Raw genomic sequence first — 55,192 nt, forward strand, 5'->3', positions numbered from 1 at the left:
TTTTTATCTAATTCAGATTTATATAAACTTGCCAACATATGAGTCAAGCCATTCACATAATATAGCTGTGAAGTTTGTAATTCTTCTTGATTTAATTGTGAACGAACAAAATCAGAATAGAAAATATCTTTATAAAATTCAAACATATCACTAAACTTCTGCTCATTCCAAGACTGTGTAATGGAATCAGGATTATCAATTAAATAGTGATAATACTTTTGATTGGTAGCAAAGACATTCTCAGCTGAAAGAAAAAGCTTGTAATTCGTTCCCAAGTCTTCATAATATTTTCCTTTTGGAAAAGAAATATTATTATCAATAAATAGAGACTTTTTATAAACTTTGTCGTTGGCAAAACCTGTGATATAACTATGCTTGAGCACTTGGACAAAAGCATCTTTACCTTCAAACACTTGAGTTACTAATGGATCTGAAACTATAGGATCTTCTTCACCCTTCACAAACTCACGGTTAAAAGAAACGATATCAAACTCTTGGGATTCCAACACCTCTGCTAATTCTTTAAATGTTTGTGGTTCAAGCCAGTCATCAGAATCAGGGAAATAAACATAATCACCCTTAGCATGTGAAATACCAGTATTGCGAGCTTCAGAAAGCCCTCCATTTTTTTTATGAATCACTGAGATAAAGTCATAAACTTTAGCATAATCATCACAGATTTGAGGAGAGCTATCAGTACTTCCGTCATCTACAAGTAAAATATCATAATTATGCCACCCTTGGACAAGTACGCTTTCTACGCAACGTTTTAAATACTTTTCGACATTATAAACTGGAATGACAACAGTTAAAAGTGGTTTCATGGATTCTTCACCTAAATTTTTATTTTATGTTAAATCTTCCCCACCCTTATTCAACCAGGTAACAGCATTAAAATAGCGGTGGTAAGTTTTCAAATCAATCCCAACATGTCCTTGCTTCTCTGCTGATTTGAAATGAACCAAGGAAGGTAGATCACTATAATTCTTAGAAGAGAAGATGACCTTACTCTTATATGGAAGTTCTTCAAACTCTTTCATCAGCTCGTAAGTACAAGCATCATTATCATTGAACTTGAAATACAAATTATCCCAATGTATTCTTTCTAAACGACGATTCCATTTTTGAGTTGCTTCTTCCTCATCTGCATAATGCAGGAAATGAAGTTCAATATCATCAAGAAGTGCCAGGGGATAAGCATTATCAAAATCTTTGATGTATTTCGATTCCTGAACAAATGTCAAAGGGATATTACCACTCAAATAGTGTTTTAAATTCTTGAGCATCTTGATGTAATCAGGAGAAAAGACAAACATCCCTACAAATGGTGTTTGATAAGGCAAGCCCAACTCCTGATAAACTTTCCCAGCCCAACAATTATCACAAATAATCGTGAAATTTTTATTCTTGAGTCTTCGTCTAGGAATAAAATTAATAATTGGATAAACGATTGGTTTTAATTTATTTTTTAGTGTTTCGCTATTCATATTAGTACTTCTTAGTACTTCTTAGTACTTCTTAGTACTTCTTAGTACTTCTTTTTATTTCTTATATAGTTCTGAGAAATTACGAATATAACTTTGTAATGAAAAGAGTTCTTTTTGGCGTTTGACAGAAGCCTTACCAAATTGCTCTCTCTTCTCAGTATTATCAGCCAATTCTTGAATAGCTTTAGACAATTCTGCAGGCTGATTTGGTGTGGCAAGAAGGCCATTTTCGCCTTCTTTAACCATTTCACAGACACCACCATGACGGTAGCCGATCACAGGTTTACCACAAGCCATTGATTCGAGAACTACAGTAGGTAGAGGATCTGGATTAGTACTTGGCAAGACAAAGATATCAAACATATTATAGAGCTCTGTCGTCTTGCTATAATAATCGATACGTTTAATCTGTCCTGCTACTGGTGAGTCTGATATAGCCTTCTCCAACTCATCAACTCGCCATTCTTCACCCTCAAAAGCACTCCCTGCCAGAAAGGCTACTGCTTTTGGATTAGCCTTTAAGATTGGAGTCACAGCTTCTAAGAAGTCGCCTTGACCTTTCCATGCATTCACTCGACCAACCATTCCGATAACCAAAGCATCCTGTGCGATACCAAACTGATCACGGACTGCACTAGCATCCATTTCATGATAGACGGCATTGTCCACACCATTATAGATAACTTGAACTTGGTCATTTTTTACAAAGCGAGACTGCTTGACATGGTTGGCTACAGCATTTGAAACTGTCACAATCGTATCAGCATAACGCCCCATCAAAAAGTTGATGAAATCAGAAATTGCTTTTGGTTTGACGATAATTTCATGCACATGCCAAATCAAAGGTAATTTCAACTTACGTTTGAGATAAATCCCCTCAAGTACCGCAGTCGTATTGTTGTGAATAAGAGTAATGCCATTATCCTTAGCATATTTAGCAATTTGCTTTGAATAACGATTATAAGAACCAAAATACTCAAGAATTCCCTTAGGATTAAAATATTTACGGCGCAAGATTGGATAATCGATAACTTTTACCTTAGCCCCAACCTTTTCCAATGCACTCACTAAGACACCATCGTTAGGCAAGATGACATGAGCTTCAAAGGCATCTTTTTCCAACCCCTTAATAAGCTCCAACAAAACCTTGTCAGCACCATACATTTCGGCACCAGCGTGAAGATATAAAATTTTCTGCATTTCTATCCTTTAAATACTTTCTCGTAGTCTGTAACAATTTTTTCCCAAGTAAAGGCTTCAGCAATACGTTTACTTGATTTTTGATTGAGATCTTCGATAGCTTGTCCATCCAATTGCTCAGCTTGATCAATGACGCTTGCCAATTGGTCTTTCTTCCAATAGAGAGCACCATCTTCACCCACTTCACGGTTAAAGCCAACATCCAACAAGAGGTTGAGCTTAGTAGACTCAAGAGCCTCAAGAAGTGACGGATTGGTTCCACCCACCTCATGACCATGGAAGTAAGCGAAGGCATTCTCACGGATGTATTTGAGCAATTCTTGATCGTAGACTGTCCCGACAAACTTCACACGAGGATCCTTGTCAAAACCAGTTTCCTGACGCAACTTGTCGTAGAACTTGTTTTCTTCAACATTGGTAATGAGAACAAAGTCCTTGTCAGAGTTAGATGCCATAAATCCACGAATCATAGCCTCATAGTTGTTTTCAGGCACAAAACGTCCTACAACAAGGTAATAATTATTTTCAATGACACCCTTTTCAAAATACCATGTGCGAACCTTATCATCAACCTTAGTCAATCGAGATTTAGTTGTATCTGTTCCATAGGCAATGTAAGTTGTCTGAGGACGATACTTCGCATAATCCTTTTGAATATAAGATTCAATGTTTTTACTATCACAAATCAAGAGATCTGCATGTTTAACCATGAGTTGCTCTGAAATTTTCCAATACTTACGAACTGGAAGACTCCACTTTGCACGAAGCCATTCATGACCATCCGGGTTAACCATAAGGGTACCACCGATAGCCTTGATTTTCTTTTTAATACCTGAGATAAATGGACCAATTCGGCAGGCCAAAACATAAAAAATAGGTGCTTGGTCATTATTTTCCTTAGCAATCTCAATGGCCTTATTAAGAGCTGCGATGTCATAAGCGATGGCACGTGCAGGCCCGATATTTGGGACGTCAATATTGTAGCATTTAGCACCGTTATGTTCGAAAGTATCTGCTGTAATTCCTGATTTAGCAGAATTTTCACGCATACAAGCTACATAATATTGGATATCTTTGTCTTGTTGGAACTCTGTCAACTTCTCAACAAAGGTCTCAAATCCACCATATTTTGCTGGAATTCCCTTAGAACCAACGATATAAACTGTTTTTGTCATTTAATCACCATTAAAAGAAATGGAGAAAGCCATCACTTTGCTCCATCCTTCATTACTACTACTTTAATTGTTTTCAATAATATTTTGATATCGCGCCAGATTGTCCATCCGTCCATATAAGCAACGTCTAGTTTTACAACTTCATCAAAATCAGTAATTTCACTTCGACCGCTTACTTGCCAAAGACCAGTAATACCTGGTTTAAAGCTGAGGCGACGTTTTTGTTCCGGTGTATAAGATTCGTACTCATCCAATGTTGGTGGACGTGTTCCTACCAAGCTCATATCACCTTTTAGAACATTCCAAAATTGTGGAAGTTCATCAAGACTCGTTTTACGAATGAAATGTCCAATTTTGGTAATACGTGGATCATTGTCCATCTTAAACATACCACCAGACATTTGATTCTGTGCCATCAAATTCTTCTTGATTTCTTCCGCATCAACACGCATAGAACGGAATTTATAAAACTTGAAGATACGTCCATTTTCTCCCACACGATCTTGAGCAAAAATGGCTGGTCCTCCATCTTTACGAATAAGAGGATAAAGGAAGATTCCAACAATACCACAGAGCACCAAACCAACTAGAGCTCCACAGATATCGAGGAAGCGTTTCGCCAAGATATCTCCATAGCTATAAAAATGCGTAGAAAACGTAACAACTTTGAAAGGACCCAATTGTTGGATACGTTTTTCACCCTGACTCATAAATTCAAGGGCATTCAAATTAATGGATACTGGGATTCCCATAAGTTCAAATGGTGACGCATAATCCCAAATCTTGTACTGCTCACTTGGCAGATTAATCAAAACTTGGTCTACTACTGAGTGTGTCGCATATTCAATCAAATTTTCAGGTTTAACACTCTTGATAAAAGGATCAGTGAAATAAGGATTATCCAAGACACAAACGGCTGTAATCCTACCATCCATATTGTCTTTCATACGAAACAAAACATTTTCAAGACGTGCCTGATCAGAAATCAAGAGAATATTCTTGTTACTTTTACGACGTGTATAAATTGATGAGCGGAAATACTTAAGAACAGTATTTGTAACGTATAAGAGAACACCTGAAATCAGGGTGACGTAAAGAAGTCCGCGACGTGAGATTGAAAAACTTCCATCTGCAAAAAATGAGAGGAAAGTTGCAATTAGAGCAAATATGAAACAATATTTGACAGTTGCAATGAGTTCATCCAAGTAGCCTCTATACTTAAGATTTTCATAATAACTACTGATATAGTAAGACACTACATGTACGACACCTAAAAGGACAATGCTTCCTTGGGTAATCTCTGTATATGGTATTTTACTAGCTACCATGGCTGCGAAAACAACCACAACCAACTGTATAATACCAATTTCAATGCGACGAATTTCTTGTTTTTCTTTCACTCTAAACCCCTTTTTAATCTGTTAAGGTATAAGGAGCCGCATCATCCCCATTAATGCTATCCTTTTCTACGACGATGTGCTCTTGAATGACCTTCTTTTTGGTCAGATTTTTTTCCATACTCGCCATATGATCCGTAAGAACCATATGATCCATATTTATCAACTGTCATGTCAACTTTATTAAGGACGACTCCTAAGAACTGTGAACCACTTTGTTCCAATTGTTCGACCGCCTTAGTTACGAAACGACGTTTAATTTTTCCAGCTGCTGTAACCAAAAGACTGGCATCAGCCTGATGGGCAATAATAACAGCATCAATGACCAAACCAATTGGTGGCGTATCAATGATGACATAATCATAACGACTACGAGCAACTTCCATCAAATGTCTAAAATTGTCATTTTGCAAAAGACTTGTTGGATTAGGTGGTACAGGACCAGATGCAATGACATCCAAACCTGAAATATCAGTTTGACAAATCGTTTCATTTAAATCAGCATTTCCAGAAAGGAAATTTGAAAGGCCTTTATAAGGCTCATTTGATTTAAATGTACCTGACAAAACAGAGTTACGGGTATCCGCATCAATGAGAAGTGTTCGGAGCCCAACACTAGCAAATGAAATCGCCAAGTTAACAGATGTCGTTGATTTTCCTTCACCAGCTTCAACAGAGCTAACCGCAATCACTTTCATCTGAGCACCAGAAAATTGAATATTTGTGCGAATGGCATTGTAATACTCTTCTGTTTGTTTGGCAAAGTTTTCTTTAGATTTTACTAACTTTAATAGAGGCATTTCTTCTCCTTAAATTTTATCTGTATCAGGGACAATTCCAAGAAGTGTCATTCCAAGGGCATCTTCCACATCTTCTGGACGGCGAATGCGATCATCTAGGATTTCACGTACCAATACACCAACCACTGCAAGGAATCCTCCAAGCACTGCTCCAAGAAGCACATTACGTTTGATATTTGGTGAAGATGGTGACTCTGGCAATTTTGCTTCTTCAAGTGTTGTGACATCTTCAACTTTTGTCACGTTCTTGATTTTTTCTGAAGCAACTTCACGAACCTTATTGGCAAGTGTTTGCGCATCTTGACCAGTTTTAGCATTAACAGAAATTGAAATAAGACGAGTATCAGTAGGAATATTAACTGAAATCATTTTAGCAAGTTCTGCTTCTGTCATATTCAATTTTTCATCTTTGATAACTTCTGACAAGACATCGTTTGATGTAATAATTTCTTTGTAGTCTTTTGTCAAAAATGTACCGGCCTGCAAATCTTGAGCAGAAAGGTTTTTGCCATCATTAGCTTGATTAACCACATAAATACGTGTAGACGATGTATATGTTGGCTGAATGAGGAAGTAAGTTCCCAAGAAGGCAAAGACAGCGACATAAAAGGCTGTAAATAAAATAAATACTTTTTTAGTCCAAAGTTTTTGCAATAGTGCAAGTACATCGATTTCAACACGCTTCGTGTTTTCCTGAGTCATAGTTTCTCCTATATATATTGATTTTCAAGTAGTGTTTGTGGATTTTCGATAAAAAGGTTACGAGCACGTCTCGTTCCGTAAGTCTTTTCGATAATAGCGTAAGCATCTTTCATAAATGGTGGTCTTGGACCAAGATTATGCATGTCACTAGCAACCATATGAACCAAATTTTTCTCCAAGAAATAACGAACACGTTTTTTTCTTACTTTATCTTTATCTCCAAAGAGCTTTGGTTTTAGAACATGAGAGCTATTAACTTGAGTATAGCACCCCATGTTGATGATTTCTCGAACACGGTCAGCATTTTCTTCGAGGGCATCATAGCGCTCAATATGAGCAACAATAGGCGTTACCCCCGCTCGCAAAACATTACTAAGCCCACTATGAATTTCTTTCCAAGATGTGCGAGCACTAAACTCAATCAAAGCAAATTGAGTGTTGTGCATACGCGGAATAAGATTCTTTTCAAGTTTCTCCACAATGTCTGAGGTGTAATAAAGTTCACCACCATAATAAATAGTTAAGTCTGGATAAAGTGCTTCTGCTTCTGCTTTTACCTTAGAAAAGTTGGCAAAAATTTTATCCTCTGGAGTCTCAAACATTCCCTTACGACGGTGAGATGTTGAAACAATCTTACGTACCCCTTGGGCGTAGCTTTCACCAATGAGGTCTAAACTTTCTTCTAAAGTTTTAGGACCATCATCAACATCAAAAACAATATGTGAGTGAACGTCAATCACTTATTTTTCCTCCATCAGATTTTTGATAGCTTGAGAGGCACTTGCCACACTCGAATCATCTAGTTTCATCATGTAAAGACTAGAATTTGGCATAGCATAAGAGGTCAATTGACCAGTAGAACCAGTACCAGTTACTGCTTGAGACGTTACTGTAAATTTAGAGCCTGAATCAAGTTGTGTATTGGCCAAAGCATTAATGGTATCCAAAGACATATTTGTCTGAACAGAGTCTTGGAGATTATTAACGATTGAAGTAAAGTTTGATACAGATTTTAGAGAAGCCAACTTGTTTACAATCGCAGAAATAACTTTCTCCTGGTTTTTACCACGGTCATTATCTCCGCCATCTAAACTATAGCGTTCACGAACAAATCCAAGTGCTTGCTCTGAATTCATTTGGATATCTCCAACTGGGAAATCAAACTTCCCATGAAGACTTGTGAAAGCTTGATCATTATGGACTGTCACACCACCAAGTTGGTCAATCAACTTAAGGAAAGATGTGAAGTTAATTCGGGCATAGTAATCAATCTTAATACCATAAAGATTTTCCAGAGTTTGTTCAGATGTTTCAACGCCATAAATACCTGCGTGGGTTAATTTATCATACTGGTCTGCCCCACCACCAGGAATCTTAACGTATGCATCACGTGGAGTAGTCGTCAAGAGAATCTTATGTGTATTCATGTTTACTGTCATAATGATATTGACATCTGAACGTGACACTGTTGAAATTGAACCGTAGGTATCAATACCACTAATATAAATATTGAAGACTTTTGAATCTACTTGTTTTGCAGAGTTACTATTCTTCTTTTTAATTTTATAAGTATAAATTGTTTTTAGATTTGAAGCATAATTACTATCGACAGACTCTAATAGGCTAGCATAAGAGCCACTCAAGACCATAGCTTTAGATTTGCCAGACTTAAGATTATCATAAGCTTCTTGATATGAGGCAACATCATCAACTTTAACATCAACTTTTTTATCTTTTTTGAGAGCTGACATCAAGGTCTCGATATTGTTCTTATCAACCTTAGTAGGTGCCTGTACGCTAGTAAGCTGGCTCACATCTTTGATGTCACTTTCCTTAGGAACCACGATGCTCATTTCTACTTCAGAAAATGCTGCCGTCTGATTCATACGGTTAGTGATGTCAATCATTTGTTTAAAACCAAAAATACCAACCAGAGAAACTAGCGAGAAGATAACCAGTACAACCGTTGTCACTAGTGGTGATTTCTTAGTCTTCTGAAGGAAGATGCTAATAGCAAGAACTACCAACAAACCAATGGTGATAATGATGTTCAAAAACCTAAAGGATAGGAAATTATAATTGAACATGGTGAATAATAAGACCAATGCTAAAATAGCATACAGAATGGTCAACCCAACGTTGACCATCCCCCACGATCTATTACTCGTACGTTTTTGCTTACGATTCGTACGCGAACTCATATAAATTGCTCCTATAAATTAAAATTAGACATTTCCCATTATTATTATAACATTACTATAACTTCATTTCAATTGTCATTCTTTTTAAAAAAGAAGAAACCGTTTTTCATTATGATATCAAGCATTTAATTTCTATCATTTTTCATTGTTTTGTAAGTTGTTTTTCACATTTTTAGTGGTTGTTTTTTAAATTGTCGGATATTTACTTATTTCTTAAAAGCATCTTTCTTCCGAATATTTTTATTTTTTTCTAGTAGTTTGAAAAATTTTAACCTATTGTCACTTCAAATAGATATTAGCTACAACAGAAAAGGACGACCAAATGGCGTCCTTTTACAAACTAGTCTGCAATTAGTGTTTCAAGACCAACTTTCATCATATCAGTGAAAGTATTTTGACGTTCCTCAGCTGTTGTGTCCTCATCTGGATTAACCAAACTATCAGAAATAGTCATGATGGCAAGAGCATCTACTTGGTGTTGAGCTGCAAGGTAGTAAAGTGCTGCTGCTTCCATTTCTACAGCTTTCACACCCCATTTACCAAGCTCGATGTTCTTTTCACCATAGTTCGAATAGAAGACGTCAGAAGACAAGACATTACCAACATGTGTAGTCATACCAAGCTCTTTAGCAATGTGGTACGCCTTATCTAAGAGATTGAAACTTGCAATTTGTGGGAAATCGTATTGTGGCCAATCGTTACGAATAATGTTAGAGTTTGTCGCTGCCGCTTGCGCTAGAACTAACTCACGAACGTGAACATCCTCATTCAATGAACCAGCAGTTCCCACACGGATCAATTTTTTAACCCCGTAGTCAACTATAAGCTCACGAGCATAGATAGAGATAGATGGCATCCCCATTCCAGTTCCCATTACTGAGACACGTTCACCTTTGTATGTTCCTGTGTAACCAAACATATTACGAACTTCATTGAAACATACAGCGTCTTCGAGAAAATTCTCGGCAATGAATTTCGCACGTAAAGGATCTCCAGGTAGGAGAATTTTATCAGCAATTTCACCTTGCTTAGCAGCAATATGGATAGACATAATATAAGATACCAAGGGCGTTAAAGAGGCAAAGTAAAAATAGGAAATCCGACAAAGATGCTTCGCATCTAGGAGGATTTATCTTTTTTACACAGCCTCTAGCCCGGGTTCAGTTTCAAACCCGAACTACCCTTCCTTTCATTTTTTATATACAGGACAGGCGACAGAGAACAAAGTAATAATAGGAAACTGACGACGCATTATAAATGCTAGACAGTTTATCTTTTTACTTCGTTCTCCGCCCGTATTCAATTTAGTGAATACAGTTAACCCGTCCTTTCTTTTTTTGATGGTAAAAGAGCAACCTAAACACACTATCTACCATTCTTAAGTTTTATTTTTAAATAATTTTTCTACTATTATATAGTTGATAAATAATTACTTTTTTTAAAGTGGATTAAGCTTGAGTCAATGAATCAAGAAAATCATATAACTTCTTGTTCATTTCTGAATAATCGTTGGTACGCAATTGTTCAGGTGTTTGAACAAAAGGTAACTCCTTATTTTGCTTACGCAAGTGTTCTTCGCCATCCGCAGCTATTAGCAAATCAATGGCTTGGTAATCAAACTCTAGGTGTGCTTGGAAGGCATAGTGTTTAGGACTAAAGCGAATAATTTGACGTGGACAACCTTGACTAGTAGCAAGAACAACAGCATTATCAGTCACTCCAGGCATATCACCATGCCAGTGGCCGGTATTGAGAGTTGTGCCAAAACCTTTGACATGCTCATCAGCTAATCCATCATCCGTAAGTGTTATTGGAAACACACCAATTTCTCGTTCTGGACTATGCTCATACTTACCACCATAGGCTACAGACAGAAGCTGAGCTCCCAAACATACACCAACAATATAGATATCAGCAGCAATTGCTTTTTGCATAAATGCAATCTCAGCGTTTGGGTCATAATAAGGAAAGGTCTGACGATCCTCATCAGGTGACTGAGGACCACCCATCACAATTAGAAAATCAATACCTTCAACGGTTTCAGGAAGGACCTCTTCCTCATATACCTTGGTTGATGTGATATTATGCCCACGGTCTTGAGCCCATTTTAAATAGGCTCCTGGAACTTCAAACGTTTCGTGTAAGATAAAATGAATATTCATTGTTTTTTCTTCCATTTATTATTAATTATCCTTGATAGTAGACTCGCTAAGATTAGAGGAACTGCTACCAGCCCTCCTTGACCAGTAAAACCTAGAACTAAGGCTATTCCCGTCAGAGGAGCATCCAAAGTTGTTACTAAAAATATGGTTGCACCAAGTAACATTCCTAGATTAGGATTTAGGGATAAACCAAAAGTCTCAAGACACCTTGTTAATAAGAAACCAAATCCGACACCTAAAGTAAACGAAGGCGTCAGTGTCCCTCCATAAGTACCTGACCATAGCAACAAGCACACAATAAGCCCTTTGATTACTAGCAAAATCGGAAGGTATTCCGAAGTTCCTCCAGAGAACATCCATTGTGCTAGAACCTGACCATTTCCCATGATTATAGGATAGAAAGCTACAATACCACCTAATATTATAAAAGAGACGGGCATGGTCCAGAGAATATGTTTATCTGTTGTACGACTTTTACTCGCCTTTTTAGCTAAAACTTTAAATATAAGAGCAAGCGGAGTTACAAACAGCGTCAAAACAAGAATCTGTATCAAACTAGTAGGATGTAAGCTTACTTTATCAACTAAATATATAGCTTTCCCACCAACAATTGGACGAGCACAATAAGCTGACAAATAGGTTGTCACAAGAATGATACCAATGTTTTTCAGTTTCCAAGCAACTCCCAAAGTTTCCAAAACAAACAGTGTACTGGCAAAGGGAACTTGGTAAACCGCAGCTAAACCTGCTCCTGCACCACATGCAATCATGAGTTGTCTTTCAGGAATTTCTAAACCCAGTTTTTTTGATAAACTGCCAGCACATAAGGCACCTAATTCTCGTGGAGCTGCTTCCTTGCCTACCGAAGCACCTACTCCAACGATTGCTACTTGAACCAAAGCATGTAGACTTTGGCCAAGAAAATTTGGACTCTTCTTGCCAACGAGTTGCTTAGCTTTATTAATTGAAAGAATAGACACTCGTCGCTGAAGGAAATACCAAAAGATACTAGCTAAGACACCAGCTACCACTATAACTACGAAGCGTCGATAAGCACTTATAGAGTTAAATTGTAACAAGAGATCTGACGTATCGTTACCAAAAGCAAGAAATTTTATAAAATCTAAAAGATAGTGGCAAAGAATACCAATCAGACCAGAAGCTATTCCGGTTGTCAAAACAGCCAAACTTAACCTAATCGACTTGGGGAGCCAAGTCAAACTCTTTCTCTCTTTATTACCCATATATTAGAGTATGGCTAAAATTGCTTTAACCAACTTTTCCTACTGCCTTTTGAGTAGGGTCAATCCCTTCTTTGTTTTTATTTCATAGTAAGGCAATCTCGTGCTGAATTAGAAAAACTAAAACTAGCTTTCATTCTTTGACCTTTTTAACTATATTCTAGTCTTAATGATTTTGTTCTATGTTATAAGTAGTTTATCTCTGAATGACCTAAAGTTGTTCTTAACAAAGCAAGTGGCAAACTGTAAATTGTTTTATTATATTGCGACACCATTTCATTGTAGTGTAATTTTTGATTAGCAACAAGTACTTCTGACTCTTTAATCTCAGCAATCAAATCCTTTATACTTTGATCAGCTGTAATATTTGTATCTCTTTCGATTTCCTCTATAATTTTATTCTTCGTTTCCTCTAGTTTAGTAGAGTATTCATGTTTAGAAAAATTGCCAGACTCACCGTAAGACTTCCGCTTAGATTCTGAATGATTAGCTTTGTTTTCATCGTTAGTCAAATTGTTGACAGACTTTTTTTCCTCTAACAATTCTGAAACATTTTTTCTAACAGACATTTTTAACTCATGGTCTACAATCTTATCAGTCAGCTCTCGCAGTTGTACAATCAATTTTTCCACATACTGCTCTTTAATTTCAATTGCACTGTATGATGATTTAATTGACTCTTTTAAGTTAACAACTTTATGGTATTGAAATAGAAACACTATTATGATATAGCTTAAAACTGCAAATACGATAGATGCTCCTTGAAATGGTTCATAATCTATCTCACTACCACTTGTATCTATAGCAGAAAATATAACCAACCAAACCATGGTCAGGAAAGCAATTATAAAAACTCCACGAATGATACGAAATAATGGATTATTCATTAAGTTTGACATCAATTATTCCTTTTTAAAGTTCAGCCAAAATAGCTTTCAGCAAGCCTTTGAAATCCCCTTTAACACGTTCTGTCACTTCCACAACTTCTTCGTGATTGAGTTCTTCTTGGAAACCAGCCGCAAAGTTGGTAATACATGAAATACCAAGAACTTTCAAACCAGAATGTGCTGCAACAATGACTTCAGGGACAGTTGACATCCCAACAGCATCTGCACCAAGAGTCTTATAAGCACGAATTTCAGCTGGAGTTTCGTAAGTTGGACCAGTCACACCGATATAGACACCATCATCTAATTTAATGCCCAATTTGTCAGCAACTCGATGTGCAGTCTCACGGTATTCTGGAGTATACGATTTAGACATATCAGGGAAACGAGGACCAAAATCATCCAAGTTTTCACCAATCAATGGGTTTTGACCAGTCATGTTGATGTGGTCAGTGATGGCCATCAAAGTGCCTGGACCAAAGCCGATACCACCTGCTGCATTGGTTACAACAACTCCTTCGCATCCAAGAGCTTTCATAACACGTACAGGAAAAGTAACTACTTCAAGCGGATTTCCTTCATAAAAATGGAAACGTCCTTGAAGAGCTAAAACCTTACGTCCAGACAAAGTTCCATAAACAAGTTTTCCAGCATGACCGACAACCGTTGATTGTCCCCAGTTTGGAATATCCGCATAGTCAATGACAACTGCGTCTTCAACTTCTTCAGCCAACTCACCAAGTCCAGAACCCAAAATTAAACCAAACTCAGGTTTTTCAATTCCTTTACTTTCCAAAAATGCTTGAGTAACTCTAATTTTTTCAAGTAGCGACATGTTAATTCTCCCTTAATTTTATTTCATTCTTAAAAACTGACCAATTTTTGAAAAAGTTCTTGCATTTCGAATGGTTATAGAAGGATAAAAAGGTGCTTTCAATAGCTTCTTATGATAAGCCGTTTGGTTATAGCTTGATTTATCAAATTTACCCCAGTAGATCCCAAGTTGACCAAGATGAATAATTTCATCTCCTAACTCTAAAGACTCAATAACATTCCTCATTTCGTTCTTATCAAGTCTTTCAGTATATAAGAGGACATCTTTTCTATAGAAATCATTTTCCCACCACTTAGGTAAAGATGCCACTTCATTTTGGTAATCTTCTAGAGTAAAAAGAGAAAACACCTTAATAAATGGATAAGTCTTATTAAGAAATCTCTCTAAAACTAAGAGGAGTTCCACTTTCATCAAGGATGAATCGAAGAAAAAATTTCCACTATTTATATAGGAAGAAACATTTGACATCCCAAGTTCTTTTAACTCATGACAAAATTCTTCCATGACTACCTTGTGACGACCACCAACGTTTATCCCACGAACCAAAAATGCATAGCGCTTCATTTTAGACAAGTTTATCCAAGAAGCTTTCACCAATCATGGCTTTATCTACACCAAAGTTTTCAGCGACAGTTGCTGAGATGTCAGAGAAATGACCTACTGGAATAAGTCCATTTCCTTTGAATGATGGGCTATAAGCCAAGAAAGGAATATATTCACGAGTATGGTCTGTACCTGCATAAGTTGGATCATTTCCGTGGTCTGCTGTAATCATCAAGAGATCATCTTCACGCATGGCAGCAATGATTTCAGGCAAACGTTGGTCAAATTCGTGCAAACAATCACGATATCCATGTGGATCACGACGGTGTCCATAAAGGGCGTCGAAGTCTACCAAGTTTGTGAATGAGAAGCCATGTTTGAAATTTTCAGAAGTCATAGCTTTAATCAAATTATCAATACCATGGCTATTTGATTTGTTGTGGCCCATATCGTGGTTAATACCAGCTCCGTTGAAAATATCATTGATTTTACCAACGGCATAAGTATCAATACCAGCTTCATTCAATTTATCCAAAACAGTTGGTGCAAATGGTGAAACAGCCAAATCTCGACGATTAGATGTACGAGTGAAGTTTCCAGGCTCACCAACGTAAGGACGAGCAATGATACGCCCTAGAAGAGCTGGACGCTCAAGGGTAATTGAACGCGCATATTCACAAATACGATACAACTCATCCAATGGAATAATGTCTTCGTGTGCAGCAATTTGAAGAACTGGGTCAGCTGAAGTGTAAATAATCAATTCACCAGTTTCCATTTGACGAGGTCCAAAGTCTTCAATAACAGCTGTACCTGAGTATGGTTTATTAGCTTCACGAATGACTTTACGACCTGAGAATTCCTCAATTTTAGTGAGAATTTCTTCTGGGAATCCGTTCCAGAAGGTATCAAAAGGTTCAGTAATATTGAGACCCATGATTTCCCAGTGACCAGTCATCGTATCCTTACCAAGAGAAACTTCCTGCAATTTTGTTGCATAACCAGTTGGGTTACTTTCTGCTGGTACTGTTTTCAAAGGTGTTTCACGAGGAATATTTCCTAGACCAAGCTTAGCCATATTTGGCACATTCAATCCTACTGATTTAGAGATATGACCAAGGGTATCTGAAGCACCATCTGGCACACCTGCATTGACAAAGTCATTGGCATCTGGAGCAGCACCAATTCCTACTGAATCAAGAACGACTAAATGCATTCGGTTAAATTTGGACATAATAACACCACAAAGAGATAAAATCTTTTCGAAATTACCTCTTGCCTTTCTATATTATTTAATAGTTTGACAAAAATTAATTAGTCTTCCTCATTAAAAGTGAGGGGAAATCAAAATTGGACTAGGCCTTGACTTCAACGACCTTAACACCGTCTTTTCCTGCAACGATGACTTTGTTAACCATACCATTGAACAATCCATGATCGACAACACCTGTCATAGCTTTTAGTTCTTCACCAAGAGTTACTGGATTTTCAATCTTACCTAAATCAAGATCGATGATATAGTTCTTCATATCTGTAACAAAGCGATTACCTTCCTCCGTAAGTCGGAATGATGGCTTATAGCCCTTCGACTCAAAGACACGATAGAGACGATCAGCACCATATTGAACCACTTCAACTGGTAATTTGAAAGCACCTAATTGATTAACCATTTTTGACTCATCCACCACCCAGATATATTCTTTCGTAGGTGTAGCGACGATTTTTTCCATCAGAAGGGCACCACCGCCACCTTTAATCCCATTGAGTTGAGGGTCTACTTCGTCGGCGCCATCAACAGTAACATCAATACTGTCAATATCATCCACTGCCTTCAAAGGAATACCTAAACCTTCAGCTTGTTTAGTGGTTTGACTGGATGTCGTTACTCCAACAACACTAAGGCCTTCTTCCTTAATACGACGGCCAATTTCCTCCACGAAGAAATAAGCTGTTGACCCTGTACCGAGTCCAACAACCATTCCATCTTCAACGTATTTGGCAGCGGTTACGCCAGCGATTTTCTTAAGTTCTTCCATGCTCGTCTCCTTGCATCTTTCTATAATAGTCGTTCAAAATAATTATAACATGTTTCAACAGTAAATAGAAATGATACGAGGGAGTAAAACCTAGCAAAAATAAAAACTAGATTCTAAATAGAATCTAGTTTTGATGGGGAACTAATTTAATAGCACCACTTAATCTTCTTTACGACGTTTGAAGAATCCTACAAAGGCTGCAAAAATCATTGAAAGAAGTCCAATAAATCCAGCATTGCTAGTGTGCTCACCAGTTTGTGGCAACTCAGCTTGAGGCACTACAGGAACTTCAGTATCTGGAGTTGGTGTAGTTGGCGGTGTCACTGGAGTTGGAGGAGTAACAGGTGTTGGTGGTGTTTGTGGAGTCGGTGGTGTTGGTGGTACCACGTGAGACTCTCTCTCAACGACATAGTTCTTGTGCCATACAACACTTGGTTTTTCAGGAGTTTTAGGTTCTACTGGTTTAGCAGGAACTTCAACTACTTTCGGTGTTGGTGGCGTTGGTGCCGTTGGACCTGTTGGTGGTGTTGGTTCAACCGGTTTTTCTGGAACTTCAACCACTTTTGGTGTTGGTGGCGTTGGTGCCGTTGGACCTGTTGGTGGTGTTGGTTCTTGTGGTTTACCAGGTACTTCAACTACCTTTGGAGTTGGTGGCGTTGGTGCCACTGGCTCTTTTGGTGGTGTTGGTGGTGTTGGTTCTTGTGGATTGATACCAACTGTTTTAATAACTGGTTTAACCGGTGCTGTTGGTGGTGTTGGTGCCTTAGGTTCTTCAGGTTTTTCACCTGGATTCTTAGGCAAACCAAGATTAGAGTTGATTGCGAACCAATATACTGTTGGTGCACCATCAGCATTTGCACCTTCAGCAGTAAATACCAAGTGACCATTTGTCATCTTGATACCTGCACCTCCATAATAGAGGTAAGGTGAATCAGCGTTATCCCAACCTGTCAATTCAGACGTTGTCTCACCATTAAAGACTGCACCATGGTCAATGTATTGGTTATCATTGACTGATGTTACTTCTTTAGTAGCAGCATCATAAGTAACTGATGATTTTGGAATAGCGATGAATTGGTTATCACCAATATTTACATATTCTTGGTGACGTGTTGATTGGTATTTTTTCTTAGGTGTGAATGTAATCAAACCAGTTTCAGCAGAAACGCTGTACGAACCAATAACATCATCTTTATCACCAAATGTATAATCTTGGTTACCAAGAGCGTGTCCATTACCACTACCTGAAGCATTAAGAGTTGTTACATCAGATGGAATTTCACGTGAGACAACCCATTCTGAACCATTCCAGTCAGTGATAGGAACAACTACCTTAAGCGGGTTCTCATCAGAAATGTTAACAGTAGCGCCACCGAAATCAGCGTATCCAGATTTAGTAACAACTTCACCGTTTTGGATTGCCAAAGTAGAGCCATCTGCGTAAGGATTATATGTACCGCGGACAGTATTACCATTAACGTCTTTCGCTTCTACTGTAAGTGGACGTGGGCGCTCAGATGTTTCAACATAAGCTGCACCATTCCAGTGGTTTAGTGAGTTAAGTGCTACGATAGCATTACGCTCACTAAGGTTGAACATTTTACCATCTTTATCGTAAAACTCAACATCTACTGCTACTTTAACTGGTTTATCTTGATCAGTTGATGCACCAACTGTCATAGTTACTGTTGGATCCTTACTGATTTTCGCGATACCTTTTCCGTCATTTGATGGAAGGCTAACAATCTCGTAGCGGTAAACAACACGTTTGATTGCTGATGCTTCATTCTCAACAATCATGCTTGATTGGTTCAAACCATCATATGTAACAACAAATTTGTCACCTTCTTTAACTTGAACCCACTCGTCTTCAGTATTTGTCCAAGGGCTATTTGAAACAATGTCAGATGCTTGTAACTTGTTAGAGTCATATTGGAAAACATTACTTGTGTTAAGACGCTCTTGCGCTTCTTTTGTCAAGTAGTTGCTTACACCTTCAACTTTGTGTGTTGCATCGTTTTCACGTTGGAAGGTCAATTCTTGAACAACTTCAGCATCTTTAAGGTTACGATATACAGGATCATTCATGTATTTATCGTAAGCTGTTTTAGCTTCTTGGTATTGTTTAAGTGCTGTTTGGTAGACAGCTAATTTGTTTTGATACTCAAGGTATTCTTGGTCATATTTAGCTTTTTGCTCATTGTAGACAACCAAGGCTGCTTCGTATTTAGCTTTAGCATCAGCATTGTATTTTTCAATAGCTTGTTTTGTTTCAAGATCTGCTTCATAAGCTGTTTTCTTAGCGTTATAAAGTTCAAGATTCTTGTCATATGCTGCTTTTTCTACATCATATTTAGCTTTTGCTTCATTATATGCTGCTAGCTCAGTTTGATATTTAGCTTCAGCTTCAGCGTTACGTTTTTCAGTAACAACTTTTTCAGCTACTTTATTATCATAATTAGCTTTTTCAGCATTGTATTTGGCTTTATCGCTATTGTACTGTGCAAGAGCTGCTTCATAATCAGCTTTTGCTTGGTTATAAGTTGCCAATTCTGCTTGGTATTTAGCTGCAGACAAGGCATTTTCTTTATCAGCTGCTTCTTTTTCTGCTACCTTAGCATCATAAGTAACTTTCTTAGTCTTGTACTCTGAAAGAGCTGAGTCATAAGCTTGCTTAGCAATTTGGTATTGCTCTGAAGCTTTATCATAAGCTGTTTTTTCAGTATCATATTTAGCCTGAGCTTCAGCGTTTGTTTTATCAGCAAGTGCTTTCTCAGCTAATTTGGCATCGTAGTTTGCTTTTGCTTTATCATAGTCAGCTTTATCTGACTTGTATTGTTCTTTAGCCGCTTTATAATCTGAAACGACTGTATTGATTTTCTCTGCTTGTGCTTTATTATCTGCAGCAGCTGCTTCAACAGTTTCTTTGGTTTGAGCAGGTTCTTCCTTAACCTCAACCCCTTCGTTAGTTGCAGCTGTTTTTGCAGCTTCTAAGCTTGTATTTGTTACTTCACTCGTTGTAACAGTTGTGTTGCCTTCTTCAGTAACGTTAACAACCTTCTTCTCAGTTGAATCTGCTACGGCAGAAGTGCTTTCTTCAACAGCATCTGTTGCTTCAACTGCTGGTGTTACTGAATCTGTAGATGTTGCCACTTCATCAGCGCTTGCATTTGAAGCTCCTACTGCAAGAACTGCAGTCCCCAAAAGAACAGAAGCTGCACCAAGGCTAGACTTTCTGAGTGAATAACGTTGTAAATCCTTTTTCCCCATTTAAATTACGTCCTTCTAAATTTAGTTATGTTCATATTCTAACAAAAGAAAGAACCTTGTCAATTTGAGATATCTCATAAAAACATCCATTCCTTTAAATTCTATTAGATTCTTAAATTCAAATACTTTTTAATATCAAAGTATTTGATAGATAAAACCCTATAATAAATAGTGTTTTCGTTGTAAATAGAAGGTTTAATTTTATAATATCCATGATGATTCACTTTAATGTTTTTTTATTGAAAAAATCATGAAAAACAAGCGATAATAAGCTTTCATTTTGATTTTCATTGTGATATTTAGCTTTCGGATAGCTATCTTCCTAGATTCTCTCCTTTATCTTCCTATATTAGTTTTAACATTCAAACTTATTTTAAAAGGCAAACATCTATTAATAAGTAACTAAAAAAGACTAGAAGTCTTGCATAACAAAACAACCTAATCTTTTATTTTATCTTATTAATGTTTACGTTTGCGAGCTGACCATAAACCTGTAAGTGCCATTGTAAGCAAGCCTACACCAGTTACAGATGCTAATTTTTGGTTAGAATCACCTGTTTCTGGCAATTGTCCACTATTAGTTCTTTCTGTTTCTTGCTTAGCAATCACAGAAGAAGTTGGTGTAACACTTGGTCCTGTAGGTGTTCCAGGAGTTTTTGGTTTTTGAGGAGTTGTTGGTGGCGTTGGCACTGGACGAGTTACTCGCTCAACAAGATAATTTTTATGCCATTTCACCTTAGGAGCTACAAGTTCTTTAGGTGAAACAGGTTTATTAGGAACATTAACTGTAACCATAGTTGGTGGTGTTGGAGCTTTAGGCTCTGTTGGTGGCGTTGGTTTCGTTGGCTCACCAGGTACCTCTACAACTACTGGTGTAGGTGGTGTTGGTGCCTTAGGTTCTACTGGAGCCGTAATCTTACGTGGCTCTGCTGGCACTTCAACTACTGTCGGAGTTGGTGGCGTTGGTGCCTTAGGCTCTGTTGGTGCCTTAGGTTCCTCACTCTCAACTGTAACCACTGTGTAGTTAGGTTCTGTCGGTGGTGTTGGTGCTTTAGGCTCTTCTGGTTTGCTTGGTTCCGCAGGAACTTCAACTACTGTCGGAGTTGGTGGCGTTGGTGCCTTAGGCTCTGTTGGTGCTGTTGGCTCCTCAGCATCAACTGTCACTACTGTATAGTTAGGTTCTGTTGGTGCTGTAGGGGCAGTTGGTGGTGTTGGTTCTGTTGGTACTGCTGGAAGAACTTCCAATGTAATCGTTGGTGGAGTTGGAGCCTTTGGTTCTTCAGGAGCCGTTGGCTCTTTTGGCGCTTCACCTGGATTTTTTGGAATACCAACATTTGAGTTAATCGCAAACCAGTAAACCGTTGGTTGACCAGCAGCATTAGCTCCATTGGCCGTAAATACCAAGTGACCATCAGCCATCTTCAATCCTGCTCCACCATAATAGAGGTATGGAGAAGATGGATTGTCCCAACCTTCAAGAGTCGTTGAAGATTCACCATTAAAGATTGATCCATGTTCAATGTATTGGTTATCTTTAAATGATGTTACCTCTTTTGTAGCAGAGTCATAAGAAACACTTGAATTTGGAATTGGAATATATTTATTGTTTCCAACATTTACAGACTCTTGGTGCTCCACATTTTCAAACTTTTTCTTAGGAGTAAAGATGATACGTCCAGAAGTTGGATCAATCGTATAAGAACCGATAACATCATCTTTACCATCTAGAGCGAACTCATCTGTTCCAATAGAGTGACCGTTCCCAGCACCTGAAGCATTGACTGAAGTTGCGTCAATAACAGTATCTTCACTGACTGTAAATTCACTACCATTCCACGTTGCTTTTTGTGCCACAATCTTGATCGGATTTTCAGCAGAGATAGTGACATCCGCAGTACCAAAGTCAGCTGTTCCATTTTTAACAAGAACCGCATTGTTTTCAATGCTCATTGATGAACCATCTGCATACGGATCCCAAGTTCCACGAACAGTGTTACCATCTTTATCTTTGGCTTCTACTGTAAGAGCACGAGGTTTATCCCCACTATCTACATAAGAAGCACCTGTCCAGTGGTTGAGAGAGTTCAAAGCTACAATAGCATTGTGTTGTGTCAAATCAAACTTATTGCCATTACCATCATAGAATTCAATATCAACAGCAACTTTAACGGGTTTATTTTGGTCTGTTGAAGCACCGACTGTTAGTGTTACAGTTGGATCCGAGCTAACAGCTGCAATTCCTTTACCGTCATTTGATGGGAGACTCAAAATCTCATAGCGGTAAATCACGCGCTTAATTGGATGCATATCCGTATTTTCACGCATGCTTGACTGATTCAAGTTGTCATAAGTAACAACAAATTTATCGCCTTCCTTAACTTGAATGTACTCAGTTTCATTATTTGCCCAAGGACTAGTTGCTACAATATCTGAAGCTTCCAATTTATTGGAATCATACTGATGTACATTGCTTGTATTCAAACGAGCTTGAGAATCACGAGTGAGATAAGCGCTGATGCCATTGATAGTATGAATGGCTCCACCTTCACGTTGGAAGGTCAAATCTTGAACAGTTTCTACATCTTTTAGATCTTGGAAACCATTATCATTCATGTACTTATCATAGGCTGCTTTAGCATCTTTGTACTGTGCCAAAGCTGTTTGATATTCAGCAAGTTTTGTTTGGTAGGTAGCAAAATCTTTGCCGTATTGCTCTAAATCTACATTGTATTTTGCAAGCTCAACCTCATACTTAGCTTTTGCAGCATCTTCTTCTGCTTTAATAGCAACAAGTTTATCATAGGCTGCTTTATCTTGGTCGTATTGCGTTTTCTTAGCTTGGTATTGTTGTAAATCTTTGTCATATTGCGCTTTAGCTGTATTGTAAACAGCCATTTCCGCATCGTACTTAGCTTTTGCTTCTGCATTGGCCTTATCCGCTGCTGCTTTTTCAGCTACTTTGGCATCGTAGGCTGCTTTAGCTGTATTATAAGTCGCTAAATCAGTTTGATATTTTTCATAAGCTGTATTGTATGCAGTAAGATCCTTTTCATATTGCTCTTGAGCAGCCTTATCCGTAATTTCTGCTTGCGTTTTCTCAGCTACTTTCACATCATAGGCTGCTTTTTTCGTGTTGTATTCAGCTAGAGCTGTATCATACAGAGCCTTATTTGCCTTATATTCAGACAAAGCTGCGTTGTATGTGACCATTTCTGCATTATACTTAGATTTAGCTTTTGCATTAGCTGCATCAGCTGCTGCTCTTTCGGCTACTTTAGCATCATAGGCTGCTTTAGCAGTCTTGTAGGCAGCCAAATCGGTTTGATATTTTTCGTAAGCGGCATTATAAGTAGCTAAATCTTTCTCATACTGTTCTTGAGCAGCCTTGTTTTCAATTTCTGTACGAACTTTTTCAGCTACTTTAGCATCATAAGCTTCCTTCTCGGCATCATATTTTGCCTTGTCTTTGGTATACTGAGCCATAGCAGCTTCATAGTTCTTTTTAGCAGTTTCATAAACAGCCAACTGTACCTTGTAATCGGCTTCTGATTTAGCATTAGCTGCATCAGATGCTGCTTTTTCTGCTACTTTAGAATCATAAGTCAATTTTTGAGTATTATACTCTTCCAATGCTGCGTCATAGGCTTTTTTATCAGCTTGATATTTAGCTAATCCTTTTTCATAAGCAGCTTGATCAGTATCATACTGTGCTTTAGAAGCAGCGTTTGCTTTATCAGCTGCTGCTTTTTCAGCCACTTTAGCATCGTACTCAGCCTTAGCTTTATCATACTCAGCTACATCTTTTTTGTGGTTTTCTTTTGCTTTCTGATAATCCGAAACAACCGTGTTAATCTCTTTTGATTGAGCTTGATTGTCAGCTATAGCACCCTCTAGGGATGTATGTGTTTGAGGTGCAGTTTCTTCGACTTCTACCCCTTCTTTTACCGCAGAAGTTTTAGCATCCTCAAGACTATCAGTTGTAACAACACTTGTTGTTACAGTGGTATTTCCTTCTTCTTTGACAGAAACAACTTGCTTCTCTGAATGATCAACAGTCGTTGCCGGATCGGCAGCAGTATCTGTTAGCACAGAAGCACTAAGTGGTGTATCAGTAGCAGCTGAAGTTGAAACCTCATCTGCCTGTACACCAGTTGCCCCCATCGCAAGAATGGTTGTACCCAAAAGAACAGAAGCAGCCCCAAAGCTATACTTCCTGATTGAAAAACGTTGTGAATCTTTTCTTCCCATATCACAAATTTCCTTCTAAATTTTCTTAACACCTAAAGTCTATCACTTTTAAACTTTCTGTCAATGGAATTGTCTTAATATTTTTAAAAATTTACACTCATTTTCAATTTATAAGTATTATTTAATTGATTCTTTAGTTTAAAAGGATAGCTACCTTAATTTTATATGTTACTTCTTCTGAAAATTAGAATTAAATTGCACTGTATAAGCTAAGTATTAAAATTTTGTTAATTATTTTTGCGACTCTTTTTGTTAAAGTATCAAAAAGAGCCCCAAGGGGCTCAAATCTTTATATCATTTGGACATGTTCTAAATGTTGCTTCATTAATTTGATAACAATACCTAATGACAACCCAAGTTCATATATCAGAAATCATTGACTTAAGATTTTTTTGACCAAGGCCTTCAAATCTGGAACTACTTCTTCCATAAACCATGGATTTTTGGCTTGCCATATATTATTTCTAGGAGAGGGATGAACGAGAGGAAAAAACTCTGGGAGATAATCTTTATAATGCTTAACTGTATCCGTTAATTTTGCCGATGATTTTTGATGTAAATAGTAACGCTGTGCATAGTTACCTACTAATATCGTCAATTGAATATCAGGAGCTAAAGCAAGAACTTTCTCATGCCACTTATCTGCAAATCCTTTGCGAGGAGGTAAATCACCTGATTTTCCATGACCTGGGAAATAAAAATCCATTGGCACAATAGCAAACATGCCAGATTCATAAAATTCTTCGCGTGAAACCCCCATCCAATCCCTGAGATTATCACCGCTAGGATCATTCCAATAAAGGCCGGACTCTTGCGCACGAATACCAGGAGCTTGTCCTACGATATTAATTCGTGCCGTTTTTGGAATGGTAAACAAGGGTTTTATACCTTGTTCCGTAAAGGCTTTATTTTGTTCATCGGACATGATTGCTTGTGTTAATTCTTCAAGTGTTTCCATATTTTCCTCCTCAAAAAAGAGACAAAACTGTCTCTCTTTTTTATTTGATTAACTCATAGATAGCTTCTGCATAAATGGCAGCTGCACGGTACAAGTCTTCAACCTCAGTAAACTCATTTGCTTGGTGCATCGTGTTGACATAACCAGGGAACATAGCTCCATAGGCAACACCACGTTTGAGGAGACGTCCAAATGTTCCACCACCAATAATTTGTTCATGACCTTTAAGTCCTGTTTGTTTCTCATAGACTGAAAGAAGAGTCTCTACCATAGGATCATCAACTGGTACATAGTGTGGCACATGACCATGTTCTGAGAGACTAACCGCCTTAGGACCTTCGAGTTTTTCAAGATTAGCCTTAATAGCGTCCGTATCAACCCCTTGAGGATAGCGGAAATTCAGAGCAATTGTATTATCTTCTGATTCCTTAGAGAAGTTAAATACACCAGCATTCATGGTCAATTCACCCATCTTAGGATCTGTATAGGCAAGACCTGTCTTTTCAGCGAAGAAATCCTTATGAAGTGTTTCAGCAATTAAATCCAAATACGTTTTAGCATTACCTTGGAAATCAAATTGACTAAGGAAGAGTGCCAAGTAGGTTGCCCCATTAATACCATTTTGAGGCATCATACCATGAGCTGATTTCCCATGAATAGTCACATGGAAAACACCTGCTTCTTCGGTCACTTGACCAGTTACTTCTTGTTCCGAAACAAAGTCGGCTAATTTGGCCTCAAGTTCTTTCAAAGTGATAGGTCCAGTAAAATCTGCACTTGCTGATTCAGGAACCATATTTTCACGCAAACCACCATTAAATGATACAAGACTAAAGTCTCCATCATTTTGACCTTCAAAATGGAGATAGGCTGTAATATTACCTTTTTCACCATTGATAATTGGGAATTCCGCATCAGGTGAAAAACCAAAATCAGGATCTTTCAATCCATTATGAGCGAAGTAATATTCCATATCGCCCCAACCAGATTCTTCATCAGTACCAACAATGAAGCGCACACGCTTAGATACTGGAAGCTCGAGTTCTTTAATAATCTTCAAGGCATAGTAACAAGCCATTGTTGGGCCTTTATCATCTGATGACCCACGAGCATAAAGTTTACCGTCTTTGATTACAGGTTCATAAGGATCTGTATCCCAACCGCTACCAGCTGGGACTACATCCAAGTGGGCAAAGATACCCAAAACTTCATCACCTTGACCAAATTCAAAGTCACCAGCATAATTATCAATATTACGAGTTTTATAGCCATCACGTTCAGCTAAAGCAAGAAAATGTTCCAAAGCTTTTACTGGTCCAGGACCAAATGGGTGCTTATCATCAACCTTACTATCATCACGTTCTGAATTAATACGCAAAAGACCAAAAAGGTCCTCCATTAAAGCATCTTTGCGCTTATCAACTTCGGCACGAAAATCAATTGTCATAATTTACTCCTTACTGTCTCTAGTTAGCATTATTTTACCATTTTTAGTAAGAGTTTTCATCCCTTATAAACAAAGCCAATAAAAAATGCAATCCCTTACCGAATGTCAAAAGACTTCATACCATCTTCAATAGAAGGTGAAAAATTCCTAAATCAGGAACACTCGAATCTAAAGTAATAGCATTTATATCAGCTAAGAGGTAAAGCTCTTGACTATCTAGCCCTTTATACTTTAGGCCCTCCTATTAGAAATCAGCACATTGTAGCATTTCAATAATATCATTTCAAGAATTTCCATAAACTTTAGAATATTCTCTTCATTAATGCTATAATAGGACTATCAAAACTAAGGAGATGCATTATGCCATTTGTAAAGATTGATCTCTTTGAAGGTCGTACTGAAGAACAAAAAATCGAACTTGCTCGCGAAGTTACTGAGGTTGTATCACGTGTTGCCAAAGCACCTAAAGAAGCCATTCATGTTTTCATTAATGATATGCCAGAGGGAACTTACTACCCACATGGTGAAATGAAGAAGAAAAACTAATCATCATTAAGCAGTCACATCCGTGGCTGCTTTTGATATAAAAAAAGCTGGAAAGAAACTCCAGTTTTTTTATATTATCGTTGGTAATTCATCATCGTCGTCAAAATTCTCAACGACTTCTTCACCAGGCAATGGTTTTTGTAGTTTTCCCAAGATAAAACGTGAGATTGGACCAACCACTAGAAAATTAAGTGGTAAAGCCATGATAACATTTGTCAACCAAGCACGACCATAGGATAATAGCGTCACCGACTGACTGTTGTAAACTAATCCATAGAATGACATAAACGTTACCATAAATAGCGCCATGGTTCCAGAAATCACTAAAATCTTTGCCCATCGTTTATCATGGGCTTTTACTTTATGCAAAATTGCAAATGCTATTGTTTTGGCTAGTGGTCCCACCAAAAGCATATCAAGTAAGAAAGCAACCACAAATCCAGGAAGATAACCTTGGAAAAAGTGACCCCAAGCAAAGGGAACTACTCCAGTCCAATCAAGGATGAGAAGATTCCAGAGACTCATCCCACAGACCATCATTCCACACATCAAAAACGTAAAAAGCAAAGCTTCTTTAAAATTACGAGGCATTAAAATTCTCCATTTCTAAAAGTTCTCTTTCAGCATATCAAAAATTTTTTCTCCTCGTAAGTTAAATTTCTCTCATGAAAACGTATTATTTTAGGATAGTTTCCATTTCTGTATATCTCGGTTTCATACCTAAACGTTCGTAAAAACGTAGAGCACCTGCATTATCATTCCATACGTGAAGTGTCAGATTATAACAACCTAGCTCCTTAGCATAGTCCAAGGCAAATTGGTAAAGCTTTTCTCCTAATTTTTGACCTCGAGCATCCTTATCAACACATAAATCATCAATAAAAAGAGTCTTAACAGCCTTTTGTGGACCATCTTTTTCAGTTTCTTCTTTAATCATTAAGAAAAGATGGCCCAAGATACGCCCTTCGTCATCCTCGTACACAAACACAGGTTTTTTTGAATCATTAATTACTGCTTCTAACTCTGCATCTGTAAATTTACTGCCTTTTGACTTAAAAACATCAGGGCGTGCTTGATGATGAACAATAAGAATCTGCTCCAATAATTCCTGCAATCTTGGAATATCTTCAGATTTTGCTAAACGAATCATGATTACCTCCACAAAAAAAGATGGGTAAGACCCACCTTAATTCTTATTTACCAAGTTTTGCTTTAGCTGCATCTGCAAGAGCTGTGAAAGCTGCTGCATCGTTAACTGCCAAATCAGCAAGCATTTTACGGTTAACTTCGATTTCAGCCAATTTCAAACCGTGCATCAATTGTGAGTATGACAAACCATTCAAACGAGCTGCCGCATTGATACGTGTGATCCAAAGTTTACGGAAATCACGTTTCTTTTGACGACGGTCACGGTATGCATAGTAGTAAGAGTTCATTACTTGTTCTTTTGCAGTACGGAACAAGATGTGTTTTGCACCATAGTAACCTTTAGCAAGTTTCAATACACGTTTACGACGTTTGCGTGATACAACGCCACCTTTAACACGAGCCATTTATATATTCCTCCGAATTAATTCTAGTTTAGTTAATTTGTAATGCTTGTAGCGAATTAACGCATTTGTGAAAGCATTGATTTGATACGTTTAAAGTCACCTGAATGTACCATTGATGCTTTACGAAGGTGACGACGTTGTTTTTTAGTTTTACCGTGGAAACGGTGAGATGTGAAGGCACGGAAGCGTTTCAATCCACCTGAACCTGTACGTTTGAAACGTTTAGCTGATGCGCGGTGTGTTTTTTGTTTTGGCATTTTAAAATTCTCCTCTTAAAATAGTGTTAGTTTGACAATTATTTTTTGTCAGGAATTGGTGCAAGTTGCATGAACATTTGACGTCCATCCATCTTCGCTCTTTGCTCAATAATCGCAATATCTTGCGTTTTTTCAGCAAATTCCGCCAAGACCTTAGCTCCGATTTCTTTGTGAGTAATCATACGACCTTTAAATCGGATAGAAACTTTAACCTTGTTTCCTTTTTCAAGGAACTTACGGCCATTACGAAGTTTAGTTTCAAAGTCACCTTTATCAATAACTGGACTCAAACGAACTTCCTTAACGGTAACAACGCTTTGTTTCTTACGTTGTTCTTTTTGTTTCTTTTGATACTCAAATTTGAACTTACCGTAGTCCATAATCTTCGCAACAGGTGGCGTAGCTTGTGGTTGGATGAGAACCAAGTCAACATTTGCATCATCTGCAATAGCTTGTGCTTCTGACAATGGTTTAATTCCCAATTGTTCACCATCAAGACCAACAAGACGAACTTCGCGAACGCGAATTTCATCGTTAATGAATAGATCTTTCTTAGCTATGATCTTCACCTCTTTATTTTTTTAGAGAAAAACAAAGCGGACTTGATATACAAGCCCGCACACATAATATCCCTAGAGGGATTTGACATGTTGGGCCAGACAACCTAAGTCGCAAGGCGAGAAGTTCTCACTTCTGCTTTTCTCATTGTTAATAGTATAACAAGTGAGTCATCCTTTGTCAATAATTTTTTTTGCTTTTTCTTGAATAAATTCCACAACACCATCAATAGACACACCTGTAGTATCAAAAGTGATGGCATCTTCCGCTGGTTTAAGAGGTGACACCTTACGATGACTATCTTTATAGTCACGTTCAGCAATTTCTTTTTTTAGAGTCTCAAGGTCAGCAGGGATACCTTTTTCGATATTTTCCTTATAACGACGTTCCGCACGTTCATCAACTGAAGCAATCAAGAAAATCTTGAGTTCTGCATCAGGCAAAACCACGGTCCCGATATCACGACCATCCATGATAATAGCCCCATCTTGAGCGATACGTTGTTGTTGCTCAACGAGTTCTTGACGCACTTCAGGAATAGCTGCGACCCAAGAAACATTATTTGTAACTTGGTTATCACGAATTGGGTGTGTAATATCGACATCACCTACATAAACTTGCTGACTACCATCTGCTGCTTTTCCGAATGAAATCGGATATTGAGATAGTTGCTCCAAAATTTCTGGTACATTTTCCTCAGTTAAACCATTCTGCAAGGCCAAATAAGTTGCAGATCGGTACATGGCACCTGTGTCAAGATAAGTATAGCCAAGATTTTTTGCAATAATCTTGGCTACTGTACTTTTTCCACTTGACGCAGGACCATCAATAGCAATTCTAATATCTTTCATGATGTTCCTTTGCTTTAAAAATTATTGAACGTTAACGACGTCACCTGGGTTAGCATACCAGTAACCATTTGTCATGTGATCAGGGTTAAGACGTTCCAATTCATCTACAGAAATACCTGCACGTGCGGCGATTGAACCAGCACCTTCACCAGATTGAACAACAATTGATGAACCATCTGCTGCTGCCGTAGCGCTTGATGGTGTTGTCTCAGCTGACTCAGTTGCATCTTCTTTTACTACATGTTTAGAAGAGCTTGATGCTTTAGTTGAAGATGATTTCTCTTTTGAAGATTTTTCTGTATTAGATTTCTCACTTTCCTCATCTTTGTTTGAGTCTTTCTTGCTAGATGAAGATTTAACAACTTTGCTAGTTGATGATGAGTAGAATCCAGATGATTCCTTAGATTCCGCAGTTTTGTTTCCACCGACATTTGAAGTATAGAAAACAAAGAACAAAATACATACAACAATAACAAAGAATAATCCAAGCAAGACTGTCAAGAATGATGAATTAATGAAGCCGCCACCTTTTTCGCGTTTTTCATCAGAAGGAGTTACATCCTCTTCTTCTTCATAATCCTCAAACTCATCTTCATCATCTAGAAAATCAGCGTCAACTACTTCTTCCAACTCTTCGTCAGAAACCTTATCTTCCCATGGTTTTTTACTCATGATATTCTCCTTGTAAAAACAATAAATCTATTTTAAAATAATACTATGAAAGTATCATTAATTCCAGAAAAATGTATCGCTTGTGGTTTGTGCCAAACCTACTCTCCCGTCTTCGATTATGATGACGAAGGTATTGTTAGGTTCAGAGATAGCGACCAACTCAATCAAATTATTGAAAACACCCCTGAGACTTTGACTGCTGTCAAGTCTTGTCCCACTAAAGCCCTTATTTGCGAAGTTTAAGCTTGAGGGCTTTTTTTGATTCCTCATAAAAGGCAAAGTAATCAAAGTTAGTCATATGATCCAATAGCTCTACCTCACCTTTGAAATCAGGGTGAAGCGCTAAAGCATCTAAGAAATATTTCTTTGGCCACTTTCTCATATAAAACTGACGTTTTTTACCATTTTTAAAAATAAGGCTCAAGCCAGTTTTAATAACTTCGACTTTTTCAATATCACTAATTTTCACTTTGCGTGGTTTAAAAATATTGAAAGAAACAATACGCAGAATCCCATGATCTTCAATAATAAAGTAACGATGGAATCCTAAACCAAACAAGGCAACGAAAATAGTGAAGAGCATCAAAATATGTGAGGGCACCGAGTACAACTCGAACAGAAGGGCCGCCGCAATAAAGATTGGCGTGATGGCTAAAGACCAGTAGATGATTAGCCAAGATAATTCGGGTTGCCAATGGTAACGATACTTGCCGAAAATTTTAATCATCTCAGCACCTCCATTACTTCTAATTTTACCATAAAATCAGTATTTAGCAAGCTCTATTAAGGTTTACTGACAATTCCAAGAATAACATCTACGGCTTTTTCCATTGTCTGCAAGGAAACAAACTCATATCGACCATGCATATTTTCGCCCCCAGCAAAAAGGTTTGGAGTTGGAATACCCATAAATGAAATCTTTGAACCATCTGTTCCACCACGAATGGGTTCAATAACTGGCGTAATATCCAATTCCTCCATAACTCCTTTAGCCAACTCAACAGGCGTCATATCTTTTTCAATAACCTGACGCATATTATAGTATTGATCTTTGAGTACCAAATCAACTCGTGTCTGACCATAAGTTTTATTCATTTCATCGGAAATCTTTTGGAAGGCTGCTTTACGATTTTCAAAAGACTCTGTTTCAAAATCACGGATGATATAAGATGCTTTTGCTTCTTCAACAGTACCTGTCATGGTTTGAAGATGGTTGAAACCTTGATAGCCATCTGTCAACTCAGGGCGTTCTTCCGCTGGTAACTGATTATGAAAATCAATTGCCAACTGCAAGGCATTAACCATTTGGTCTTTTGCTGTTCCAGGGTGAACATTACGTCCATGGAAGGTAAGTTCTGCTCCCGCAGCAGAGAAGGTTTCATACTGTAATTCACCCAATGGGCCACCATCAACTGTGTAGGCAAAATCAACATCAAAATCATCGACATCAAATTTATCTGCGCCAATTCCAATTTCTTCATCAGGACCAAAGCCTACACGAATCTCACAATGTCTGATTTCAGGATGAGCCTTCAAATAAGCCAAGGCTGTCATGATTTCTGCAATGCCAGACTTATCATCAGCTCCAAGAAGAGTGGTGCCATTTGTCGTAATAAGTGTCTGACCGACATAATTCTTGAGATTTGGAAAATCTGCTGGATCTAGGTTATAACCTGAACTTCCAAGGGGTATGATACCTCCATCATAAGAGTCAATGACTTGAGGTGACACACCTTCCGCATTAAAATCAGCAGTATCCATATGTGAGATGAAACCAATCTTACGTGTTAATTGGTCATCGTTAGCCGGAAGGGTTGCCACTAGGTAACCATTACTTTCCAAATAATGGATGTTACTTAAACCTAGTTCTTCTAATTCTGGTTTTAGAACCTTCAAGGCAAAATCTACCTGGCTTTGTGTTGTTGGTGTTCTTGTCGCATTTTCGTCACTACGTGTATTGATTTTAACGTAACGTAAAAAACGCTCTAAGAGTAAATCGTAGCCCATAAGCACTCCTTTAGTTGTATTTAGTATTTACCTCAATTATAGCATAAAAACCCATCATATTGATGGGTTAACCGTATAACTTAAACTTTAGATTCTTTTTCGTAGTAACGCTTAATCCCTGCCACAATTGCGTTAGCTAAAGTCTCTTGATAAGCAGAGGTATTCAAACGGGCTGCTTCTTGAGGATTTGACAAGAAGCCAAGTTCAAGGAGAACTGCTGGCGCTGTCGTTTCACGCAAGACTGCAAAGGTTTGACGTTTCACGCCCTGATTCTGAGCGCCAGTCGCATTAATCAGGCTGGACTGGATGGCATTGGCCAAAGTATCACTCATGCTCAATCGCGTCGGATTAGCATGGTAAGTCGCATTAATACGTGATGGGTATTCTGCATAAGGTTGGTAATAATAAGTCTCGATTCCTTGTGCTGCAGAACTTCCTGAAGCATTGATGTGGATACTTACAAAGATATCTGATTCAGAGGCATTAGCTGCACGAGAGCGATCCGTCAAATCAACATAGGTATCGCTGGTACGTGTGGTCATAACTTGATAGCCTTCTGCTTCTAATTTGGCCTTAACTCGGCTTTGGATAGCCAAGGTCAAGCTCTTTTCAGAAATACCAAAGTACGAAGCTCCTGGATCATAGCCACCATGACCAGCATCGAGATAGATAACCTTATTTAAAACATCGTAGTTTCCTCTTGATGCCGAACCGATTTTCTTAGGGGCTACCACATCAGCTGAAGTTGCCCCAAAACCAATATTCTTACCTGAAGAATCAACAATATAGCCATGAACGATGTATTTACCTGAATTCCACTTGTGCTGACTAGCTGAAATAGTCACCTTGTAGGAACCATCCTCCTGCTTTGTGGCATTATGCCAAACAAGATCATCCTGACCATTTTGCTCAGACCAAACAGGTATTACCACACCTGAAATACCACTTGGATTCGTCAGATTGGTGATAAGAACGTCAAAAGTTCCACGATTTTTATCATTATTGGTAATAGTCAATGTTCCTTGAGTTTTAGTGATATCAAGTGTCACTTGTTTGCCACCTAGGCCAATGAATTTACCATCATTGTCAACCAAATAGACATGTGAATTATAAAGACCACTATCTCCCTTATGATTGCTTGAACGAACGGTTACCTTATAGTCTCCATTTGCTTGCTTAGCTGCCTTGTACCAGATGATATCATCTTGACCGTTCTTTTCTGACCAGGTTGGAACCAAGACTTCTTTGAAGCCACGTGGCGCAACCAAATTTGAAATGACAAAATCATAGCTACCCGTAGCATTGTTGAGAGCAGTGATGGCAAGGTCGACTCTGGGATTTTGACTCTCTACTCCTTCATTTTCTACGGTAGAAATGGAATTATTACACATTGCATCCCATTCATAAAGTTTATAGGCTTCGATCAAACGGATAAGTTTTCCGGGATAATTTGGATCTGTCGCATATCCTGCATTCTTCAGTTCCTGAGCCGCAATGCGATAATCTGTTTCATTCACAACTTTTCGATAATTATCTTTTCGCCACTCGGTACTCGTGAAAAATTTTGCATGGTCTACTACGCTATCATTCCATGTGGCATATTTTCGAAAAGCAGCATTGACTGTGATATAGTCACCATTAAGATATTCCTGTGTAGGTACAGTTACTATTTCTCCATGCCAATCCTCTGAATCTTTAATGCCAAAAAGATTATTGTTGGGAGCCTTAGCAAGTTCAGAGCTTCCCCAACCACTTTCTAGAATAGCTTGCGCTCCCGTGATAGATGGAAGGATTCCTTCCTTGGCTCCATCCATGGCTCCTTGCTTAATGGCACTAAGAAAATGACGTTGATTCTGGTCAATTTCGCTAAGATCATCTGCCTCTTGATAAGAGCTTGTGGTCACAGAACTATTTGTTAAGACAGTTATTTTTGAAGAATCTTCCAGACTTGTTTGCTTCTCCTCTAATACTTCTTCTCTTTGTAGATTCATTTGACTCGTTGAATCATCGTGTACTCCTACTTCAGAATAGCTTGCCGCATGATTATCCGTACTTTCTTTCAAAGATGAAGAAGTATCAGTTGGAGACAACATTTCATCTGCTTTCGCCGAATGACCAGACATTCCTAAAAATAAGATTGTCAGCATGACACCGCACAGTCCATAAGCTTTACTTTTCTTAAATCCAAAATGAAATCCTAATTGCATCTTAATTTCCTTCTCTACTTACAATTTCTGCTAATTCATTTTAAAACGATGAAACTATCAGTATCATAACGTCATAATATGAACCATCACCAATTAATTCGCAAAAAAAGCTAGAAACTTATCAAAAGTTCCTAGCTTTTTTTAGTAGTATTGAAATATTAATCGACATCAACGAAACCAAAACGTGATAGAGGATACAATCTAAAAGAGATAACACCTTTAATTTGATCTTTGTCAATGAGACCAAACTTACGACTATCATCTGTATTACGACGATTATCGTTCAGTACAAGGTACTGCCCCTTTTCAATCTTAGTTTGTTTATTATCTGTCAATGTTGCAATGGAAAAATCATCAGTGAAGAAATTCCCAGGTGAAACTGTCGCCAAATAAGCTGATTTACCCTTACTAATATAGGCTTCGTCAACTGACTTATCATTAACATAAAGGAAATCATCCATAGCTGTCACGCTCTTACCCTCATCAGCAATAACACGCCCAATGTATTCTTTACCATTAACTGTATAAAGAATAAAATCTTTTTTCTGAGGCTCAACATTTTTATTGAAAGTAACATAGTCACCAGCATGAATATAGTCATTAGCCTGACCTTCAGTCACACGGTGTGTTGAGAAGACAAAAGCTCTCAACAACAAAATCACTACAATGGCAAGAACTGCTATGATAATATTTCGAATTAAATCTCTCTTAACCATACTCACTCCTTATGGGTTCTAATAAAATCATAACATAAATAGAGAAATAAAAAAAGAGGGAGTGAGCAAGCTCAATGTATCTCTCCCTCTCTTAAAACCAATGATTAAAACGTTTCACAGCTTAATAGTCCTCAAAAAATGTTTGCATATTGACATCATCTGGAACTAAAGCAAGGTATTTTTCAGCCGTTGCACGCGCCTGATCCCTGTAACCAAATTCACGCAAAATATATGCATAATCATGGAGGAATTCAGGATTTTCAGATAAATCTTTAGCCAAATCTTGATAGATTTGAAAAGCTTCTTCTTCATCATCAAGTGCTTGGTAGGCCTTGGCAATGTTCCAACGAGCCAAAACAGAATCAACTTCATAATCGGCTAAAGCCACTAGATCCTCGTAACGTTCTTCTTCCAAATAGAGCGTACTTAAACGCAAGATAATCTCATCTTGGTCCTCAGCCAATGGCAAAGCTTGCTTCAAATAAGATTCAGCAGATTGAGTGTCATGCAACTCGTAGGATAACTGTGACGCTAGCAAAAGTAATTGAACATCAAAGGCATTTTTAGAAATCCCTTGTTGTGCCATTCGTAAAGCTTCTTCGGTTTTATGTTCTGCATGTAACGACAAGGCGTAAATATACTCATAACCTTCGAAGTCAGCAGACATGGTTTCTATCTGCTTAAAGTAAAAATTAGCTTTTTGATACTCTTCTTGATCATAGAGCAAAGTGGCTAACTCAAAAGCAACGGTATCATCGTACTCAATTTCAATAGCTTTTTCCAAAAATTCACGAGCAGCTTCAAACTTTCCAAGACTGGCATAAGCCTTACCAATGCGTTCATAAGTAGAAACGCCAGTCATCGCAAGAAGGTCACGATTATCTAATTTAGCATAGTAATGAATAGCTTGTTCAAAATTTCCAAGTTCAAACTCCATCTCAGCCAAACCAAAAATAATCAATGAGTCATCTGATAATTGACTTGCCTCCAACAACTTATCACGTGCCACATCAGTTAAGCCCTCCATTTGGTAGAGGTCAGCCTTTACAATTAAAGCAGACAAATAGTCGTCAGAGTCTTCAGGTATGGCATCCAAATAGAGAAAAGCCTCTTCAATATCACCATCTTCGGCAGCAATTTGTGCTAGATTGACATTAACCTCTGGAAAATCAAAGCGAACTTTTTCGTAAATTTCCTGTGCCTGTGGTAAGAAACCAATAGATTCTAAATATTGGCCCAACTCAACAAGAACCTCTGCAGGGTCCTCTCGTAAAGCTTTTTTAAAATATTTGTCCGCGTGGTCTAAATCTTGGTTTCCAATAGAGGCAACCATTTTTTCACTATTTAACATCGTCTTTTTGTCCTTCATTTTCTAAATCATCTTGATAAAGATTACTTACAGAACGGTACCAATCAAAAATCTCTCTAACAACAACCTTGACAGAGGCATAAATTGGAATCCCCAATAAGACGCCCCAAACACCGTAAAGAGAACCTGCTGTCAAGAGAATGAACATAATGGTAATCGGGTGAATACTTAGTTTATTCCCCAAAACGAGTGGAGAAACAAAACGTCCCTCAATAGTTTGCTCAATGAAGAAAATGATGAGGACCTTAATCAACATAGCGGGTCCTTGCACCAGTCCCATGATTATAACTGGTACCATAGCAAGAAAGCTTCCCAGATAAGGAACCATGTTTAGAAAACCTGCCATAATACCGAAAGTCATACCATATCGAAGACCTACAATCTTAAACATAATACAGAACATGATGGCAACAACAATAGCGACTGTAACCTGGCCTTGGACATACCCTTCGAGCTGACTATTAATATCTGAAAGCATACGAACAGTTGTTTCACGAAAGCGAGTTGGTAAGGCTGAGACAAAGCTATGTTTCATCTTTTGGCTATCCCTTAAAAGGTAGAAGAGAATGAAAGGTGCCAAAATGATAGCTACTGTCACCCTTGCTACTGTGCTCGCAAAAGATCCAACCCATGTCAAAGCCGATGAAGAGAAGTTCTCAGCATAATTGACCATTCTCGCTGAGAAATCACTAAGCATGGACTCTAAATCACCATGGAAGTTAGAAAGAATAGGGAGATTAATCCAACGTTCCGTTTCACTATTGGCACGTGCAATATATGATGGTGCATTTCGTATCAAGATCAAAATTTGATTTTGTAAGCTTGGAATGGCTGTTGAAATCCCCCAAACCAAGAGCAAGCCAAGGATAGCGTAGATGACCAAGATAGACATGGTTCGACTCAATCCCGTTCTTTCTACAAGTAGTACCAAAGGTTTTATTAAATAATAAAGGAGCATGGAAATAACCAATGGCAACATAATAATGGTCATAAACTGGATGACGGGTGAAAAAATGGGACTAATCTTGGTAAAAATCAAAACCGTCAAACCAATCAAAAGTAAGATGAAAAAGGCTACGACAGCCTGATTATTCAATATCCACTTAAAAAACCATGTTTCTGAAAAATTTTCTGTTTTTTTACGCTTCATAGTTCCTCCCTATTTATCATAAAATGTTACAGTTTTATCTACCAAGTTCTGGTTACGATCGTAGCTAAATTTTGCAGAGAAGAATGGTCTATCTTCAAGGATCCACTTAAAAATCTCATAGTCACCTTCCCAAGTTGGTTTAGATAAGACCTCATCATATGGTACCCATTCAAGCGTTCCTTCACGAGACTCCTCATCTGAGATGAGTTCTCCTTCAAAACCAGTTACCTTAAAGACATAAGTGTACCAATCATGACCGGGGGTAAATTCTGGAAAGGTAATCATACCTTTAAAATCCATATCAGTCACTGTAAAATGTGTTTCCTCGAGAATTTCACGGCGAGCACATTCATCTGGAGTCTCTCCAGCTTCTAGTTTTCCCCCGACAGAAATCCACTTTCCTTCATGAACATCATTAGGCTTTTTATTACGATGTAGGAGCAAAAGCTCCTTTCCATTGTCAATATAACAAATGGTAGCTAACTTTGTCATAATGCATCTCTTTTCCAATGTTTTTTAAATATTATACCAAATATGGGATTGGATTTGGGCTTTGAGCAGACGATTTTGAGATATAGTTGAAAATCTGCTTTTCTGAATCTCCGGACAAACAAAAAGAGAACCAAAATAGTTCTCCTTTAATCTCTTAGTATTTCAAATAACGGCGCATTGCCATACGTGACCCAATCGAACCGATAATAATACCGACTGCGAAGAGGGTTCCGATAACCGCATAGACAAACCACTCTGGATCATACATCGAAATACCACCTTTGACAAAATCTGGATTCAAAGATGAGTAAACCATGTGATACAAAAGATAAATGAGCCCAGAAGGAATGATGGCACCAAGTGCTCCAATCCAAGCACCTTCCATCAAGTAGGGACGACGAATGTATGAATTCTTAGCACCTACCAAACGCATGATTTGAATTTCAGTCGCACGTGACATAATGGTAATACGGATGGTATTTGAAATCAATAGGACAGCCACAATAGTTAAGAGTGCTGTGGCAATGATTCCCCAAAATTGAACACGTTTCATAGTGGACATCAGAATTTCAGTATCTGAGCCACCAAAGTTAGCATTATCAACACCCTGAATGGCTTTTGCTTCCTTGGCAACTCGACTGACATCATCTGGTGATTTCGTTTGGACGATGTAAACATCAGATAGTGGGTTAGCATCTCCAGTAGCTGTCTCGAAACTTGAACCCATTGTTTCAATCAGTTGTTTCTTTTGCTCTTCTTTACTAGAGAAAGTAACCTTATCTACACCTTTGATTTTGGTCAAAGCATCATAAATCTTATGGTAGTCTTTATTAGCAACAATCTGTCCAGAAAGTTCCTTGACTGTTTTCGAGGCATCTGATGAATCTGGATCCAAGTAGACATTGACCTGAATATTCTTTTCAATATCTGAAGCCAATTTCTGCGTATTTAAAATAACAGAGCCAAAGACACCTAAAAGTGAAAGAACAATCATTACCGAAAATACTGCCGTAAGTGTCGACAATAGATTACGTTTGAGATTCTTAATCGATTCTCCTAAATGGCGGAAAAAGCGTCTAATCATGGTAACCGTACTCTCCTTCCTCTTCATCACGAACAATACGTCCTTCTTCAATCGCAACGACACGATGACGAAGGTTATTAACGATAGTTGAGTTATGGGTTGCCATTAAAATGGTAGTCCCTTGCAAGTTAATACGTTCAAGGACTTGCATAATTTCCCATGAAATCTCTGGGTCCAAGTTCCCTGTTGGTTCATCCGCAATCAACACTTTTGGATTATTGACGATAGCACGTGCAATAGCGACACGCTGTTGCTCACCACCAGACAATTGATTTGGGAATGAACGCATCTTGTGTTTAAGACCAACCAACTCGAGTACTTCTGCCACTCGTTTCTTGATATGACGAGGTTTCTCACCAATAACTTCCATGGCATAAGCAACATTTTCAAAAGCTGTTTTCTTTGGAAGAAGTTTATAATCCTGGAAAACAACTCCAATGGAACGTCTCAAGAGTGGAACATCTTTCTTACGAAGTCGGGTTAAATCGAACTCTCCAACCTTCATAGAACCACTCGTTAATTTTTCTTCTTGGTAGAACAAGCGAATTAAACTTGATTTACCAGCACCAGAAGGGCCGACTAAGTAAACAAACTCCCCAGAGTTAACAGACAAATCAATGTGTCTAAGGGCTGTTGTTGACTTATCATACTTCTTAGTAACATCTTTTAATTCAATAAGAGCCATAATGTCAGTATTCAACTACTAAAGTAGCCGAACGTCTTCCTTTCATTGAGATAAAGTATCTAAATACTTAAAAATAGTATATCGTTACTATTCTTCCATACGCCACTTGAGGTAGGCATCGATGAAGCCTTCAATATCTCCATCCATTACCTTATCAACCTGGGCAACTTCATAGCCTGTACGGTGATCTTTAACCATGGTATATGGCGTGAAAACGTATGAGCGAATTTGGCTTCCCCAAGTGATTTCTTTCTTATCACCTTTCAAAGCATTCACTTCTTCTGCTTTCTTTTCTTGCTCCATTTGATAGAGCTTAGCTTGAAGCATCTTCATCGCACGGTCACGGTTCCCGTATTGTGTACGGTCAACCGTTGAAGCTACAACAATACCTGTTGGAATGTGGGTCAAACGCACACCTGTAGAAACCTTGTTGACGTTCTGACCACCAGCACCACCTGAGCGGAATGTATCCATCTTGATATCATCGTCACGAATCTCTACTTCAATGGTATCATCCAATTCAGGCATGACTTCCACTGATGTAAAAGAGGTATGACGACGTTTGGCAGAGTCAAATGGTGAAATACGAACCAAACGGTGGACACCCATTTCTGACTTGAGGAAACCATAAGCATTAGGTCCTTCAAAAGCAAGGGTTACAGATTTGATTCCAGCCTCATCACCCGCCTGATAATCCAAAGTTTCGACCTTGAAACCTTTGGCATTTCCATAACGTTGGTACATACGGAGCAACATATCAGCCCAGTCTTGAGCTTCTGTCCCACCAGAGCCTGGGTGAATTTCCAGGATCGCATTGTTATGGTCATAAGGTTCAGACAAGAGCAATGTCATCTCGTAACTTGTCATAATCTTATCAAGTTTTTCGAGTGTTTCTTCAAGCTCTTCTTGAACACTATCATCTTCTTCCAACATTTCTAAATAAAGCTCTGTCTCGTCAGAGAGTTCTTGCATATTGTTGAAAGTTTCGTATTTCATTTTTAGCTCATTTAACTCTTGTGAGGTCTTTTGAGCTGCAATATTATCATTCCAAAAATCTGGCTCAGTCATTCGGTTTTCGAGGAGTGCAATGTCCTCTTCCAAACGATCTAAGTCAAAGAGACCTCCCGAAGCTCACGAGCTTCTCTTGATTTTCAGAGATTTTTTGGCGAATTTCTGCCACTTCCATGGATAGGTTTCCTCCATTTTATAGTATTATGCTTAATTCTAGCATAAATCACTTAAATTTGCCATTTTGCACACACAAGCTCCCACTCTGCTTGGGATTCTTCATCCTTAGGTGACAGTTCCCTCATGTAATCTAACATAGCCTCATCGGGTTTCTTAACAATCTCACCGAGAGCCCAAATGGCAGTCGCCGTATGGATGGGATTATTATTCTTATCAATTATCTCCATCAGTTTGACAATAGCATTGCGATCATGTAGGTTAGCCAAGGCAATAATAGCATTACGTTGAAGAATATTCTTCCCGCGCCATGAACCGGCAATCATCCCAAATTTCTCCTTGAAGGATTTGTTGGTCAGCTCAAGAAAAGGAAGTAATTCGGGCATGGCAAGCTCAGGATCAATGTCCGAAGCCAGTGGATTATCGATACCTCTGTTATATGGACAGGAAATCTGACAAATGTCACAACCATAGATAACAGTCTTTATCTTCTTTCGAAACTCCATATCCATCATGCCTTTATCCTGTGTCTGAAAGGATAGACAACGACGAGCATTCATAGTACCATCGCCAATGAGACATGATGTCGGACAGGCATCCAAACAACGACGGCAATCCCCACAACCATAATCAACTTCTTGGTCTGGTTCAATCTCTAGATTAGTGATAAGCTCGCCAAGATACATGTAGGACCCGTATTCTTTCGAAATAACTAGTCCATTCTTTCCGATAAAGCCAATACCAGCTCGCTTGGCCACTGCTGTATCGACCAGAGCTCCAGTGTCCACCATACCTTTATATTCGAAGTTTTCCGTCAGTTTTTCAATGCCTTCTGCCAGGCGTTTTAGTTTGTCCTGCAAAACATAGTGATAATCTAGACCCCATGAATTTGGAGTGATTTTGCCACGCTTATATTCTGTTTTTTGGGGTTGTTGTGGCAGCTTATGCGGATAGGCAACTGCAATGGAAATGATGGTTTTAGCTGATTCCAAGGTCAACTTAGGATAAATACGCTCTTCAATATTTTTATGTTCAAAACCTGTTGTTCGCCCTTCTTCGACACCAAGTCGAAGGGATTTTTCCAGATAGGCGAAGTCATCGGCGGTAGTAAAACCAATTTTTGAAATGCCAATCTCCTTGGCCATCTTTTGTATTTCTAATTTGATATCCATATTCTTATCATAATGAAATTGTAGTCTAAGGGCAAGTATTTTCCACCATCTTCATTTACAGACAAGCCTTAACCTTTTTGTTACAATGTTTCTATGACGAGACTTGCAGTAATGAGTGATTTACATATTGATATAAATCACTTTGAAACATATGAAATTGATACTCTTATAAATTGCCTAAAAAATCAAGAGGTTAGCCATCTCCATATCGCTGGTGATATTTCTAACCATTATTTTATCGACACAAAACCCTTTCTACGAAAACTGTCTAAGGAGATCAAGGTCACCTATAATTTTGGCAATCATGATATGCTTGATTTAGAAGATGACCTTATTGATAATCTTGATTTTCAGGTGATAAATTTAGGTAGTAAGACATTATTGGCTTTTCATGGCTGGTATGATTATTCCTATTCAGATGAAACGTTAGATAAGGTTCTTAAACGTAAGAAACAACTTTGGTTCGACCGACGACTTAAACGATTGGGGACTGATCCGGATATCTGTCAAACTAGTCTTAAAAGGCTAGATAATGTCTTAAGTGAGTTAGACACTAGTAACCTTATAGTTGCCATGCATTTTGTTCCTCACAGCCGCTTTACCATGACGCATCAACGTTTTGCACCTTTTAATGCCTACTTAGGCTCGGAAAAATTCCACCAGATTTTCGCCAAGCATGGCGTTAAAGATGTTGTTTTTGGTCATGCCCACCGCAGTTATGGGACGGTAACTATTGATGGCGTAACCTATCACTCGCGTCCTCTTGGATACCGACGAGAATGGGATTTAACCATCGACTTTGTTTCCAATCACCCTGAACTCAATCCTACTGGAACATGGAACCTCTCCAAACGTTACAACCTAGTCAAGAAACGATCAGAGTTTTTAGAATATGAAAAAAAGGAACTGGCAAATGAGTTCCTTTCATCCATGACACTATTTGATTTGTAGAACGACTCTTTAGGAGTCGTTTTTTAGTCGGTGAAAAATCCCTGCTTTTGAAGGTCCTTCAAGGTATTCGCACGATTGGCAACGGATTGATCCATTGTCTTTGCAATCTGTGTTGTAAATTCATCAACTCTTTTATTGAGATCACGAAGGTCATAATACTCATGAACTTCAGCGTCGTAATCTTTTAGCTCCTCTAAAGGATGTTCTAAGTCTCGATAATAATTTTCCATATGGATTACGTGACGGGGTAAACGAGGTTTAAGCTGCGGTTCTTGATCTGGCCAACCAACTGCTAATCCTACTGCTGGATAGACATACTTTGGCAGTTTGAGAAGCTCTGAAAGTTTAGCGTTATCATTCAAGATACTGCCAAGGTAAACTGTTCCCATACCTAAACTCTCAGCAGCTACTACCATATTTTGAGCCGCTATCATAGCATCCGAGAAGGCCGAGATAAAGCGTTCAGGACTACCTTGGACCAAGGCTTCAGCGCCTTTTGCCTCTGCAATCAGTGTGTTACGTCTTTGGTCCACAACAAATACAAATAGATGCCCAGCATTTGGAATATAAGGCTGGTTGGCAATCTCTGCAATTTCTTTCTTCAATGTTTCATCAGTAATACTGATAATCGAATAGGACTGTCTAAAATTACTCGTTGCTGTATGTCTTGCAACATCAACCAAAAGGTTAACTTCTTCTCGTGTCAAAGCTAGAGGTTTAAATTGACGGATGCTACGGTGATTGAGTTGTGTCTTAATAGTCTCGTTCATGGCCTTCTCCTTAACTTGTGATCATTTCTCTTCAATTATAAACAAGACTCCTCCTGAATTCAAGATGTGATAAGAAAAAGCCAGAGACCATTATCTCTGACTTTATGTCTTAAATAGCGTCCTTATCCTTACCAAGGGCTCGTTGAATAGCTTTGACTAATTCAACCAATACCACAATCAAGAAAGAACCTACAATAACTGCAAGCCATTGTGTCAGACTAAGGTGTGACACATGGAAGAGGTTATTAAATCCAGGCACTCCAATAGTTGCCATCAAAAGAACGAAGGCTACTGGAATTGCCCAGTTGAAAGTCTTGTTTCTAAAGAGACCAACTTTAAAGACTGATTGATACACAGATTTAACGTTAAAGGCATGGAGCAACTGGATTAATCCAAGTGTGGCAAAGGCCATTGTAAGGGCATCCGCATGAATTTCTGCTTGCGTATGGTGCTCTGGGAAGGTAAGGCCCCAACCATATACTGCAAGAACAAGGATAGTTTGGAAGACACCTTGATACATAATCGCTCCGAAGACACCACCATCAAAGAAGTTTGATTGGCGACCACGAGGTTTGTGAGTCATAATACCTGGTTCAGCTGGTTCAACACCAAGAGCAATGGCTGGAAGGGTATCAGTGACTAGGTTAATCCAGAGAAGGTGTACTGGTTGAAGCACATCCCAACCAAACAGTGTGGCAAAGAAGATAATGAAAACTTCGGCCATGTTGGCTGACAAGAGGTATTGGATTGATTTTTGAATATTTGAGAAGACCTTACGTCCTTCTTCTACGGCAACGATAATTGTCGCAAAGTTATCATCGGCAAGAACCATATCTGAAGCTCCCTTAGAAACCTCTGTACCTGTAATTCCCATACCGATACCAATATCAGCTGTTTTAAGTGATGGCGCATCATTAACCCCATCACCTGTCATAGCAACAACCTTGCCATCATTTTGCCAAGCCTTGACGATACGAACCTTGTGTTCAGGAGACACACGCGCATAGACAGAGTACTGTTTGAAGACTTTTTGGAATTCTTCATCAGAAAGCTCATTAAGCTCAGCTCCAGTAAAGACATGATCTTCCGTATCATTTGGATCAATGATACCAAGACGCTTAGCGATTGCTTCTGCTGTATCTTGGTGGTCACCAGTAATCATGATTGGACGGATCCCCGCTTCTTTAGCGACACGGACAGCCTCTGCTGCTTCTGGACGTTCTGGGTCAATCATACCTACCAAACCTGAGAAAATCAAATCAGACTCAACAACTGCAGATTCCAAGGTAGGAATTTCGTTGCTTGTCTTATAAGCCATCATCAAGACACGAAGGGCTTGTTTTGCCAAGTCCTTATTAGTCGCAAGGATAGCTTGTTTGTCTTCATCTGTGATAGGACGGACCTCACCATTGATTTCAATTCGAGTCACACGTTTGAGCAATTGGTCAGGCGCACCTTTAACAGCTACAAAGTATGTACCATCCGCTTCTTTGTGGATAGTAGACATGAGCTTACGGTCAGAGTCAAATGGCAACTCTGCCACACGAGGCTCCGATTTCAAGACGTCACGCACATCAAAATTGTGGTCCAAACCAAATTGAACAAGGGCTGTTTCGGTTGGATCACCGATTAGTTTACCATCTGGGTCTACCTTAGTATCATTAGCAAAGTTCATAATACGAAGGGTTGTATTGTCAGCACCAAGTTCCGTAGAAGCGTTTTGCAATTGACCGTTTGTATAGACTTTTTCAACAGTCATTTGGTTCATGGTTAAGGTACCAGTCTTATCAGATGCGATAATTTCAGTTGAACCAAGGGTTTCAACAGCCGGCAATTTACGAACAATCGAATTGCGTTTAGCAAGGGTCGTTGTCCCAAGTGACAAGAGGATGGTTACAATAGCAGGCAAACCTTCAGGAATGGCAGCAACGGCTAGAGCAACGGCAACCATCAAGCCTTCAAGGGGCTGTTCGCCACGAATGAAGACACTAACCAAGAATGTCACTAAGGCAATAGCAATAATAAGATAAGTCAAAGTCTTAGACAATTGCTCCAAGCTTTGCTTCAACGGCGTTTGTGATTCATCCGCATTAGCTAGCATATCAGCAATCTTACCAACTTCAGTATACATACCAGTATTGGTAACCACTCCAGTACCACGACCGTAAGTAACGTTTGAGTTTTGGTAACCCATATTCACACGGTCACCAATTCCGGCTTCTGCTTCAACCGTCTCAGTAATATCCTTTTCAACTGGAACAGATTCACCTGTAAGGGCAGCTTCTTCAATCTTAAGTGAGGCAGCTTCGAGCAAACGCATATCAGCTGGAACAACATCACCAGCTTCAAGCAAGACGATATCTCCAGGAACCAATTCGCGTGAATCAATTTCAACGACATGGCCATCACGACGCACACGAGCCAGAGGGCTTGACATGTTTTTAAGAGCTTCAATAGCCGCTTCTGCTTGTCCTTCTTGATAAACACCAAAGGCTGCATTCAAAACAACAACGGCTAAAATAATGCAGGCATCGGTCAGACCATGCATACCTTCTGTAATAACAGAAAGGGCGGCTGCGACAAGCAAGATGATAATCATCAAATCTTTAAACTGATCGATGAATTTTGACAAAAGGCTGCGTTTTTCACCTTCATCCAGCTCGTTATAGCCATAGGCATCCAATCGTTCCTTGGCTTGTGCAGTAGACAAACCATCAATGGAAGTGTCCAAGCTTTTTAGGACTTCTTCCTCTCCTTGTGTATAAAACAAGGCTTTACTTTGTTCTTTCGACAAAATAATCTCCTCCTTCTCTATAGGGAAAAATGGCTAACAAGACTCTTTTTATATAAAAAATTATACAAAAAGAGACTTGTTTAATTAAAAACAAGTCTCGCTGTTTAAGAATATGCCGGAAATGTGAAATTTCGTAATGACGACATAATCGCAACTGTTAATCAAATCTCATGATTACAGTCGCCTGCTACTCCCTTGATTATACCCTTACATTTTAACATAATTCATCATTATTTCAAGCAAAATGATTCTATTTTTTCAAAAATTAAAACCAAGAAACCTCTAATTCATAATCAGCAAAAACGTCTTCTGTTTCTGGATGTTTCAATTGATAATGAATATCAACTGTTTGGCCATTCGGGTCATGGGCGAATAGACTAGTATCTGTCAGAAAATGCTGGGTACCAAGTGGTGTCGGTATGTGGACCAAGGCAGGGACCTTAGCCGAAAAACGCATGATGGATTTAGGATTAGAAAAGCGTGTCATCACTAGCTCATCCTGATTCAACTTAATAACCACTTTTTCTTTCTCGGAATTATGATGAACAAGATAGGTATAATCTCCTTTTTCCATAACCTCACAAGCGTGGATTTCTTCGATAATTTCCGTTTGGTCGCCTACTTTAATTTTGTTTTTGATTTTAATTTCCATTGATACTCCATTCTGTTCTAAAACTACTTTTTACTTAAAACGATAGCAACTCTAACCTCAAAGAGAGTTTCAACATTGCGTTTACCCTTTCTGCTTCAAGTAAACCACCTGGGTTTGATTGACAAAGCCAATCTTTTCATACAAGCGTTTGGCACCTACATTGCTATCTTCCACTGCGATTTGGAAGGACTTGTCATTTTGCGCAATAAGTTGGTTGACGACTGATTTTGCCAGATAGCTTCCATAGCCTTGGCCACGATAGGCTTCTGCTACGGCAAGTCCATAAAGGTAGTTGTTATTCCCAGATAAATCGACCGTACAAACTCCAATCACTTGACCTTCTTTGAGTAGGATGTAAAGCAGGCTATCGGAATCCTCCAAGGCCTCTGTAATGTATCTGCGACTTACTTCAAGTGTTTCCTCTGCATCAGAAAAGGCTTGGTGGTGGAGTTGGGCAATTTCATCTAGGTAAGAAGGTTCAGCTAAGAGCACCTTGACATCTGAACGGGAATCCAGAGCATATGGTGTTCTATCTCGCCCTAGCCAGGTTTCCGTCTCTTCACCCTCAACCAAACCCCAATGACTTGCCAAATCAGGATGATAATCGAGAAAAACACGCTCCGTCTGAAAGGTCACTGAGCGAATAGGGTAATATGCCATTTCTTTTTCAAAGCTTCTATACATCGCACGCGCAATACCCTCACGACGATGACTAGGGGCCACTAGAATGCTCACTTCAACGTCTTCATCATCCGCATAGACCGTTAATAAGCCAAGCAACTCTCCCTCTTGGAAATAGAGGAAAAAGGCCGGCATATTGGGATTAAAATTAAGCATATTGGAGAGATAGGGTTCTCGAAAGGTTTGGTCATGGGCTTGGCAGATTGCAATCAATGCTTTTGCTGCCTTCCGTGCTTGCTCCGTCAATTGGTTGGTTACTCGAATCACTTTATCTCTCCTTTATTTGTCTGACCTTATTTTACCAATTAAAAAGCATTTGGGCAATTCTTACCTAATCCACTTCTTCAAAGAGATAATAACACTTTTCTCAGGAAGAACTATGACAAAGCGCCTAAATTTTAGTAAAATAGAAGGGAAACTAACTAAACGAAACAGGTAATTATTATGTCTATTAAACTTATTGCTGTTGATATTGATGGAACGCTTTTAAATAGCCAACGTCAAGTTACACCGGAAGTCTTTCAAGCGATTCAAGATGCTAAAGCTGCTGGTGTAAAGGTTGTTATTGCGACTGGTCGCCCTATTCCAGGAGTGCTTCCACTTCTTGAAGAGCTTAACCTCAACCAAGACGGAGACTATGTTATTACTTTTAATGGTGGTCTTGTCCAAGAAACTTCTACTGGTAATGAATTGATTCGTGAGACACTTTCATACGAAGACTACCTTGACATTGAGGTTTTGGCTAACAAACTTGGTGTTCATTCTCACGCCATTACTAAAGATGGTATCTACACAAGTAATCGCAACATTGGACGCTATACAGTTCATGAGTCTACACTTGTCCATATGCCGATTTATTATCGTACACCTGAGGAGGTAGCTGACAAGGAATTTGTTAAGGCCATGTATATCGATGAGCCTGAAATTCTTGATGCAGCCATTGCCAAACTTCCACAGGAATTTTATGACCGCTTTACCATTGTAAAATCAACACCATTTTATCTAGAAATTCTCAAGAAAACAGCCAACAAAGGGATTGCTGTAACCCATCTTGCTGAGAAACTCGGTCTTTCTAAAGAAGAAACAATGGCTATCGGTGATGAAGAAAATGACCGTGCTATGCTTGAAGTCGTTGGCTCTCCTGTTGTTATGGAAAATGGTAATCCAGAAATGAAGAAAATTGCGAAACACATCACAAAATCAAATGATGAATCTGGTGTCGCTTACGCTATTAGAAAGTGGGTTCTAGAATAATATGTATACCTATAAAACTGGACTCAGTACTTCTGAGCATGACCGCTTTGTTATAGATAGTCCTCAAACGAATTTATTACAGAGTAGTTCATGGGCTAAAATCAAGGATAGTTGGGGAAATGACCGCCTAGGTTTCTATCAAGATGGTAATCTCGTTGCTGTCGCTAGTGTCCTTATTCAGCCACTCCCTCTTGGCTTTTCTATGATTTATATCCCTCGTGGACCTATTATGGACTATCAAGATAAAGAGTTGCTCGCCTTTGTTATGGCTTCGCTTAAAAAATATGCCAAAACAAAGCGTGCCCTCTTTGTGAAATTTGACCCAAGTCTCTTTGTGACAAAAAACTTGATCTCACAAGAAGCTGAAATCCGTGAAGAGACTATGGCAATTGCCAAGTCCATCCAAGCTCTTGGCGTTGAATGGACAGGCCTCACTGAAGATATGGCTGAAAATATCCAACCTCGCTTCCAGGCTAATATCCATAAGGAAGATTTCACTGAGGAACAACTCTCTAAGAGTACCAAGCAGGCTGTTCGTACTGCTCGAAACAAGGGAATTTCAGTCCAATTTGGTGGCACTGAGCTTCTTGAACAATTTGCATCTTTGATGAAGAAGACAGAGGCCCGTAAAAACATCCACCTTCGTGGAATCGATTATTATGAAAAGTTGTTGACTACTTACCCAGAGTCTTCTTACATTACACTCTCAACACTAGATTTACCAGCCCGTCTCAAAGACCTCAATAAGCAACTCGAAAAGAACATTGCTGATGCAGCCAAGTTTACTGAAAAAACTAAACCAGGAAAAATCGAGAACAATAAACAAGAACATAAAAGACTAAAAGAAGAAATTGACTTCCTTCAAGAAAAGGTTGATGCTGGAAATAAGACGGTCCCACTCTCAGGTACACTCGTTCTTGAATTTGGCAAGACATCTGAGAATATCTATGCAGGAATGGATGAAGACTACCGCCGTTATCAACCGGCTATCCTGACATGGTATGAGACAGCTAATCACGCTTTCGAGCGTGGTGCCGAGTGGCAAAACATGGGAGGAATTGAAAATTCGCTTGATGGTGGCTTGTACAATTTCAAGTCAAAATTTAACCCACGCATTGAACAATTTATTGGGGAATTTAACCTTCCAGTTAGCCCTCTTTACGGACTAGCCAATTTTGCCTATAAATTCCGTAAGAAATTACGTAGCAAACATTAATAATATATAAAATGAGACTCCATCTTGGAAGTCTCATTTTTTGATGATATCTTAGTCTTTATCAGGAATAACCTTAAATAAATAATAGGTGATGAAGACTGTCAAGCAAAAAAGTCCGATTTTCACCCAAAGGATAGGTGCAAAAAAGATTGAAATTCCCATCAAAACATAGATTTGGACGATAATCTTTTTCTTTCGTTCTTTGGCAATTGATTTGGTTTCTCTAAAATCGGCTACATAACTTTGATATAGCTTAGTATGATATAACCATTTCTCAAAACGTTTGGAACTTCTAGCAAAGCAAGCAATGGCTAAAAGTAGAAAAGGTGTTGTGGGTAAGATAGGGAGGGGAATCCCAAGAATTCCCAAACCGAGCGAGACAAACCCTAACGAGAGATAAATTACTTTCATAAATACATTCCTTTTAAAAAGCTGCACTAAACGTATTAGTGCAGCTCTTCTGCTATTTTTAAATGTCTGTCAGTGGAGTCGCTGTGTCTGGTGAGGTATCATAAACTTTAAAGTCAGTTCCAACACCAAAGTCAGCACGTGCCAACTGATTTTCCATCGTCATGTGGGCCAACTCCTTGATATTATTTTCTTTGGAAAGGTGACCCAAGTAGATCTTTTTAGTTTTATTACCGATGGTACGAATCATAGCATCCGCTCCATCTTCATTACACAAGTGACCTTGATCAGAGAGGATACGTTGCTTGGTTGACCAAGGATATGAACCTGCTCTAAGGATTTCAACATCATGATTGGACTCAATCAGATAGCCGTCGGCATTCTCAATAATACCTGCCATACGATCAGAAACATAACCCGTATCCGTCAACATGACGAAACTCTTTCCATCTTTCATAAAGCGATAGAACTGTGGATCAATAGCATCGTGACTAACTCCAAAAGACTCAATATCAATGTCTCCAAAGGTCAGAAGCTTATCACGAGAAAAAACATGTTTCTGGCTATTATCAATCTTGCCAAGCATATTTTTACTATCCATAATCTGCCAGGTTTTCTCGTTGGCGTAGATATCCATGCCATATTTACGAGCTAAAACGCCTACACCATGGATGTGATCCTTGTGTTCATGCGTTACTAAGATTGCATCCAAATCACTCGGGTCACGATCAATCTCAGCTAGCAAACTTGTGATTTTCTTACAAGACAAACCAGCATCTACAAGAATCTTCTTCTCTGGAGTTTCCAAGTAAAAGGAATTACCAGTTGACCCTGAAGCCAAAATACTATATTTAAACCCTAAATCTGAGGTCATTTTTACTACATCTCCCATTCATCAACCATCATGGCATCCTTGTCATATGGAAGCACAATTGTAAAAGTTGAACCCTTACCATACTCACTTTTAGCCCAAATAAAGCCCTTATGTTGTTTAATAATTTCTTTTGCAATGGACAAGCCTAGACCAGTTCCACCTTGGGCACGACTTCTGGCCTTATCAACACGGTAAAAACGGTCGAAAATCAAAGGCAAATCTTTCTTAGGAATACCCAAACCTTGGTCAGAAATAGAAACAATCAACTGTGAGTCAGTTGTCTTCATAGACACTGTAATCTTACCACCATCAGGCGAATACTTGATGGCATTGTTAAGAATATTATCCACGACCTGGGTCATCTTATCTGTATCAATCTCTACCCAAATTGAGTTTACTGGGTAATCTCGAATGATTTCGTAAGTTTTACCTGTATTGGTTTCTTGACTTTTAATCTGATCAAAACGATTCAAGATATAAGTCATGAAGGCCGTGAAATTGGTCATCTCAACGTCAAGTTGGATACTCTTATTGTCAATACGTGACAGTGCCAAGAGGTCAGAAATCATTCGCATCATACGATTGGTCTCATCCAAAGAAACTTTGATAAAGTTAGGAGCAATCTCTTCGTCGAGAGCACCATCATCAAGTGCCTCCAGATAGGATTTTACAGAAGTCAAAGGTGTACGCAACTCATGACTAACGTTTGAGACGAAGAGTCGACGTTCACGCTCTTCTTTTTCTTGCTCAGTGGCATCGTGAAGAACGGCAACCAGACCTGAGATAAAACCTGATTCTTTACGAATAAGGGCAAAATTAACACGTAAGGTCACAAACTCATCATTGGCATCTCGACGTGACAAATGAATTTCAGGAGTCTTAGAGAGCAATTCACTATAAGTATAGGGATTTTCGCCATCTAATAAATCTAAAATGGACATCTGTGTCGCTGTTTCATAATCTAGATTCAACAAACGCTGAGCTGTGCTATTAATCATGGTAATTTGACCACGACGATTTGTCGCAATAACCCCATCACTCATGTAAGAAAGGACTGATGATAAGCGGTTTTTTTCCTGGGCTAGATTTTCATGCGTCAAACGAAAGACATCCGATAAATCATTCAAGCTGTCAGCTAGCTCTAAAAGCTCTGGATCACCCTTTAAGCGTAACTCCTCGTTATAGTTACCTGCCATTAAGGACTTGACCCTCTTGGTCAACTTTCGAATATTTTTGACTCGTCGATAATCACGATAAGCCAGAAAAATAAAGTAGAAAGCCACAAAGAGGAGCGTAAAGAGTAAGGCTAGTTCAAAGCTTGTGATGTTTAAGCCAATACTAGTCATAATTCTTCATATAATAACCAACACCACGACGCGTCAAAATATATTCAGGACGACTAGGTGTATCTTCAATTTTTTCACGGAGACGACGAATGGTTACGTCAACCGTACGAACATCACCAAAATAGTCATAACCCCAAACAGTTTCAAGTAAATGCTCACGCGTCATCACTTGTCCCATGTGAGTTGCCAGATGGAAAAGCAACTCAAATTCACGGTGTGTGAGCTCGACTTCATTTCCACGTTTTTTAGCAACAAACGCATCTGGAACAATAATCAACTCACCAATTGAAATCTCCTGCTTACCAGAGTTAGAGCTTTCTTCTGCTGCTGTTTCAATAGTCTCTGTACGACGCAAGTGAGCTTTGATACGTGCCAACAATTCACGATTAGAAAATGGTTTCGTCACATAGTCATCTGCCCCAATTTCTAGCCCGATAACCTTATCAAACTCGCTATCCTTAGCGGAAAGCATGATAATTGGTGTGTGACTTGTCTTTCGAATTTCCTTAGCAACTTCTAAGCCATCTAGTTCAGGCAACATCAAGTCCAGGATGACCAAGTCTGGTTTTTCAGCTTCAAACTGCTCTAAAGCTTCACGACCATCAAAAGCCGTAACCACTTCATAACCCTCTTTAGTCAGATTAAACTTGATGATATCCGAGATTGGTCTTTCATCATCAACTACTAGAATTTTTTTCATATAAACACCTCATCGGTTTTCTTAAGTCATTCAATTTGTAAAGTAGAAAACTTTACGTATCAAACATATTATACCAAAAAATAGGTTAAGGACCAAGTTTCTACTATAGATATTGAGCTGATATACAAGCTTTCCTTCTTTTTTGAGATACCTTTGCTATGTGTAATCGGTTAAAAGGCGAACATTATGATTGAATTTTCAAACATTTTTGACATTTTCCTATATCTATAGTAAAATACACTCTTGTTGTTACATATATTAATGTAAAATTTTAGGAGGCTCTTATGGCACTTATTGAATTTAAAAATGTCAATAAATATTACGGAGATTATCATGCACTTCGTGATATCAATCTAGAAATTGAAAAAGGACAAGTTGTTCTGACCCCAAAAAGTTAGACAAATAATTTAAGCAAAGGATTTAGTTCTGTATTGTACAGGACTGAGTCCTTTT

General features: G+C 38.6%; 52 protein-coding genes, 1 pseudogene and 1 other annotated feature. Of the genes and pseudogenes, 6 read left to right on the plus strand and 47 right to left on the minus strand.

The annotated features are described in order from the left end of the window. From H7U04_RS07780 to pepV, 21 genes are all read right to left on the minus strand, one after another. Positions 1 to 824 (minus strand): glycosyltransferase (locus H7U04_RS07780; protein WP_201059601.1); only part of this gene is annotated, 824 nt, incomplete at its 3' end. A gap of 24 nt (positions 825 to 848) precedes the next feature. Next, positions 849 to 1,487: a DUF1919 domain-containing protein gene (locus H7U04_RS07785; protein WP_201059603.1), complete on the minus strand. Its 639-nt coding sequence runs from the start codon at positions 1,485 to 1,487 to the stop codon at positions 849 to 851. A 54-nt stretch (positions 1,488 to 1,541) separates the two neighbouring features. Then, the gene (locus tag H7U04_RS07790) at positions 1,542 to 2,687 is read right to left on the minus strand and encodes a glycosyltransferase family 4 protein (RefSeq protein ID WP_049545870.1); all 1,146 of its coding nucleotides are present in this window, start codon (positions 2,685 to 2,687) and stop codon (positions 1,542 to 1,544) included. A 2-nt stretch (positions 2,688 to 2,689) separates the two neighbouring features. Next, the gene (gene cps2T / locus H7U04_RS07795; protein ID WP_201059605.1) at positions 2,690 to 3,862 is read right to left on the minus strand and encodes a beta 1-4 rhamnosyltransferase Cps2T; all 1,173 of its coding nucleotides are present in this window, start codon (positions 3,860 to 3,862) and stop codon (positions 2,690 to 2,692) included. 32 nt (positions 3,863 to 3,894) lie between these two features. Beyond that, the gene (locus tag H7U04_RS07800) at positions 3,895 to 5,262 is read right to left on the minus strand and encodes a sugar transferase (RefSeq protein ID WP_195950578.1); all 1,368 of its coding nucleotides are present in this window, start codon (positions 5,260 to 5,262) and stop codon (positions 3,895 to 3,897) included. Between the two features lie 56 nt (positions 5,263 to 5,318). Then, on the minus strand, positions 5,319 to 6,059 hold the full coding sequence (locus H7U04_RS07805) for a tyrosine-protein kinase (RefSeq protein WP_002890888.1): 741 nt from the start codon (positions 6,057 to 6,059) through the stop codon (positions 5,319 to 5,321). A gap of 9 nt (positions 6,060 to 6,068) precedes the next feature. Beyond that, a complete protein-coding gene (locus H7U04_RS07810; RefSeq protein WP_048790943.1) occupies positions 6,069 to 6,761 on the minus strand; it encodes a capsular polysaccharide biosynthesis protein in 693 nt (230 codons plus the stop codon). Positions 6,762 to 6,769: 8 nt separating this feature from the next. Further along, on the minus strand, positions 6,770 to 7,501 hold the full coding sequence (gene cps4B, locus H7U04_RS07815; RefSeq protein WP_048790944.1) for a capsular polysaccharide biosynthesis protein Cps4B: 732 nt from the start codon (positions 7,499 to 7,501) through the stop codon (positions 6,770 to 6,772). Then, complete coding sequence (locus tag H7U04_RS07820; RefSeq protein ID WP_201059607.1) at positions 7,502 to 8,962, minus strand: LCP family protein; 1,461 nt, start codon at positions 8,960 to 8,962, stop codon at positions 7,502 to 7,504. Between the two features lie 340 nt (positions 8,963 to 9,302). Next, complete coding sequence (gene deoD / locus H7U04_RS07825; RefSeq protein WP_014634439.1) at positions 9,303 to 10,013, minus strand: purine-nucleoside phosphorylase; 711 nt, start codon at positions 10,011 to 10,013, stop codon at positions 9,303 to 9,305. Between the two features lie 397 nt (positions 10,014 to 10,410). Beyond that, entirely contained in the window at positions 10,411 to 11,124 is a 714-nt protein-coding gene (locus H7U04_RS07830; RefSeq protein WP_201059635.1) for a type 1 glutamine amidotransferase, read from the minus strand. Further along, positions 11,121 to 12,368 (minus strand): chloride channel protein, encoded by a 1,248-nt coding sequence (locus H7U04_RS07835; RefSeq protein WP_201059609.1) that lies wholly within the window; start codon positions 12,366 to 12,368, stop codon positions 11,121 to 11,123. Before H7U04_RS07835 ends, H7U04_RS07830 begins: the two co-directional genes overlap by 4 nt. A 182-nt stretch (positions 12,369 to 12,550) precedes the next feature. Continuing rightward, a complete protein-coding gene (locus H7U04_RS07840) occupies positions 12,551 to 13,264 on the minus strand; it encodes a LemA family protein (RefSeq protein WP_037597760.1) in 714 nt (237 codons plus the stop codon). Positions 13,265 to 13,277: 13 nt separating this feature from the next. Beyond that, the gene (locus H7U04_RS07845) at positions 13,278 to 14,087 is read right to left on the minus strand and encodes a purine-nucleoside phosphorylase (RefSeq protein WP_037601228.1); all 810 of its coding nucleotides are present in this window, start codon (positions 14,085 to 14,087) and stop codon (positions 13,278 to 13,280) included. 18 nt (positions 14,088 to 14,105) lie between these two features. Then, positions 14,106 to 14,651 (minus strand): DUF1697 domain-containing protein, encoded by a 546-nt coding sequence (locus tag H7U04_RS07850; RefSeq protein WP_155123987.1) that lies wholly within the window; start codon positions 14,649 to 14,651, stop codon positions 14,106 to 14,108. A gap of 1 nt (position 14,652) precedes the next feature. Then, positions 14,653 to 15,864: a phosphopentomutase gene (locus H7U04_RS07855; RefSeq protein ID WP_155123988.1), complete on the minus strand. Its 1,212-nt coding sequence runs from the start codon at positions 15,862 to 15,864 to the stop codon at positions 14,653 to 14,655. Between the two features lie 121 nt (positions 15,865 to 15,985). Beyond that, the gene (gene rpiA / locus H7U04_RS07860; RefSeq protein ID WP_037600550.1) at positions 15,986 to 16,666 is read right to left on the minus strand and encodes a ribose-5-phosphate isomerase RpiA; all 681 of its coding nucleotides are present in this window, start codon (positions 16,664 to 16,666) and stop codon (positions 15,986 to 15,988) included. 159 nt (positions 16,667 to 16,825) lie between these two features. Continuing rightward, positions 16,826 to 19,936 (minus strand): GbpC/Spa domain-containing protein, encoded by a 3,111-nt coding sequence (locus tag H7U04_RS07865; RefSeq protein ID WP_201059619.1) that lies wholly within the window; start codon positions 19,934 to 19,936, stop codon positions 16,826 to 16,828. A gap of 459 nt (positions 19,937 to 20,395) precedes the next feature. Beyond that, entirely contained in the window at positions 20,396 to 24,184 is a 3,789-nt protein-coding gene (locus tag H7U04_RS07870; protein ID WP_201059625.1) for a GbpC/Spa domain-containing protein, read from the minus strand. A gap of 373 nt (positions 24,185 to 24,557) precedes the next feature. Further along, positions 24,558 to 25,142, minus strand: a complete 585-nt coding sequence (locus tag H7U04_RS07875; RefSeq protein ID WP_064520638.1) for a uracil-DNA glycosylase family protein — start codon at positions 25,140 to 25,142, stop codon at positions 24,558 to 24,560. Positions 25,143 to 25,182: 40 nt separating this feature from the next. Next, complete coding sequence (gene pepV, locus H7U04_RS07880) at positions 25,183 to 26,589, minus strand: dipeptidase PepV (protein WP_110981220.1); 1,407 nt, start codon at positions 26,587 to 26,589, stop codon at positions 25,183 to 25,185. A 360-nt stretch (positions 26,590 to 26,949) separates the two neighbouring features. On the opposite strand from pepV, the gene H7U04_RS07885 reads away from it, so the two are divergent. Continuing rightward, positions 26,950 to 27,135 (plus strand): 4-oxalocrotonate tautomerase, encoded by a 186-nt coding sequence (locus H7U04_RS07885; RefSeq protein WP_002885057.1) that lies wholly within the window; start codon positions 26,950 to 26,952, stop codon positions 27,133 to 27,135. Positions 27,136 to 27,204: 69 nt separating this feature from the next. On the opposite strand, the gene H7U04_RS11440 is transcribed toward H7U04_RS07885, so the two are convergent. From H7U04_RS11440 to H7U04_RS07920, 7 genes are all read right to left on the minus strand, one after another. Continuing rightward, on the minus strand, positions 27,205 to 27,726 hold the full coding sequence (locus tag H7U04_RS11440) for a hypothetical protein (RefSeq protein WP_002890867.1): 522 nt from the start codon (positions 27,724 to 27,726) through the stop codon (positions 27,205 to 27,207). A gap of 85 nt (positions 27,727 to 27,811) precedes the next feature. Then, the gene (locus H7U04_RS07895; RefSeq protein WP_110981219.1) at positions 27,812 to 28,285 is read right to left on the minus strand and encodes a GNAT family N-acetyltransferase; all 474 of its coding nucleotides are present in this window, start codon (positions 28,283 to 28,285) and stop codon (positions 27,812 to 27,814) included. Positions 28,286 to 28,328: 43 nt separating this feature from the next. Then, complete coding sequence (gene rplT, locus H7U04_RS07900) at positions 28,329 to 28,688, minus strand: 50S ribosomal protein L20 (RefSeq protein WP_002885090.1); 360 nt, start codon at positions 28,686 to 28,688, stop codon at positions 28,329 to 28,331. A 56-nt stretch (positions 28,689 to 28,744) separates the two neighbouring features. Further along, positions 28,745 to 28,945 (minus strand): 50S ribosomal protein L35, encoded by a 201-nt coding sequence (rpmI, locus tag H7U04_RS07905; protein WP_002885093.1) that lies wholly within the window; start codon positions 28,943 to 28,945, stop codon positions 28,745 to 28,747. Between the two features lie 38 nt (positions 28,946 to 28,983). Further along, positions 28,984 to 29,514: a translation initiation factor IF-3 gene (infC, locus tag H7U04_RS07910; RefSeq protein WP_002885108.1), complete on the minus strand. Its 531-nt coding sequence runs from the start codon at positions 29,512 to 29,514 to the stop codon at positions 28,984 to 28,986. A 13-nt stretch (positions 29,515 to 29,527) separates the two neighbouring features. Beyond that, positions 29,528 to 29,650: a sequence feature (ribosomal protein L20 leader region), on the minus strand. A gap of 23 nt (positions 29,651 to 29,673) precedes the next feature. Beyond that, on the minus strand, positions 29,674 to 30,354 hold the full coding sequence (gene cmk, locus H7U04_RS07915) for a (d)CMP kinase (protein WP_110981218.1): 681 nt from the start codon (positions 30,352 to 30,354) through the stop codon (positions 29,674 to 29,676). Positions 30,355 to 30,375: 21 nt separating this feature from the next. Continuing rightward, positions 30,376 to 31,026, minus strand: coding sequence for an SAG1386/EF1546 family surface-associated protein (locus H7U04_RS07920; RefSeq protein WP_110981217.1), 651 nt, complete (start codon positions 31,024 to 31,026; stop codon positions 30,376 to 30,378). Positions 31,027 to 31,071: 45 nt separating this feature from the next. Between H7U04_RS07920 and H7U04_RS07925 the strand changes: the two genes are divergently transcribed. Beyond that, a complete protein-coding gene (locus H7U04_RS07925) occupies positions 31,072 to 31,269 on the plus strand; it encodes a ferredoxin (RefSeq protein ID WP_002890861.1) in 198 nt (65 codons plus the stop codon). Here H7U04_RS07925 and H7U04_RS07930 read toward each other — a convergent pair. From H7U04_RS07930 to queG, 11 genes are all read right to left on the minus strand, one after another. Next, positions 31,253 to 31,753, minus strand: coding sequence for an EbsA family protein (locus H7U04_RS07930; RefSeq protein ID WP_002890860.1), 501 nt, complete (start codon positions 31,751 to 31,753; stop codon positions 31,253 to 31,255). The two genes, H7U04_RS07925 and H7U04_RS07930, sit on opposite strands and share 17 nt — an antisense overlap. Positions 31,754 to 31,809: 56 nt before the next feature. Beyond that, positions 31,810 to 33,033: a peptidase T gene (pepT, locus tag H7U04_RS07935; RefSeq protein ID WP_110981216.1), complete on the minus strand. Its 1,224-nt coding sequence runs from the start codon at positions 33,031 to 33,033 to the stop codon at positions 31,810 to 31,812. 80 nt (positions 33,034 to 33,113) lie between these two features. Continuing rightward, the gene (locus H7U04_RS07940; protein WP_110981215.1) at positions 33,114 to 35,240 is read right to left on the minus strand and encodes an N-acetylmuramoyl-L-alanine amidase; all 2,127 of its coding nucleotides are present in this window, start codon (positions 35,238 to 35,240) and stop codon (positions 33,114 to 33,116) included. Positions 35,241 to 35,398: 158 nt separating this feature from the next. Next, positions 35,399 to 35,956, minus strand: coding sequence for a signal peptidase I (lepB, locus tag H7U04_RS07945; RefSeq protein ID WP_037597744.1), 558 nt, complete (start codon positions 35,954 to 35,956; stop codon positions 35,399 to 35,401). 121 nt (positions 35,957 to 36,077) lie between these two features. After that, complete coding sequence (locus H7U04_RS07950; protein WP_110981214.1) at positions 36,078 to 37,307, minus strand: tetratricopeptide repeat protein; 1,230 nt, start codon at positions 37,305 to 37,307, stop codon at positions 36,078 to 36,080. Then, on the minus strand, positions 37,297 to 38,475 hold the full coding sequence (locus tag H7U04_RS07955) for an AI-2E family transporter (protein ID WP_073686303.1): 1,179 nt from the start codon (positions 38,473 to 38,475) through the stop codon (positions 37,297 to 37,299). The genes H7U04_RS07950 and H7U04_RS07955 overlap by 11 nt, the downstream gene beginning before the upstream one ends. Positions 38,476 to 38,484: 9 nt before the next feature. Then, the gene (locus tag H7U04_RS07960; protein WP_037601370.1) at positions 38,485 to 38,967 is read right to left on the minus strand and encodes an NUDIX hydrolase; all 483 of its coding nucleotides are present in this window, start codon (positions 38,965 to 38,967) and stop codon (positions 38,485 to 38,487) included. 154 nt (positions 38,968 to 39,121) lie between these two features. After that, positions 39,122 to 40,051 carry a permease-like cell division protein FtsX gene (gene ftsX, locus H7U04_RS07965; RefSeq protein ID WP_003092823.1) on the minus strand — a complete coding sequence of 310 codons (930 nt, stop codon included), beginning with the start codon at positions 40,049 to 40,051 and terminating at the stop codon, positions 39,122 to 39,124. Then, positions 40,044 to 40,736, minus strand: coding sequence for a cell division ATP-binding protein FtsE (ftsE, locus tag H7U04_RS07970; protein ID WP_049545099.1), 693 nt, complete (start codon positions 40,734 to 40,736; stop codon positions 40,044 to 40,046). The genes ftsX and ftsE overlap by 8 nt, the downstream gene beginning before the upstream one ends. 87 nt (positions 40,737 to 40,823) lie before the next feature. Next, positions 40,824 to 41,922, minus strand: a protein-coding gene (gene prfB, locus H7U04_RS07975) for a peptide chain release factor 2 (RefSeq protein WP_096833329.1) whose coding sequence is annotated in 2 segments (ribosomal slippage) — positions 40,824 to 41,849 and positions 41,851 to 41,922 — 1,098 coding nt in all. Because the reading frame shifts where the segments join, the coding sequence is not laid out codon by codon here. A gap of 52 nt (positions 41,923 to 41,974) precedes the next feature. Beyond that, on the minus strand, positions 41,975 to 43,093 hold the full coding sequence (gene queG / locus H7U04_RS07980; protein WP_049554308.1) for a tRNA epoxyqueuosine(34) reductase QueG: 1,119 nt from the start codon (positions 43,091 to 43,093) through the stop codon (positions 41,975 to 41,977). A gap of 93 nt (positions 43,094 to 43,186) precedes the next feature. On the opposite strand from queG, the gene H7U04_RS07985 reads away from it, so the two are divergent. Next, a complete protein-coding gene (locus H7U04_RS07985; RefSeq protein ID WP_049554309.1) occupies positions 43,187 to 44,044 on the plus strand; it encodes a metallophosphoesterase in 858 nt (285 codons plus the stop codon). 23 nt (positions 44,045 to 44,067) lie between these two features. On the opposite strand, the gene H7U04_RS07990 is transcribed toward H7U04_RS07985, so the two are convergent. The 4 genes from H7U04_RS07990 to H7U04_RS08005 form a co-directional block, all read right to left on the minus strand. Beyond that, positions 44,068 to 44,814, minus strand: a complete 747-nt coding sequence (locus H7U04_RS07990) for an NADPH-dependent oxidoreductase (protein WP_049554310.1) — start codon at positions 44,812 to 44,814, stop codon at positions 44,068 to 44,070. A gap of 109 nt (positions 44,815 to 44,923) precedes the next feature. Further along, positions 44,924 to 47,608 (minus strand): cation-translocating P-type ATPase, encoded by a 2,685-nt coding sequence (locus tag H7U04_RS07995; protein WP_049554311.1) that lies wholly within the window; start codon positions 47,606 to 47,608, stop codon positions 44,924 to 44,926. A gap of 265 nt (positions 47,609 to 47,873) precedes the next feature. Beyond that, positions 47,874 to 48,260 carry a DUF1934 domain-containing protein gene (locus H7U04_RS08000; RefSeq protein ID WP_049554312.1) on the minus strand — a complete coding sequence of 129 codons (387 nt, stop codon included), beginning with the start codon at positions 48,258 to 48,260 and terminating at the stop codon, positions 47,874 to 47,876. Between the two features lie 81 nt (positions 48,261 to 48,341). Then, positions 48,342 to 49,208, minus strand: a complete 867-nt coding sequence (locus H7U04_RS08005) for a GNAT family N-acetyltransferase (protein ID WP_201059627.1) — start codon at positions 49,206 to 49,208, stop codon at positions 48,342 to 48,344. A 177-nt stretch (positions 49,209 to 49,385) separates the two neighbouring features. On the opposite strand from H7U04_RS08005, the gene yidA reads away from it, so the two are divergent. Beyond that, a complete protein-coding gene (gene yidA, locus H7U04_RS08010; protein ID WP_002890845.1) occupies positions 49,386 to 50,195 on the plus strand; it encodes a sugar-phosphatase in 810 nt (269 codons plus the stop codon). A gap of 1 nt (position 50,196) precedes the next feature. Further along, positions 50,197 to 51,411 (plus strand): aminoacyltransferase, encoded by a 1,215-nt coding sequence (locus H7U04_RS08015; RefSeq protein ID WP_201059629.1) that lies wholly within the window; start codon positions 50,197 to 50,199, stop codon positions 51,409 to 51,411. 51 nt (positions 51,412 to 51,462) lie between these two features. Here H7U04_RS08015 and H7U04_RS08020 read toward each other — a convergent pair whose 3' ends face one another. The 4 genes from H7U04_RS08020 to yycF are packed head-to-tail and all read right to left on the minus strand — an operon-like array spanning position 51,463 to position 54,739. Beyond that, positions 51,463 to 51,822 carry a YbaN family protein gene (locus tag H7U04_RS08020; protein WP_201059631.1) on the minus strand — a complete coding sequence of 120 codons (360 nt, stop codon included), beginning with the start codon at positions 51,820 to 51,822 and terminating at the stop codon, positions 51,463 to 51,465. Positions 51,823 to 51,880: 58 nt separating this feature from the next. Then, the gene (locus H7U04_RS08025; protein WP_155124204.1) at positions 51,881 to 52,693 is read right to left on the minus strand and encodes an MBL fold metallo-hydrolase; all 813 of its coding nucleotides are present in this window, start codon (positions 52,691 to 52,693) and stop codon (positions 51,881 to 51,883) included. Between the two features lie 5 nt (positions 52,694 to 52,698). Then, positions 52,699 to 54,039, minus strand: coding sequence for a cell wall metabolism sensor histidine kinase VicK (gene vicK / locus H7U04_RS08030; protein WP_201059633.1), 1,341 nt, complete (start codon positions 54,037 to 54,039; stop codon positions 52,699 to 52,701). After that, on the minus strand, positions 54,032 to 54,739 hold the full coding sequence (gene yycF, locus H7U04_RS08035; RefSeq protein ID WP_002884978.1) for a response regulator YycF: 708 nt from the start codon (positions 54,737 to 54,739) through the stop codon (positions 54,032 to 54,034). Before yycF ends, vicK begins: the two co-directional genes overlap by 8 nt. Before the next feature lie 284 nt (positions 54,740 to 55,023). On the opposite strand from yycF, the pseudogene H7U04_RS08040 reads away from it, so the two are divergent. Next, positions 55,024 to 55,122: pseudogene (locus H7U04_RS08040) on the plus strand (amino acid ABC transporter ATP-binding protein); the annotation flags it as partial. Positions 55,123 to 55,192 lie beyond the last annotated feature (70 nt).

It is taken from the genome of Streptococcus sp. 22.1 (genome assembly GCF_016648645.1).
In the GTDB taxonomy this organism is placed as follows: domain Bacteria; phylum Bacillota; class Bacilli; order Lactobacillales; family Streptococcaceae; genus Streptococcus.

Bases quoted from the DNA above. Each gene is read 5' to 3' on its own strand.
- H7U04_RS07785 (WP_201059603.1), bottom strand. From the start codon at position 1,487: ATGAATAGCGAAACACTAAAAAATAAATTAAAACCAATCGTTTATCCA.
- H7U04_RS07790 (WP_049545870.1), bottom strand. From the start codon at position 2,687: ATGCAGAAAATTTTATATCTTCACGCTGGTGCCGAAATGTATGGTGCT.
- cps2T (WP_201059605.1), bottom strand. From the start codon at position 3,862: ATGACAAAAACAGTTTATATCGTTGGTTCTAAGGGAATTCCAGCAAAA.
- H7U04_RS07805 (WP_002890888.1), bottom strand. From the start codon at position 6,059: ATGCCTCTATTAAAGTTAGTAAAATCTAAAGAAAACTTTGCCAAACAA.
- H7U04_RS07810 (WP_048790943.1), bottom strand. From the start codon at position 6,761: ATGACTCAGGAAAACACGAAGCGTGTTGAAATCGATGTACTTGCACTA.
- H7U04_RS07820 (WP_201059607.1), bottom strand. From the start codon at position 8,962: ATGAGTTCGCGTACGAATCGTAAGCAAAAACGTACGAGTAATAGATCG.
- deoD (WP_014634439.1), bottom strand. From the start codon at position 10,013: ATGTCTATCCATATTGCTGCTAAGCAAGGTGAAATTGCTGATAAAATT.
- H7U04_RS07830 (WP_201059635.1), bottom strand. From the start codon at position 11,124: ATGAATATTCATTTTATCTTACACGAAACGTTTGAAGTTCCAGGAGCC.
- H7U04_RS07835 (WP_201059609.1), bottom strand. From the start codon at position 12,368: ATGGGTAATAAAGAGAGAAAGAGTTTGACTTGGCTCCCCAAGTCGATT.
- H7U04_RS07840 (WP_037597760.1), bottom strand. From the start codon at position 13,264: ATGTCAAACTTAATGAATAATCCATTATTTCGTATCATTCGTGGAGTT.
- H7U04_RS07845 (WP_037601228.1), bottom strand. From the start codon at position 14,087: ATGTCGCTACTTGAAAAAATTAGAGTTACTCAAGCATTTTTGGAAAGT.
- H7U04_RS07850 (WP_155123987.1), bottom strand. From the start codon at position 14,651: ATGAAGCGCTATGCATTTTTGGTTCGTGGGATAAACGTTGGTGGTCGT.
- H7U04_RS07855 (WP_155123988.1), bottom strand. From the start codon at position 15,864: ATGTCCAAATTTAACCGAATGCATTTAGTCGTTCTTGATTCAGTAGGA.
- rpiA (WP_037600550.1), bottom strand. From the start codon at position 16,666: ATGGAAGAACTTAAGAAAATCGCTGGCGTAACCGCTGCCAAATACGTT.
- H7U04_RS07865 (WP_201059619.1), bottom strand. From the start codon at position 19,936: ATGGGGAAAAAGGATTTACAACGTTATTCACTCAGAAAGTCTAGCCTT.
- H7U04_RS07870 (WP_201059625.1), bottom strand. From the start codon at position 24,184: ATGGGAAGAAAAGATTCACAACGTTTTTCAATCAGGAAGTATAGCTTT.
- H7U04_RS07875 (WP_064520638.1), bottom strand. From the start codon at position 25,142: ATGGAAACACTTGAAGAATTAACACAAGCAATCATGTCCGATGAACAA.
- pepV (WP_110981220.1), bottom strand. From the start codon at position 26,589: ATGACAATTGATTTTCGTGCCGAAGTTGATAAGCGCAAAGATGCTTTA.
- H7U04_RS07885 (WP_002885057.1), top strand. From the start codon at position 26,950: ATGCCATTTGTAAAGATTGATCTCTTTGAAGGTCGTACTGAAGAACAA.
- H7U04_RS11440 (WP_002890867.1), bottom strand. From the start codon at position 27,726: ATGCCTCGTAATTTTAAAGAAGCTTTGCTTTTTACGTTTTTGATGTGT.
- H7U04_RS07895 (WP_110981219.1), bottom strand. From the start codon at position 28,285: ATGATTCGTTTAGCAAAATCTGAAGATATTCCAAGATTGCAGGAATTA.
- rplT (WP_002885090.1), bottom strand. From the start codon at position 28,688: ATGGCTCGTGTTAAAGGTGGCGTTGTATCACGCAAACGTCGTAAACGT.
- rpmI (WP_002885093.1), bottom strand. From the start codon at position 28,945: ATGCCAAAACAAAAAACACACCGCGCATCAGCTAAACGTTTCAAACGT.
- cmk (WP_110981218.1), bottom strand. From the start codon at position 30,354: ATGAAAGATATTAGAATTGCTATTGATGGTCCTGCGTCAAGTGGAAAA.
- H7U04_RS07920 (WP_110981217.1), bottom strand. From the start codon at position 31,026: ATGAGTAAAAAACCATGGGAAGATAAGGTTTCTGACGAAGAGTTGGAA.
- H7U04_RS07925 (WP_002890861.1), top strand. From the start codon at position 31,072: ATGAAAGTATCATTAATTCCAGAAAAATGTATCGCTTGTGGTTTGTGC.
- H7U04_RS07930 (WP_002890860.1), bottom strand. From the start codon at position 31,753: ATGATTAAAATTTTCGGCAAGTATCGTTACCATTGGCAACCCGAATTA.
- pepT (WP_110981216.1), bottom strand. From the start codon at position 33,033: ATGGGCTACGATTTACTCTTAGAGCGTTTTTTACGTTACGTTAAAATC.
- H7U04_RS07940 (WP_110981215.1), bottom strand. From the start codon at position 35,240: ATGCAATTAGGATTTCATTTTGGATTTAAGAAAAGTAAAGCTTATGGA.
- lepB (WP_037597744.1), bottom strand. From the start codon at position 35,956: ATGGTTAAGAGAGATTTAATTCGAAATATTATCATAGCAGTTCTTGCC.
- H7U04_RS07950 (WP_110981214.1), bottom strand. From the start codon at position 37,307: ATGTTAAATAGTGAAAAAATGGTTGCCTCTATTGGAAACCAAGATTTA.
- H7U04_RS07955 (WP_073686303.1), bottom strand. From the start codon at position 38,475: ATGAAGCGTAAAAAAACAGAAAATTTTTCAGAAACATGGTTTTTTAAG.
- H7U04_RS07960 (WP_037601370.1), bottom strand. From the start codon at position 38,967: ATGACAAAGTTAGCTACCATTTGTTATATTGACAATGGAAAGGAGCTT.
- ftsX (WP_003092823.1), bottom strand. From the start codon at position 40,051: ATGATTAGACGCTTTTTCCGCCATTTAGGAGAATCGATTAAGAATCTC.
- ftsE (WP_049545099.1), bottom strand. From the start codon at position 40,736: ATGGCTCTTATTGAATTAAAAGATGTTACTAAGAAGTATGATAAGTCA.
- queG (WP_049554308.1), bottom strand. From the start codon at position 43,093: ATGGATATCAAATTAGAAATACAAAAGATGGCCAAGGAGATTGGCATT.
- H7U04_RS07985 (WP_049554309.1), top strand. From the start codon at position 43,187: ATGACGAGACTTGCAGTAATGAGTGATTTACATATTGATATAAATCAC.
- H7U04_RS07990 (WP_049554310.1), bottom strand. From the start codon at position 44,814: ATGAACGAGACTATTAAGACACAACTCAATCACCGTAGCATCCGTCAA.
- H7U04_RS08000 (WP_049554312.1), bottom strand. From the start codon at position 48,260: ATGGAAATTAAAATCAAAAACAAAATTAAAGTAGGCGACCAAACGGAA.
- yidA (WP_002890845.1), top strand. From the start codon at position 49,386: ATGTCTATTAAACTTATTGCTGTTGATATTGATGGAACGCTTTTAAAT.
- H7U04_RS08015 (WP_201059629.1), top strand. From the start codon at position 50,197: ATGTATACCTATAAAACTGGACTCAGTACTTCTGAGCATGACCGCTTT.
- H7U04_RS08020 (WP_201059631.1), bottom strand. From the start codon at position 51,822: ATGAAAGTAATTTATCTCTCGTTAGGGTTTGTCTCGCTCGGTTTGGGA.
- H7U04_RS08025 (WP_155124204.1), bottom strand. From the start codon at position 52,693: ATGACCTCAGATTTAGGGTTTAAATATAGTATTTTGGCTTCAGGGTCA.
- vicK (WP_201059633.1), bottom strand. From the start codon at position 54,039: ATGACTAGTATTGGCTTAAACATCACAAGCTTTGAACTAGCCTTACTC.
- yycF (WP_002884978.1), bottom strand. From the start codon at position 54,739: ATGAAAAAAATTCTAGTAGTTGATGATGAAAGACCAATCTCGGATATC.